At 38.7% G+C, this 57671-nt stretch carries 55 protein-coding genes, 1 tRNA gene and 1 pseudogene (2 of these 57 cut by a window edge); 39 read left to right on the top strand and 18 right to left on the bottom strand.

Going from position 1 to position 57671, the window contains the following annotated elements; genetic code table 11:
• A protein-coding gene (locus AC1EU2_RS07760) for a cobalamin-binding protein (protein WP_480297584.1) crosses the window boundary here: on the top strand, nt 1–342 show its 3' end. 525 nt of this gene lie to the left of the window's left edge; only the last 342 of its 867 coding nucleotides appear in the window; the start codon falls outside the window, past its left edge; the stop codon is at nt 340–342.
• Nucleotides 339–722, top strand: a complete 384-nt coding sequence (locus AC1EU2_RS07755) for an MAPEG family protein (protein WP_480297582.1) — start codon at nt 339–341, stop codon at nt 720–722. Before AC1EU2_RS07760 ends, AC1EU2_RS07755 begins: the two co-directional genes overlap by 4 nt.
• Before the next feature lie 40 nt (nt 723–762).
• On the opposite strand, the gene AC1EU2_RS07750 is transcribed toward AC1EU2_RS07755, so the two are convergent.
• Nucleotides 763–1353 carry a hypothetical protein gene (locus AC1EU2_RS07750; RefSeq protein WP_480297580.1) on the bottom strand — a complete coding sequence of 197 codons (591 nt, stop codon included), beginning with the start codon at nt 1351–1353 and terminating at the stop codon, nt 763–765.
• A 960-nt stretch (nt 1354–2313) separates the two neighbouring features.
• Between AC1EU2_RS07750 and AC1EU2_RS07745 the strand changes: the two genes are divergently transcribed.
• From AC1EU2_RS07745 to AC1EU2_RS07715, 7 genes are read left to right on the top strand one after another with little or no spacing between them, the layout of a single operon-like run.
• Nucleotides 2314–3579: an efflux RND transporter periplasmic adaptor subunit gene (locus tag AC1EU2_RS07745; RefSeq protein WP_480297578.1), complete on the top strand. Its 1266-nt coding sequence runs from the start codon at nt 2314–2316 to the stop codon at nt 3577–3579.
• Nucleotides 3580–3601: 22 nt separating this feature from the next.
• Nucleotides 3602–3784, top strand: a complete 183-nt coding sequence (locus tag AC1EU2_RS07740; protein WP_480297576.1) for a hypothetical protein — start codon at nt 3602–3604, stop codon at nt 3782–3784.
• A gap of 15 nt (nt 3785–3799) precedes the next feature.
• Nucleotides 3800–4534: an ABC transporter ATP-binding protein gene (locus tag AC1EU2_RS07735; RefSeq protein WP_480297574.1), complete on the top strand. Its 735-nt coding sequence runs from the start codon at nt 3800–3802 to the stop codon at nt 4532–4534.
• Nucleotides 4535–4544: 10 nt separating this feature from the next.
• On the top strand, nt 4545–5855 hold the full coding sequence (locus tag AC1EU2_RS07730) for an ABC transporter permease (RefSeq protein WP_480297573.1): 1311 nt from the start codon (nt 4545–4547) through the stop codon (nt 5853–5855).
• A gap of 13 nt (nt 5856–5868) precedes the next feature.
• Nucleotides 5869–7086 (top strand): ABC transporter permease, encoded by a 1218-nt coding sequence (locus AC1EU2_RS07725; protein ID WP_480297571.1) that lies wholly within the window; start codon nt 5869–5871, stop codon nt 7084–7086.
• Between the two features lie 60 nt (nt 7087–7146).
• Nucleotides 7147–8487: a sigma-54-dependent transcriptional regulator gene (locus AC1EU2_RS07720; RefSeq protein WP_480297570.1), complete on the top strand. Its 1341-nt coding sequence runs from the start codon at nt 7147–7149 to the stop codon at nt 8485–8487.
• Nucleotides 8487–9830, top strand: coding sequence for a sensor histidine kinase (locus AC1EU2_RS07715; protein WP_480297569.1), 1344 nt, complete (start codon nt 8487–8489; stop codon nt 9828–9830). The genes AC1EU2_RS07720 and AC1EU2_RS07715 overlap by 1 nt, the downstream gene beginning before the upstream one ends.
• 91 nt (nt 9831–9921) lie before the next feature.
• Here the strand turns inward: AC1EU2_RS07715 and AC1EU2_RS07710 are convergent, their stop codons facing one another.
• A complete protein-coding gene (locus AC1EU2_RS07710) occupies nt 9922–11340 on the bottom strand; it encodes a coniferyl aldehyde dehydrogenase (RefSeq protein WP_480297567.1) in 1419 nt (472 codons plus the stop codon).
• 154 nt (nt 11341–11494) lie between these two features.
• Between AC1EU2_RS07710 and AC1EU2_RS07705 the strand changes: the two genes are divergently transcribed.
• A complete protein-coding gene (locus AC1EU2_RS07705) occupies nt 11495–11821 on the top strand; it encodes a hypothetical protein (protein ID WP_480297566.1) in 327 nt (108 codons plus the stop codon).
• A 4-nt stretch (nt 11822–11825) separates the two neighbouring features.
• Here the strand turns inward: AC1EU2_RS07705 and AC1EU2_RS07700 are convergent.
• From AC1EU2_RS07700 to AC1EU2_RS07690, 3 genes are all read right to left on the bottom strand, one after another.
• Nucleotides 11826–11901, bottom strand: a tRNA-Phe gene (locus AC1EU2_RS07700).
• A gap of 109 nt (nt 11902–12010) precedes the next feature.
• The gene (locus AC1EU2_RS07695) at nt 12011–13240 is read right to left on the bottom strand and encodes a hypothetical protein (RefSeq protein WP_480297564.1); all 1230 of its coding nucleotides are present in this window, start codon (nt 13238–13240) and stop codon (nt 12011–12013) included.
• Between the two features lie 123 nt (nt 13241–13363).
• Entirely contained in the window at nt 13364–14122 is a 759-nt protein-coding gene (locus AC1EU2_RS07690; protein WP_480297562.1) for an outer membrane protein assembly factor BamD, read from the bottom strand.
• Between the two features lie 179 nt (nt 14123–14301).
• Between AC1EU2_RS07690 and rluD the strand changes: the two genes are divergently transcribed.
• The 6 genes and pseudogenes from rluD (at nt 14302) to AC1EU2_RS07660 (ending at nt 22626) form a co-directional block, all read left to right on the top strand.
• Nucleotides 14302–15273 carry a 23S rRNA pseudouridine(1911/1915/1917) synthase RluD gene (rluD, locus tag AC1EU2_RS07685; protein WP_480297561.1) on the top strand — a complete coding sequence of 324 codons (972 nt, stop codon included), beginning with the start codon at nt 14302–14304 and terminating at the stop codon, nt 15271–15273.
• A 15-nt stretch (nt 15274–15288) separates the two neighbouring features.
• On the top strand, nt 15289–16005 hold the full coding sequence (gene pgeF / locus AC1EU2_RS07680) for a peptidoglycan editing factor PgeF (protein WP_480297559.1): 717 nt from the start codon (nt 15289–15291) through the stop codon (nt 16003–16005).
• 124 nt (nt 16006–16129) lie between these two features.
• Nucleotides 16130–17332, top strand: a complete 1203-nt coding sequence (locus AC1EU2_RS07675; RefSeq protein ID WP_480297557.1) for a hypothetical protein — start codon at nt 16130–16132, stop codon at nt 17330–17332.
• Between the two features lie 34 nt (nt 17333–17366).
• Nucleotides 17367–19142 carry a hypothetical protein gene (locus AC1EU2_RS07670; protein WP_480297555.1) on the top strand — a complete coding sequence of 592 codons (1776 nt, stop codon included), beginning with the start codon at nt 17367–17369 and terminating at the stop codon, nt 19140–19142.
• Between the two features lie 375 nt (nt 19143–19517).
• Entirely contained in the window at nt 19518–22091 is a 2574-nt protein-coding gene (gene clpB / locus AC1EU2_RS07665; protein ID WP_480297554.1) for an ATP-dependent chaperone ClpB, read from the top strand.
• A gap of 158 nt (nt 22092–22249) precedes the next feature.
• Nucleotides 22250–22626: pseudogene (locus tag AC1EU2_RS07660) on the top strand (transposase).
• 7 nt (nt 22627–22633) lie between these two features.
• Here AC1EU2_RS07660 and AC1EU2_RS07655 read toward each other — a convergent pair.
• Entirely contained in the window at nt 22634–24625 is a 1992-nt protein-coding gene (locus AC1EU2_RS07655; RefSeq protein WP_480297553.1) for a hypothetical protein, read from the bottom strand.
• A gap of 226 nt (nt 24626–24851) precedes the next feature.
• Between AC1EU2_RS07655 and AC1EU2_RS07650 the strand changes: the two genes are divergently transcribed.
• From AC1EU2_RS07650 to AC1EU2_RS07640, 3 genes are all read left to right on the top strand, one after another.
• Nucleotides 24852–25346 carry a GNAT family N-acetyltransferase gene (locus AC1EU2_RS07650; protein WP_480297552.1) on the top strand — a complete coding sequence of 165 codons (495 nt, stop codon included), beginning with the start codon at nt 24852–24854 and terminating at the stop codon, nt 25344–25346.
• Nucleotides 25347–25585: 239 nt separating this feature from the next.
• Nucleotides 25586–28429, top strand: a complete 2844-nt coding sequence (locus tag AC1EU2_RS07645) for a hypothetical protein (RefSeq protein WP_480297551.1) — start codon at nt 25586–25588, stop codon at nt 28427–28429.
• 90 nt (nt 28430–28519) lie between these two features.
• Entirely contained in the window at nt 28520–31189 is a 2670-nt protein-coding gene (locus AC1EU2_RS07640; RefSeq protein ID WP_480297550.1) for a TonB-dependent receptor domain-containing protein, read from the top strand.
• 57 nt (nt 31190–31246) lie between these two features.
• On the opposite strand, the gene AC1EU2_RS07635 is transcribed toward AC1EU2_RS07640, so the two are convergent.
• The 7 genes from AC1EU2_RS07635 to AC1EU2_RS07605 all read right to left on the bottom strand — a co-directional run bounded on the left by AC1EU2_RS07635 (nt 31247) and on the right by AC1EU2_RS07605 (nt 35231).
• On the bottom strand, nt 31247–31573 hold the full coding sequence (locus AC1EU2_RS07635) for a hypothetical protein (RefSeq protein WP_480297548.1): 327 nt from the start codon (nt 31571–31573) through the stop codon (nt 31247–31249).
• Nucleotides 31574–31599: 26 nt separating this feature from the next.
• Nucleotides 31600–32310: a hypothetical protein gene (locus tag AC1EU2_RS07630; protein WP_480297547.1), complete on the bottom strand. Its 711-nt coding sequence runs from the start codon at nt 32308–32310 to the stop codon at nt 31600–31602.
• Nucleotides 32311–32413: 103 nt separating this feature from the next.
• Nucleotides 32414–32833, bottom strand: a complete 420-nt coding sequence (locus AC1EU2_RS07625; RefSeq protein WP_480297546.1) for a hypothetical protein — start codon at nt 32831–32833, stop codon at nt 32414–32416.
• A gap of 29 nt (nt 32834–32862) precedes the next feature.
• Nucleotides 32863–33405: a hypothetical protein gene (locus AC1EU2_RS07620; protein ID WP_480297544.1), complete on the bottom strand. Its 543-nt coding sequence runs from the start codon at nt 33403–33405 to the stop codon at nt 32863–32865.
• A gap of 101 nt (nt 33406–33506) precedes the next feature.
• On the bottom strand, nt 33507–34073 hold the full coding sequence (locus AC1EU2_RS07615; protein WP_480297543.1) for a hypothetical protein: 567 nt from the start codon (nt 34071–34073) through the stop codon (nt 33507–33509).
• 104 nt (nt 34074–34177) lie between these two features.
• Complete coding sequence (locus AC1EU2_RS07610) at nt 34178–34600, bottom strand: VOC family protein (protein WP_480297541.1); 423 nt, start codon at nt 34598–34600, stop codon at nt 34178–34180.
• A 37-nt stretch (nt 34601–34637) separates the two neighbouring features.
• On the bottom strand, nt 34638–35231 hold the full coding sequence (locus AC1EU2_RS07605; protein ID WP_480297539.1) for an NADPH-dependent FMN reductase: 594 nt from the start codon (nt 35229–35231) through the stop codon (nt 34638–34640).
• 138 nt (nt 35232–35369) lie between these two features.
• Between AC1EU2_RS07605 and AC1EU2_RS07600 the strand changes: the two genes are divergently transcribed.
• Nucleotides 35370–35987: a helix-turn-helix transcriptional regulator gene (locus AC1EU2_RS07600; protein ID WP_480297537.1), complete on the top strand. Its 618-nt coding sequence runs from the start codon at nt 35370–35372 to the stop codon at nt 35985–35987.
• Between the two features lie 29 nt (nt 35988–36016).
• Here the strand turns inward: AC1EU2_RS07600 and AC1EU2_RS07595 are convergent, their stop codons facing one another.
• Nucleotides 36017–36499, bottom strand: a complete 483-nt coding sequence (locus AC1EU2_RS07595; protein ID WP_480297535.1) for a hypothetical protein — start codon at nt 36497–36499, stop codon at nt 36017–36019.
• A gap of 174 nt (nt 36500–36673) precedes the next feature.
• Between AC1EU2_RS07595 and purT the strand changes: the two genes are divergently transcribed.
• Complete coding sequence (gene purT / locus AC1EU2_RS07590; protein ID WP_480297533.1) at nt 36674–37849, top strand: formate-dependent phosphoribosylglycinamide formyltransferase; 1176 nt, start codon at nt 36674–36676, stop codon at nt 37847–37849.
• Nucleotides 37850–38035: 186 nt separating this feature from the next.
• On the opposite strand, the gene AC1EU2_RS07585 is transcribed toward purT, so the two are convergent.
• Nucleotides 38036–38497, bottom strand: coding sequence for a hypothetical protein (locus AC1EU2_RS07585; RefSeq protein WP_480297532.1), 462 nt, complete (start codon nt 38495–38497; stop codon nt 38036–38038).
• Nucleotides 38498–38559: 62 nt separating this feature from the next.
• Between AC1EU2_RS07585 and AC1EU2_RS07580 the strand changes: the two genes are divergently transcribed.
• The 13 genes from AC1EU2_RS07580 (at nt 38560) to AC1EU2_RS07520 (ending at nt 48964) form a co-directional block, all read left to right on the top strand.
• A complete protein-coding gene (locus AC1EU2_RS07580; RefSeq protein WP_480297530.1) occupies nt 38560–38901 on the top strand; it encodes a DUF3634 family protein in 342 nt (113 codons plus the stop codon).
• A gap of 98 nt (nt 38902–38999) precedes the next feature.
• On the top strand, nt 39000–40658 hold the full coding sequence (locus AC1EU2_RS07575) for a hypothetical protein (protein ID WP_480297529.1): 1659 nt from the start codon (nt 39000–39002) through the stop codon (nt 40656–40658).
• Nucleotides 40659–40745: 87 nt separating this feature from the next.
• Nucleotides 40746–41264 (top strand): DUF2878 domain-containing protein, encoded by a 519-nt coding sequence (locus AC1EU2_RS07570; protein WP_480297527.1) that lies wholly within the window; start codon nt 40746–40748, stop codon nt 41262–41264.
• A 112-nt stretch (nt 41265–41376) separates the two neighbouring features.
• The gene (locus AC1EU2_RS07565; protein ID WP_480297526.1) at nt 41377–41907 is read left to right on the top strand and encodes a DUF2878 domain-containing protein; all 531 of its coding nucleotides are present in this window, start codon (nt 41377–41379) and stop codon (nt 41905–41907) included.
• On the top strand, nt 41891–42433 hold the full coding sequence (locus tag AC1EU2_RS07560) for a chalcone isomerase family protein (RefSeq protein ID WP_480297525.1): 543 nt from the start codon (nt 41891–41893) through the stop codon (nt 42431–42433). Before AC1EU2_RS07565 ends, AC1EU2_RS07560 begins: the two co-directional genes overlap by 17 nt.
• The gene (locus AC1EU2_RS07555; RefSeq protein WP_480297524.1) at nt 42433–42990 is read left to right on the top strand and encodes a DUF3833 domain-containing protein; all 558 of its coding nucleotides are present in this window, start codon (nt 42433–42435) and stop codon (nt 42988–42990) included. The genes AC1EU2_RS07560 and AC1EU2_RS07555 overlap by 1 nt, the downstream gene beginning before the upstream one ends.
• A 55-nt stretch (nt 42991–43045) precedes the next feature.
• On the top strand, nt 43046–43666 hold the full coding sequence (locus AC1EU2_RS07550) for a sigma-70 family RNA polymerase sigma factor (protein ID WP_480297522.1): 621 nt from the start codon (nt 43046–43048) through the stop codon (nt 43664–43666).
• Nucleotides 43663–44340 (top strand): ChrR family anti-sigma-E factor, encoded by a 678-nt coding sequence (locus AC1EU2_RS07545; RefSeq protein ID WP_480297521.1) that lies wholly within the window; start codon nt 43663–43665, stop codon nt 44338–44340. The genes AC1EU2_RS07550 and AC1EU2_RS07545 overlap by 4 nt, the downstream gene beginning before the upstream one ends.
• Nucleotides 44341–44481: 141 nt before the next feature.
• Complete coding sequence (locus AC1EU2_RS07540) at nt 44482–44943, top strand: nuclear transport factor 2 family protein (RefSeq protein WP_480297519.1); 462 nt, start codon at nt 44482–44484, stop codon at nt 44941–44943.
• On the top strand, nt 44940–45659 hold the full coding sequence (locus AC1EU2_RS07535; protein ID WP_480297517.1) for an SDR family NAD(P)-dependent oxidoreductase: 720 nt from the start codon (nt 44940–44942) through the stop codon (nt 45657–45659). The genes AC1EU2_RS07540 and AC1EU2_RS07535 overlap by 4 nt, the downstream gene beginning before the upstream one ends.
• Nucleotides 45660–45674: 15 nt before the next feature.
• The gene (locus AC1EU2_RS07530; protein ID WP_480297515.1) at nt 45675–46943 is read left to right on the top strand and encodes an NAD(P)/FAD-dependent oxidoreductase; all 1269 of its coding nucleotides are present in this window, start codon (nt 45675–45677) and stop codon (nt 46941–46943) included.
• A 9-nt stretch (nt 46944–46952) separates the two neighbouring features.
• Nucleotides 46953–47708 (top strand): DUF1365 domain-containing protein, encoded by a 756-nt coding sequence (locus tag AC1EU2_RS07525; protein ID WP_480297513.1) that lies wholly within the window; start codon nt 46953–46955, stop codon nt 47706–47708.
• An 8-nt stretch (nt 47709–47716) separates the two neighbouring features.
• Nucleotides 47717–48964 carry a class I SAM-dependent methyltransferase gene (locus tag AC1EU2_RS07520; RefSeq protein ID WP_480297511.1) on the top strand — a complete coding sequence of 416 codons (1248 nt, stop codon included), beginning with the start codon at nt 47717–47719 and terminating at the stop codon, nt 48962–48964.
• Here the strand turns inward: AC1EU2_RS07520 and AC1EU2_RS07515 are convergent.
• Nucleotides 48961–49323 carry a hypothetical protein gene (locus AC1EU2_RS07515; RefSeq protein WP_480297509.1) on the bottom strand — a complete coding sequence of 121 codons (363 nt, stop codon included), beginning with the start codon at nt 49321–49323 and terminating at the stop codon, nt 48961–48963. The two genes, AC1EU2_RS07520 and AC1EU2_RS07515, sit on opposite strands and share 4 nt — an antisense overlap.
• A 392-nt stretch (nt 49324–49715) precedes the next feature.
• Between AC1EU2_RS07515 and AC1EU2_RS07510 the strand changes: the two genes are divergently transcribed.
• Both AC1EU2_RS07510 and asnB read left to right on the top strand, forming a co-directional pair.
• On the top strand, nt 49716–50789 hold the full coding sequence (locus AC1EU2_RS07510; RefSeq protein WP_480297507.1) for an aspartate/ornithine carbamoyltransferase family protein: 1074 nt from the start codon (nt 49716–49718) through the stop codon (nt 50787–50789).
• Between the two features lie 18 nt (nt 50790–50807).
• Nucleotides 50808–52814, top strand: coding sequence for an asparagine synthase (glutamine-hydrolyzing) (asnB, locus tag AC1EU2_RS07505; RefSeq protein ID WP_480297505.1), 2007 nt, complete (start codon nt 50808–50810; stop codon nt 52812–52814).
• Between the two features lies 1 nt (nt 52815).
• On the opposite strand, the gene AC1EU2_RS07500 is transcribed toward asnB, so the two are convergent.
• Nucleotides 52816–54864, bottom strand: a complete 2049-nt coding sequence (locus tag AC1EU2_RS07500; RefSeq protein WP_480297503.1) for a winged helix-turn-helix domain-containing protein — start codon at nt 54862–54864, stop codon at nt 52816–52818.
• Nucleotides 54865–54993: 129 nt separating this feature from the next.
• Here AC1EU2_RS07500 and AC1EU2_RS07495 point away from each other — a divergent pair, with 129 nt between their 5' ends.
• Nucleotides 54994–55878: a CE1 family esterase gene (locus AC1EU2_RS07495; RefSeq protein WP_480297501.1), complete on the top strand. Its 885-nt coding sequence runs from the start codon at nt 54994–54996 to the stop codon at nt 55876–55878.
• Entirely contained in the window at nt 55853–56674 is an 822-nt protein-coding gene (locus tag AC1EU2_RS07490; RefSeq protein ID WP_480297499.1) for a hypothetical protein, read from the top strand. The genes AC1EU2_RS07495 and AC1EU2_RS07490 overlap by 26 nt, the downstream gene beginning before the upstream one ends.
• 111 nt (nt 56675–56785) lie before the next feature.
• Here AC1EU2_RS07490 and AC1EU2_RS07485 read toward each other — a convergent pair whose 3' ends face one another.
• Nucleotides 56786–57277 carry a hypothetical protein gene (locus AC1EU2_RS07485; RefSeq protein WP_480297497.1) on the bottom strand — a complete coding sequence of 164 codons (492 nt, stop codon included), beginning with the start codon at nt 57275–57277 and terminating at the stop codon, nt 56786–56788.
• Between the two features lie 321 nt (nt 57278–57598).
• Between AC1EU2_RS07485 and azu the strand changes: the two genes are divergently transcribed.
• On the top strand, nt 57599–57671 hold the beginning of the coding sequence (azu, locus tag AC1EU2_RS07480; protein ID WP_480297496.1) for an azurin. The gene runs 407 nt beyond the window's last position; the window shows 73 of its 480 coding nt (coding positions 1–73); the start codon lies at nt 57599–57601; its stop codon lies off the right edge, out of view.

The raw sequence follows: 57671 nt of genomic DNA, 5'->3' as shown, positions 1-57671 counted from the left end.
GTAGCGAAAAACAGTTGGATTCAGCAGTTGATCTCTGTTTGTAATGGTGACAATGTATTTTATTCTGCAAGCAGTGATTATCCGCAGGTCAGTATCGAAAACGTGCTTTTGGCTGATCCACAAGTTATTCTGCAAAGTAAAGATAAAGGCAATATTCAAGGAATAGATTGGAGCAAATGGCCAAACATTACGGCAGTTAAAAACAAGAAAATTTATCAATTGAATGCAGATTTATTACATCGTCCAACTACAAGAGCAATTGAAGGCGTTAAATTGGTCTGCAGTGTATTAGATAAGGTGAGAAAGAATACATTCATTAAAAATAACAAGGATTCAAAATGACTACCCTACTAATATGTTTATTTATCAGTTTAATACTGCCATATCTTGCAAAAGCCCCCGTAGCCTTTGCTATGGCGAAGCTGGGGAAGTATGACAATCATCACCCAAGAGCTCAGCAGGCAGAATTAAAAGGTTTTGGTGCCCGAGCATTAGCTGCACATCAAAATGCATTTGAGTCATTAATCGTTTTTTCAGTTGCAGCATTAACGGCTATTTCGACCGACAATGTTAACGATACGGTGGTTACTTTAGCAATGGTTCACGTTGGTGCTCGCATTGTATATCACCTTCTTTATTTACTTGATTATGCATCGTTAAGATCACTATCATGGTTTATTGCGATTGGTTCAGCAGTTGGAATTTTTTTGCAGACGCTATAGTCGAAAAAGGGAGATAAACTCTCCCTTATAATGCTCAAAGCTATTTCATATTAAATGTCACATACTTGTTTTTACATCTAAAATTATATGTGCTCCAAATCGGTTGCATGTCGTCGTCACTAATTACTGCTGTTTTAATGATTACTTTTGAGTGAGTCGCTCCGACTTCCAGGAATCTAATTACGTTTAACTCTTTTGCATCAGAAGTGTAAACAAGGCTGTCATTACTAAAGTGATAGACATCTCTAGGAATACCATTAGTATCTAGTCGCATTTTTGAACCATCAGATGTAGAAAAGAAAGCGCTTCGGAAGCTAACATTATAAGGACTTTCATCGCCAAACAACCTGCAGTGACCTAAGTCAGCGTTGAGACTTCCATGGTATCCCATCTCAAGTCCTTTAAAGGCGGTGAGTTTATGAGCTGGAAGTATAGGTATTTGGTGTCCAGCTTTTGGTGGCAAAATTGGTGCAGCTGGAACTGCTGGTATTGGTTTCGCTGGTTGTAGTTTATGTGCTGGTATTGTATTTGAACCAAAATTTGACTCAGGTTGGGAGTTTTCAGCTTGAGCTGCGATGGCTGTAGTTGCTAAAGCGATTGTTACAGCTGCGGTGACTATGCGTTTCAACATCATTTATCTCCTTAGAGATTGAAGGGAGACTGTTACTTCTATACCTTAAAATTACTCCTACCCTCAATATTACAATCCATTACTTACCTAACCAAAGTGGTATTAAGTGACAGCCTGATTCGTCATTTTTAATACAATCATGCACAGAGCAGAAAGTACTTTATGTAATAAGATATAATATTGATTAAACATGTGGGGTAGATTTAAAGAACAATAATTGATTTAACATTAGGGTCTGTTGATCTTTCGTGATTGTTTTTGCAGCAATAAATTGGTTATTTTATGCAAGGCGGCGCTTGTGCGGTTTGGTTATTACCGACATATAAAACTGTCGTTACTTCGTTTCCAAATAAACAAGCGATAACGCAGTACTTTTTATTTTGAAAGGGCGACCAATTTTTGCTTTCTCTTTTTTCGATGCTTTTTAGCGTTCACTGTTCTGTGTTGTGACCAGCTCACTTAGATGACTAAGCTTCACTGCTCACGCCTTGAACAGGTAAACGCTAAAATAGCACAAAATTTAATCCTGAAAGGTCAACAGACCCTAGCTTGAATGAGTTACTTATATTAACGATGCTCTCATTACTATGGTAATAAGCTTCTCGACGGTTTCTTTCAGGTTCAAATTCAACCTTTGAGTTTTTGCAATCAAGAAGGTGTGCTCAAAAAACGATCGGTAATATCTTTGTCACTAAAATATATCTGGCACTAAAAATATCATGGCATGAGTTGATCATGAAGTTAATGACTGAGTGGATACTTTAGTTTTTCTTGCTTAACTTTAATTAATTTATCTTGTGTGGACACTTTAATCGTTCGGACACTTTTCAGTGTCCACGGACACTGACCGAATTCAATTATAAATTCACTTCACATGTAATATGTTGTTTTTATTACACATTTAATGTTGGCATGTCTTCTGCTTTTCTAGATGTATATACGATAAATTGGATAGCAAAAATGATAAAGGACACAAGCGGGCAGGATGTAACAATTCAGCCGAAGACTACGACTCAATATAAAAAGCCATTAATAGTTACCAGTATTTTCTTTATTATCAGCTTGATCGCTTGGTTTATCTTTAGTGGTGAATCAGCATCTAAGTCAGTTCAACAATCCGATTTACGTTTATCTACCGTAACCCGTGGCACATTAATCAGAGATATTGCAGCGACAGGTAAAATTGTTGCTGCTAACGCTCCAGTTTTGTACTCAACCGAAGAGGGTATCGTTACCCTTGAGAAGAGCCCAGGTGACTCAGTGTCCAAGGGTGAGATTCTTGCCATTATAAAAAGCCCTAACCTGCAAAGTCGTTTACAACAACAGCAAGCATTGCTTGCAGGTATGCAAAGCGAATTAGAGCGTGCAAAACTGGATGCAAGGCGTGATCAACTCACTGCAAATCGCAGTCTAGATATGGCAAAAGTTGAACTGTCCGCAGCGGACAGAGAGAGTCGCCGCAGTGATTTACTGATTGAAGACAATCTTATTTCTAAAATTGATTTTGAGAAAAGTAAGGACGACTTAGAAAAAGCAAAACTGTCTCATGCTCATGCGGAAAAAGAAGCTGAACTGATGGAAGACCGTTTGGCTTTTGAGGTTAAAAATAAAACTTTAGAAGTGGATAGACAGGCGCTAGTCGTTTCAGAACTCGAACGTCAGCTTGCAGATCTTGAAATAAAAGCGCCTGTTGACGGCATTATTGGTAACTGGTTAGTAGAACAAAAGGCACGTATTGCAGCTAGCCAGCCAGTATTGACGGTTGTTGACCTAAGTGCTTTCGAAGCTGAGCTTTCGGTTTCTGAATCTTATGCCGATGAGCTTGGTTTAGGCATGGATGTTGAGCTTAATATTGCGGGCAGCAAAATGATGGGTAAGTTGTCGTCCATTTCTCCTGAAGTGCGTAATCGTGAAGTTACAACCCGTGTCCGATTCGACCACAATCAAGCCATTAAACTTCGTCAAAATCAGCGTCTGTCAGCTCGAGTGTTATTAGAGAACCGTCCAAATGTATTGATGGTCAAGAAAGGCGCATTTATCAATTCAACGGGTGGGCGTTACACCTACAAAGTTGAAGACGAGTTAGCGAAACAAATTCCAATCAAATTAGGTGCTCGTAGCATGAGCCACATCGAAGTGATGTCAGGCGCTAAAGAAGGTGATGTATGGATAGTGTCCGATTTAGAAAGTTTCAAAAACGCTGAAACACTTCGTGTCAGACAGTAAAGCATACCCAAAGGATATTGTTATGAAAGAGAAGCTTATTAGTCTTATTGCACTCGGAGTACTTGCTTTAGCTCTTGATTCAGCACTTCCAGACTTTAACAACTGGTTTGCCTTTGGGGCGAATGCCGTAGAACTTACTGAGCTAGTCAGTGAAACCACAAGTTTGAATGTTTTTGTTTACTCAATTATCGAATTTATATTTTAAAGAAAGGATACCCCTATGTTGTCAATGAAGAAAATCAACAAAGTATTTAAAACGGATTTAGTAGAAACTCATGCATTGAGAGAGTTTGACCTACATGTTAAAGAGGGCGAATTTGTGTCGGTCACAGGGCCGTCCGGTTCAGGTAAAACCACCTTTCTAAATATTGCAGGTTTACTAGAGTCGTTTACTGATGGCGAGTTTTTGCTGGACGGCATTGATGTTGCCAAACTGAACGATAATAAACTGGCAAAAATTCGTAACGAGAAAATTGGTTTTATTTTCCAAGGGTTTAATCTCATCCCTGATCTTAATCTAGCTGAAAATGTAGAAGTGCCATTGAGGTATCGCGGTGTGAGTAGTGCAGAGCGTAAACAACGAGTGAATGATGCACTCGAAAAAGTCGGCTTAGCCTCCCGCCAGAAACATCTTCCATCACAACTTTCTGGTGGACAACAACAACGTGTCGCTATTGCAAGGGCGCTAGCGGGGAATCCTCGTTTCCTTCTGGCTGATGAACCAACAGGTAATTTAGACAGTTTAATGGCTCGTCAAGTGATGGAGCTCTTGGAAGAAATTAACCAGCAAGGAACTACCATCATAATGGTAACGCACGATCCTGAGTTAGCTCGCCGTGCTCAGCGCAATATTCAAATTGTGGATGGACAAGTGTGTGATTTCACCATGTATCAGCCACATGCTGAAGCGGTTGCAGAAGAAAAAAATGATGCATTAGAAGAAGCAACGGCTTAAGGAGCAGAGCATGTTTTTACATTATTTAGACTTAGCATGGCGAAGCATACGCAAAACCCCAGGGTTATCTCTATTGATGATCTTCGCTATTGCCATTGGTATTGGTATCACTATTACCACATTAAACGTTTACAAAATGATGGCGCATAACCCTGCAGGAGAAAAAAGCACTCAATTACTGAGAGTTCAACTTTGGAGCCAAGGGCCTAACTCTTGGGAAAAGATACCGCCGCTTTTGGCTTATCAAGATATTCAGAACTTAAGGAACATTAAGCCTCAAGTGAGGCAAACCGCCATGCATGGTACTGGTGGCGTGGTGCAAACCGATGATCCTAAGCAAGATGCATTTATGCAAAGTATTCGCTCAGTAGATCGTGATTTTTTTGAAATGTTTGAGGTGCCATTCCTCTATGGTACTACATGGAATGCTGATGTAGATGTTAATGCGGCTTATCACGTTGTTATCGCAGATGAATTAAATCAAAAATTATTTGGCGGTGGCGATAATGTCGGTAAGACGGTCTATGTGAATAAAAAACCTTATCAAATCGTCGGAATCATTGGTGATTGGAATCCGCAGCCTAAGTACTATGATGTCAGCAATGGTGCATTTAATGATGCGGAGCTCATGTTTATGCCGTTCTCATTATTGCCGGTTGAAGAGCAAGATACCTGGGGCAACACCAATGGCTGGAAATACGAAAAGCTAGATACGTTTCAAGACAGAATCAACTCAGAAAAAACATGGACTATGTTTTGGGCGGAACTCAATACGCCTGAGCAAGTTGAAGAATACAAAAGGCAGCTTGTTGGTTATGTAGAACAACAAAAAGCATTAGGCCGATTCACTGATGATAAAACGCCAGAGGAATCAGTGAGACTTTCAAACGTTGAAGAGTGGTTAGAGTTAAGGCAAGTAGTTGAAGAGGATAATAAAATCTTAGTCGGTCTTGGTTTTCTATTCCTTTCGGTATGTCTGGTTAACATTCTAGGTTTGTTACTGACCAAATTCTTAAAGCGAGCACCTGAAGTAGGCGTCCGTAGAGCTATTGGTGCTGGTCGCAGACAAATATTCAGTCAATATATGGTTGAAGTTGGTGTCATTGGGCTCTTTGGTGGTGCAATAGGTCTGCTGTTGGCATGGGGTTCACTTATAGTGCTTGGCGATAAGTTTGGCACCGACGCAGCGTTAACTCAATTAGATAACAGTATGTGGATAATTACCCCTGTTATTGCGGTTGGTACGGCATTATTAGCGGGCATTTATCCTGCTTGGGTAGTGTGTCGAACAAAACCTAGTGTATATCTGAAGAGCCAATAAGGAGGGCGCCGATATGTTACATATTAAACCGATTATAAGCAGTTTATTACGCAGTAAGAGTGGTCCTGTTTTATTGTTCATTCAGATGGTGCTTTCAGTAGCGATCATTGCTAATGCGAGTTTTATCATCAATGAAAGATTGAAATTGATGAGCCGTGAATCTGGCATCGATGAAGCTCAGGTTTTAGCTTTTCGAGTGAATAATTTCGATGATGCAATGGACCCTATTGTGCAAAACAAACGTGACATGCAGTTAATGCGTGATTTACCAAACGTCATCAGTGTCACCTCAACCAATATGTTTCCACTCAGTGGCGGAGGTTGGTCTACTGGACTGCTTGACAAGCCTGATCCTGATGCCGAAGGAGTAAGGCGTACACCGCAATCTGCACAGTATATGGCTGGTCCTGATTTTGTAAAAACTCTTGGATTAAAAGTAATTGAAGGTCGTGATTTTTACCCTGAAGAAGTTTTGAATGATCGTTACTCAACCAGCTTAAAAGTGCTCGTTACCAAAACGATTGCCGATGCATTTTGGGACGGAGAATCAGCGGTAGGCAAGATTTTATACCACGGGAACGAAAACCCAATTGAGGTAATTGGTGTCGTTGATAAGTTACAAGGTGCTTGGGTGCATTCTGATCAGCTAAATAACAGCATTTTGTTTAATCAGGATTATGCCAGTATGAATAGCAATGGTATGTATATGGTACGTGCAAATTCAGCAGACATTCCTGAACTTAAACAGCAAATTAAAGATGTATTGCTAGCAGAAAACCCTGAGCGTGTATTTCCAAACTTTACGACGATTAAAGAGTATAGGGAGAGGTCTTATCAAAATGATGCCTTAATGGTCAGTATTCTAACAATCGTAATTGCATTGTTATTACTGGTAAGTGCCTTAGGTTTGTCAGGTATGGTGATGTTTAATGTTCAACGTCGTACTAAGCAAATAGGTACACGCCGAGCGTTAGGAGCGAGAAAAATTGATATCATCAACCAGTTCCTTATTGAAAACTATCTAATTTGTTTGTCGGCAGGGATATTAGGTGGTTTGTTAGCGGTTCAACTTGGGCGCCAATTGATGAAGCATTATGATCTACCAATGTTGGATATTAGTTATGCATTTGCTACAGTGTTTGGATTATTTATCGTAACCACGATTGCAGTACTTCTGCCTGCGAGAAAAGCGGCAAGTATTTCACCTGCAACTGCAACTCGAAGCGTATAAGTTTTATATTCGGTGCTGGCGTCCGCCAGCGCCAAATCGCAAAGGAAAAATCATAAACACATGGATAATGTACTGGTTGTCGACGATAACGTTGCAATTTGCCAAGCATTAGCGTTAATGCTTGAACTCAATGGTTATCATGCCCTTTATTGTCATACAGAATCAGATGCAAAAGACATTGTTGCACAGCAAGATATTTCTCTTGTGATTCAAGATATGAACTTCAGCGCTGACACCACATCAGGTACTGAAGGCAAGCGTTTGTTCTTTGCTCTTCGAGAAACCCAGCCAGATTTACCTATCATTTTGATCACCGCATGGACTCAACTAGAAATGGCGGTCGAGTTAGTGAAACAAGGCCGTGCAGATTATATGTCTAAGCCTTGGGATGATGATAAGCTACTGACTAGTATTGGTAATTTGATTTCTTTGCATAAGTTGACTCAATCAAATAAGAAGTTAGTGAAAGCAGAAACTGAACGCAATGTTGCTATTGCTGATGCTGATTTATGCGGTTTGGTTTATGCCAGTGGCACCATGCAACGGACAGTAGATCTTACATTGCAACTAGCCAATTCAGATGTATCCGTTTTAGTGACAGGCCCCAATGGTGCAGGTAAAGATAAAATTGCCGATATCCTCCATGCGAACTCTCCACTCAAAGGTAAGCCGCTTATAAAAGTGAATATTGGTGCACTACCCAGTGAGCTAATGGAGGCCGAGTTATTTGGTGCAGAAGCGGGGGCGTTTACTGGGGCAACAAAAGCCCGAGTTGGTCGTTTTGAAGCCGCCAATGGTGGGACGCTGTTTCTTGATGAAATCGGTAATTTGCCGCTATCAGGCCAAGTAAAATTATTGCGAGTACTGCAAACAGGTGAATATGAGCGTTTAGGCAGTAGCCAAACTCATAAATGCAACGTGAGAGTGATCAGTGCTACCAATGCTGATTTAAAAGCAGATATTACTGAAGGGACGTTCAGGGAAGATTTATATTATCGACTCAATGTTATTGAGCTCAAAGTGCCTGCGCTTTGCGACAGAGTAGATGATATTGTGCCATTAACTCAGCACTTTATTGGCCCTGAGTTCAGTCTGTCAAAAACGACTCAAAAAGCACTAACTTCATATTTATGGCCAGGTAATGTTCGTGAATTACAAAATGCATGTAAACGTGCAGTGTTGTTAGCAAGGGAGAATAAATTAACCGCAGTAGACTTTGGGTTATCAGATGCCGTTGACGAGATCAGAGTCTCAGCGCCAAATAATGACGATATCAGTAAAGATGAGATAGTTGCTGCGATGAAAGCGCATGATGGTGTCATTGCCAGAGTCGCAAAATCTGTTGGTTTAAGTCGTCAAGCACTATATCGCCGTCTGGATAAGTTTGGGATCGCTCGCTAATGTTGTCTTTCAAACAAAAACTTTCTCTCAACACCGGCCTTTGTGTTGGCCTGAGTGCTGTAGCTATCTACTTCATACTAAACTGGAGTCAACAACCCGAAACATGGTGGCAAACTGCCAAAGAGTGGCTCGGATTTGACGTAGTTTGGTTGTGTATCGCACTCATTACGATGGGTTCTGTCAATATTGTTAGTTGGTTAAATAAAGGTCTTACGGACAGTTTACAAGCCATTGAAGTTGGATTGCTTAACTTCAAAGATAATGACTTTAGCGTGAGTTTACCGAAAACCAAACAATCAGAAATCAGCCATCTGGTTGAGCTTTTCAATGATGTGTCTGAGATCCTGCGAGAAGAGAAGCAATACATATATCAGCGTGAATTACTGCTCGATAAAGTAATTCAAAGCTCACCGAATGTTATGCTGCTGTTTAACCCAAAACAACAGATCATTTACGCTAACGATGCTGCACGACACTTGTTTAATGACGGCAAACATATTGCCGGGCGCTTTTTACCAGAATTACTCAACAATATTGATGAAGAGTTAGCGGATAACATAAAAAACAAGCGTGAAGGCTTGTTTACTTCAGCTGGTGGACAATCAGAAAGCTGGCATATCAGTTGCGGTACTTTTGCACTCAATAATCAGAAACATGATTTACTGCTTATTAAGCAAATGACCAAAGAACTGAATCGACAAGAAGTTGCGGTCTGGAAAAAAGTAATTCGGTTGATCAGCCACGAGTTAAATAATTCATTAGCGCCAATTTCATCAATGGTGAATTCAGGAAGAAAATTAACAAAAGACACGTCTTCTCCACAGTTGGAGTTAATTTTTAATACGATTGAAAGTCGTTGTGATCATTTGAATCAATTTATTTTTAACTATGCACGATTTGCGAAATTACCATTACCGCAAAAGTCTTCCGTCAGTTGGGAAATAATAACGCAGCAACTGGCACAACATTATCCATTTTCATTAGATGGAGAGTTACCCTCACAACCGGGCTTTTTTGATCATATCCAATTAGAGCAAGTACTGTTGAACTTATTGAAAAATGCTCACGAGTCAGGCTCTGAAGTTGAAAACATCTCTATGAAAGTCGCTTCAATCACGCTAAAAGGTAAGCTTGGTTGTTTAATTGAAGTCAGTGATAAAGGTATGGGGATGTCTGCTGAAGTGATGCAACAAGCATTACTCCCTTTCTACTCAACGAAACAGACAGGAACAGGGCTTGGTTTGCCACTTTGTCGTGAGATCATTGAAGCCCACGATGGCCAGATTAGCTTGCATCATCGGCAGCCTGCCGGGCTTACGGTACAAGTTTGGCTGCCAAGATAATGCTGATTTAACCTGAGTCTTTGCGTGGACGAACAAAGCCATTGATTACTGATGATGTTCACGTAAAGACTCAGGTTAGCTCAATGTGGAGTTATCTTAAAAAGAACTTGAAAAGAAACTGTTGGATTTTGGTACCGTAAGGCGGGTGGATAAATTTGCCTGCATCAAACCAGCCTTTTTTTAGAACCGTTTTAGCATGACTGAATGTTTGAAAGCCTTCAAAACCATGATAGTGACCCATACCTGATGGCCCAATTCCACCAAAAGGTGCATCATCGGCTGCAACATGCATTACAGTATCATTGATGCAAACACCACCAGAATGTGTGTTTGACAGTATATTTTGTTGGGTTGAATTCTCAAAACTCATGATATAAAGCGCAAGTGGTCTTGGGTGGTCGTTGATATAACTGATCGCCTCGTCCAGTTGGTCATAACCTACGATTGGTAAAATAGGTCCAAAGATTTCTTCTTGCATTACTTTCATATCATCGGTGGTATTGAGGATAAGCTGAGTGGCAAACTTTTTCTGCTCACCAATGTCTTCGCCTGAAGCAGAAATGATTTTGGCACTTTTAGATTTAGCATCATCAAGCAAGCTTTTTAAACGGTCAAATTGGCGTTGATTGATGATAGCGCCATAATCGTTATTACCCTCGACTTTCTGATACATACTCTGAAATTTAGCTTTATACGCAGCAACGAAGTCGTCGATTTTGTTATTAGGACAAAGTACATAATCTGGAGAAACGCAAATTTGCCCAGCATTTAAACATTTGCCATAAATTAAACGTTCGACAGCTGTTGCGATATCAATATCGCCAGCTATCACCACGGGAGATTTTCCGCCAAGCTCAAGCGTAACAGGGGTTAAGTTTTCGGAAGCCGCTTTCATAACGTGCTTGCCAACGCCTGTAGAACCAGTGAACATTAAGTGATGGAATGGAAGAGAAGAAAACGTTGCGGCCACTTCAGCTTCACCTTCAATAATAACGACTTCGTCTTCAGAAAAAACATCATTGAGCATCAATTTTATTGCTGCGTTCGTATTTGGCGTAAACTCTGACAGCTTTAACATCACTTTATTGCCAGCAGCGACAGCAGTCGCAAGGGGAGCAAGCGCAAGCATAATAGGGAAGTTCCAAGGCACGATGACACCAATAACGCCTTTGGGTTGATAGTAAACTTTCAAACTTGCAGGTGCTAATGCCATACCCACATGACGTCGTTGTGGTTTCATCCACTTCTTTAGGCGTTTTAATGTGTAATTGATGTGGTTAATGCTTGGGAGAATATCACCAATAATGGTGTCGTCTCTTGAACGTCCATTATAGTCGGCATCAACTGCAGAGATAAGTTTGTCTTGGTGCTTCAAGATGGCTTGTTTTAATCTTGTTAGACTGTCACTGCGTGATTGCTGTTCAGGATAAGGATTGCGATCAAAGTGGGTACAAAGAGTGGTAAAAGCCTTTTGTAGGTGAGCTTTTTGTTGTTCAATATTCTCGCTCATTAGATGTCCTTGTCATTATCTTTTATCATTATTAGCACTTTAATCTATCATACTTTCAGTGTCGCAGTTATTCGTTAACGAATAACTTAAAAAGGCTATGTTATTCTGAAAAGACCTTAGCTAATTTGATAAAGATTTAATGAGAGGACTAAATATGAAGTTCAATCATATCGGTATTCCAACAACGGATAACTTTGAAGGCGAGATTGATTTAGCGCATTTAAAGATGACGGTTTCAGACCATCAAAATAATCCTTTTGGGATCCAGTGGCAACGATATTGGCAAGATGCACCTTATCCAGAATTGGTAAAAACTGTCCCACATGTGGCATTTGTTGTTAATGATTTGTCTGTAGCAATAAAAGATCAGAAAGTGATCATAAAACCTAATTCGCCAAGTGAAGATCTCATGGTTGCTTTCATTGAAGTTAACGGTGCACCAGTTGAGCTTATGGAATATAAAAATAAGGAAAAGAATTAAGAAGTGGTGCCCGAACCCGGAATCGAACCAGGGACACGAGGATTTTCAATCCTCTGCTCTACCGACTGAGCTATTCGGGCAACGGCGGCAATTAAACGGGTTTTCAGCATTAGAGTCAATAGTTTTTTTTATTTATCTAGAAAACTTAGTGTGTTTGGTGAAAAAAAAGGCTCTCATCAAGTTATTCTGTTAAGGAGAGATCAATGGCTCGATATAAGGCTTCATCAAATTAGGTTTTCGACACGCCTTAAAGTTTTCCTTTGTTACCTGTTTTAAATGCTCTGGTGTTATATCGTGCGAATTATATTGTAACTCTAACTTAGGGAAGTAGTTTGCACCTAACCTCAGATATTTTCTAACTCCAGGTCTCGAAGCTGGAACCCAGCCAAAAGTGTCTCTAGGTATTTTCGCACAAGGTTTTAAATAGATTAATATTGCATTTTCGTGTGTCAGAGAAATTCCTGTAAAAGGACATTTATGATGGAAGCCTTCTGTGATATCAGCTGAGACAAAATTCATATTCGAGTCAGCGCATGGAATTTTATTGTACATATAGTCGACGAGTGCTTTTACTCTTCTATCAGAACCTTCAGAGGCCAATAACTTACCTATGTTTGTCTTAATTTTACCAAAGGCTGTTGCTGGTGCTTCAGTCGTTTCATTATTTAGTGTTAAAAAAACGAATTCATCAGTGATTTCGTCGTTACTATTAGTGGAACTGTTGGCAGTACAACCTTCTTTAAAATTTGTTGCAGAAGGGAGGGAATCAAAATGCTGAACAGGTAGTTTAGCACTACTATTTAAGTCAGTTTCGACTTTAGTTTTGGGCGTAACAACCGTTTCTTGTCGCTCTGTGCTTTCAGCCTCGCCAGTTGTCTTTCCTTGTTCTCTATTAACTAATCCATTGGCAATATCGATTTTAGGCTGAGTATCATCGAAAGCTGAATCACCAAAAAGAGGATTAATAAATTCAACTCCTTTATCTGGGACGGTTACAGCTTGTGACTCAGATGAACTACTTGTTTTTTTTGACTGAATTATCGTGAGGCATTCTTCCTCGAGAACCTCTTTTACGAGCTCACAATTCTTTTTGGTGTAAAGCTTAATTTGATTTGTTCTCTTTTTAATCGTCGATTCAAGCCTATTCTCATATTCTTTCTCTGACTTAAAGTCGTCTTTTTTAGGTAGTTTTAGTAAATTGGGTACTTGCCTATTAATTTCTTTTAAATCAACATGTTGTTCGATGCGCCAATATTCAGAAACAGGAAGTCGAGTTCGGACTTGTTGAAAGCGAAAAGTTTTATTATCGAAAGTAAGAGTTGGATTTGTCGGGTCATCCCATAGCTGTTTTGCTAAAAGTTCTTTAGTGCCTAGATGATTAGGAGTGACTGAAGGAGCTGAAGCAAGCTTCTCTGACATGAGTTAAGTTACAATAAAATTGAATGTGACTTTAGTTTAAATGATGGGATAAGAAAGAGTGGTTAAACTTCATTCATCTTGAGTTTTAAAAAGAAAGCGGAGATAACACTCCGCTTCACTACTCTAATTAACCAAATCATTTTTTGGATAGTTAGCTCTCATAACCATCAAAACATGATCTTTTAGCTTCTTCTGGCCTAGTTCTCCATAGGCTTCAGCCATAATCTCTAACGCTTTCTCAGTTGATGGCGTACCTGAAAATGACTCTAGTACATACTGAGCACGACTAGCCGCTGCGCTCCAAGCATTCATTTTTATATAATACTCAGCAACGTGAATAGAGTAACGAGCAAGGCGATCTTTAATTGATTGCATACGTTGCTTCGCATCTGAAGCATATTTGCTGTTTGGAAATTGCTTAATTAATTTAGAGAAATCCTGGAAAGCATCTTCAGAGTGAGTGGGATCTCTGTCTGTTCTGTCAATGCTTAACAAGTCATGAAACAGGTACTCATCGGCCTGCATATTAACGAGTCCACGCATAAAATAAACATAATCTACGTTTTTATGTGTTGGATTTAAGCGAATAAAACGGTCAATATTGGCCAATGCGTTAGCCGTATCGTCTTGCTTGTAATAAGCAAAAATCAAATCGAGTTGCACTTGAGTTTTATATGCACCGAATGGATAACGAGAGTCTAATGCTTCAAGTAATCGAGTGGCTTTACCGTAGTTACCTAATTCCATTGATGTTCTTGCTTGAGAGTACAAGGATTCAGGTGACGATTTAGGTACATCAAGTCGTTTGTCAGGGCTGCTACTACACGCACTAATGGCTAATGATAACAGGGCTAGGGCAATACCTTTTGAAACTCTATTCATACTTGAATTCAATTCTTTTTAAGTTGTAGTTAAGAATTTTTCCATTTCACGATAAAATGGAGGTTATCCGATTGTAACAGAGATACCGGATTTACTTCAAAGTGTCCAGATAATCATTATCTTGCCAATGATGTACAGGTATCCCAACTTATTGACCCGAAAAGCGGGTTAAGGTTCCTATGGCTCAAGAGATTAATCTAAAAAGTGAGATCAACGCAACTCAATCTGGTTTGAGATTAGATCAAGCGTTAGCAGAATTGTTCCCTGATTACTCACGTACTCGCATAAAAGAATGGATTTTATCTGGCGCAGTAACGATCGATGGCGAAGTGATTGATAAACCAAGAGTGAAAGTGCTTGAAACTCAGAAAGTCGCTGTTGTCACAGAAATTCAGGAAGAAGTTACTGCAGAAGCTCAACAAATTGATTTAGATATCATCTATGAGGATGATGATATTTTAGTGATAAATAAACAAGCTGGCCTAGTGGTTCATCCTGGCGCAGGTAATGCTGATGGCACGCTGATGAATGCTCTTTTGCATCACTGTCCGAACATTGAACATGTGCCAAGAGCAGGTATCGTGCACCGTTTAGATAAAGACACAACAGGTTTAATGATTGTGGCAAAAACGGTTGAAGCACAAACGCACTTGGTTACTTCACTTCAGGCTCGTGAAATTACTCGTGAGTATGAGGCTGTAGCCATTGGTACTATGACAGCTGGTGGTAATGTCGATCAACCGATTGGTCGTCACCAAACTAAACGTACCCATATGGCTGTTGTTCCAAACGGAAAGCCTGCAGTTACTCATTATCGAGTTGCTGAAAAATTTCGTGCACATACTCGCTTACGTTTGCGTTTGGAAACGGGTCGTACTCATCAAATCCGTGTTCATATGGCTTATATCGGTCATATTCTTGTTGGTGATCCTGTGTATGGAGGACGTCCACGTTTACCAAAAGCCGCATCAGCAGAGTTTATTGAAACCTTGAAAGCATTTAAACGCCAAGCTCTGCATGCAGTAAGGCTTGAGTTGTATCATCCAATTACGGGAATGTTGATGTCATGGACTGCGCCCGTACCTGAAGATATGCAGAAACTAACTAAAGCGTTAAGAAAGGACACTGAGCAAAATCCAGCTGACTATTAACGCATAGAGAATATTATGTTTAAACACGATTGGCCTGTACCTAAAAATGTCAATATTGCTTTTACCGACCGTCACGGTGGAATAAGCAAAGCGCCTTATGACAGCCTGAACCTTGGCTTGCATGTTGGTGATCTTGACGCTGACGTATTGGCTAATCGTGCCTCTCTAAAACAACAACTTGATTTACCTGCAGAACCATTCTGGTTAGAACAAGTGCATGGCGTTGATGTTATCGATTTATCCAATGCTCAAGATAACAAAGCTGATGGCAGTTACAGTAATCAAGTCAGTGCAGTTTGTGCAGTGATGACCGCTGATTGTCTTCCTGTATTGTTATGCAATAAAGCCGGAACTGAAGTTGCTGCTTTACATGCTGGCTGGCGTGGGCTATGTAACGGTGTGATTGAGGCGGGTGTTGAAAAGTTTCAATCTAAGGGCTGTGAACTCATGGCTTATCTTGGGCCCGCCATTGGTCCAAATGCTTTTGAGGTTGGAGTAGAAGTTCGAGAAGCCTTTCTTGAACAAAACCCACAAGCTAATGCATATTTCAAATCATCAGGCGAAAAATACTTAGCAGATATTTATGGCTTAGCCATTCAAAGGCTCAATCAACTTGGCATTTTAGAGGTATGTTCAGCAAATGAATGTACTGTTTCTAATTCAAACTACTTCTCTTATCGACGGAATAATAAAACTGGACGTCAGGCATCATTGATTTGGCTTATAGAATGATTTTAAATTATTAACTTTGGTTAAATCTAAAATTAACAATAATTAACTGAACAATGTTCTAAATCCGCATTAGGATACTTCAATCAATGCTTATTCAATGAGTTAGATTATTGAGGTGAATTCTATGCTGAGTGAAGTGAATCCAGCTTTTGCACATTTTGATTTAACTCTCTCCCAAGCTCGTAAAGATAGTATTACTTCTGAGACTGATGCTTCTCCTTTAGTAGGAGAATTAGGTATTAGTATGGTGGAAGATCTGTTTAACAAGCTATCTAATAAAGAAAAAGCTGTCCTATATCCAAAGCTAGATATTGGTTTATATTTAGATTCACCTGAATTGTGTGCTGCAAGAGTGTGGTTAACTGATGAGAGTTCTTCAGAAACTAAAACTCTACGAGATTTATCTCGAGCCTTGTTAGAAGGAGGTCTTAGCCACTTAGCAGTTGAACTGCAAAAAGAATATCCAGCAATTTCTTCAACGGTTGAACTGAAGCAACCTAAAACAGGGAAAAGATTAAATTACGAACGAGTAGTTTCCAAGTTGGATTCAGATGAGATGAATGGTACACATAGTCGATTTCATAATAGAAGGCACAGTTGGTCTCAAGGAACTATAAAAGAACATAAATTAGTGCCAATAGTCAGAGGATTATGTGTTCATTGGGTTGACTCCATTACTGAGGAACCTGAAAGCATAGCTAATGGTACTTTGGTCAATCAAGGTTCGGTACGTAAAACCTCAGCACCCCAATTAAGTCCAACAGAACCTCTAATGCAAGTCTTTAGTGAAACTCAAGAAGCACCAAAATTGCAGGACTCTTTAGCTGAAGAAAATAAGGTCTATTGGATGAAGTTAAAACCAATTAGCTCAGGTGGAAAAAGAATGTTTTGGGCATCGAGAACTCCAGTGAAAGGCGATAATTTTCATCGAATGGATTCTGTAAGAGTACAAAAAGAGTGGAGAGCGTTCCAAGAGAGTAAAGTAAAATGGAATAAACGAATTGATTATTTTGAAAAGGATACGATAGATCAGTTGCTTGAAGAACTTTCCTATCAAAGTGTTCTTAAGTTAACCGAACAGTTAGAGCTATCTTCAGGCCGAAAATTTATTGAACTGGGGAAACAATTATCAATGTTAAGCCTTGAAGAAACCATAGAGCAAAAACAACAACAAGGTATCAAGGCGCATTCCTTTTTTTGTTCTCTTATCATATTGAAAGGAAATTCAGTTACTCCTCAGCAATTGACTGATGCGTTAGTTAAAATCAATGAGCCTATTTTCGTAAAAAGAATGATGACTTTTTATGGGCAAAATCTAAAAAATTAATGTATTTATTTTTTTAAAGGTAAGGATCGTTTATATGGCTTCTAATGTACCAAATGTGCAAAGTGGTGTAGGTTGTTTTTATGATGTTTCTCACCTTCAAAAGTATCAGCTGCCAAGTCAAATTGAAAAGGAAATTTCTGACTCACCTCTAACACTTAATGATTGGCCTGATGTTGCGATGGTTTTTAGTCAACTAACGAAAGGTGATATTGCAGAGCTTATTAATTTACATTCTAAACAATTAAGCACAATGAATTCACTCGGTGCATTCAATGATGAGGAGTTTGCGTACCATTATATAAATGCAATTAAAGAGTCAGGAACTACCCCTAGCATGAGAACCCTTGCAAAAGATTTAGCTGAACTAGGCGAAAGGGGGCAAACTGAGCGAATAATTCGTTTATTCCCTGCAAATGAGCCAACATCATTAATAGAGTGTGCAAAGAGTGGTGTAATAAAATCATCTGACTTTCAAGATGTTAAAGGTCTTGCAGATGGAGTTTCAATCTTAGAAGGCGAGAGGTTTAGGATTCTTGCAGGCTATTTGGGAATTCCTTTAGTAAGATTGAGAGGCGTTCAAACTGCGCAACAACTTTCAGAACTCATCATTTCCTACTCTGAAGAGAGAGAAGAGCAAAACATTTCTTGGCAGCAAATGCTTGAAGCGACTCATAAAGTAGGGTTAATCGATGAACAAGAATATTCACCTAAGATGCGATTAGCAGTAAATGAAAAATTAAAAGATCGAAGAGGGCTTTTAAATCTAAAAGAAAACAAAAGTTTTGCATCTCAACAGAAATGGGTTTTAGATGATGAAACGCTCCCTGTTACTAAAAAATATTCGACCAAAATTGTACCTCAGGCTTCAAACCCCTTTTCTCCACAAAAAGAGTTATTGTTTGATAGTGAAGAATTAACTCCACAAGCTGAAGGAAGTAATTTAAGTAGACTTCAGGTTGAAGGATCTTTAACTCCTACAAATTTAACTACAGAAACTGGAGAATACCTTACTTCTAGTCAATGCGATATGGATGCATTGTTAGATAATCAAGGAGGGGAGGGGCAATCATTACACTCCCAAGAACGGTACGATAATAACGGTCTTAGCTTACTTTCAACATCTTTTACTCAAGATGAAGAAGGCGAAAAAGCATCTTTAGCAATGCCAACAGGACAGTTACCCCCTGGACCAACGCCTACAACGGTACATACCATGCTTCGCCCACACAGTAAATCAGTCGCAACATCAGCATTTGAACATGATATCCCTCAATTTAAAAGCGAGCATAGAGTTCAAGCTTCTAGAAATACATCTAGGTTTACAGCGATAAAGGTAATTAATCTAGAGGCTTCCCCTAAACCGCAAAAAGCTTTCTTTTCAGGTTTGGGTATAAGTGATTCTGAATTACCAGCAGATCTAGTAGTAAAGCCTACCCCTGAATCTATCATTGCACCAAGGATAATTTTGAAAGCAAACCTCAAAGCTGAAAATATACAAGAGCTAGAAACATTACTCTGTGAGGTTAGTGATACAGATCTTGAAAGTTTAGTGTTATCACTTTCAAAAGCACATCAAAAGAAAAAGAGAGATTATTACAAAATACCTTCAACTTTGTTATTTGTTCCCTTTAATGAAAGTCTTGTTCAATCGTGGCGTCAGCAGCAAAAATGCTTCCAAAGGAGTGAACTACTTTCGATATTGACTGAGGAATCAAATCATTGTTCTTTAGCTGATATTTGTATTGGCTTAACTAAACATGGCCGTAAAGAACTAGCAGGGAATATAAAGAGAAGCTTCCAATCAAAGTAAAATGTGAATTATCGCTAGCTTTAATATCATTTTACGACGTTGCAACTTCATGGCATAGATACGGGGATGACTCGTCTCAGAGCCATGTATTGCAATAAATCTGGACACGATAATTTTCAAAAAACTTATCGTCAGTTGCTCATAGGAAATTAATAGTTTTTTATTATGTGCTGGCACCTTCTTTTCGAGGTGTCGACTGTAGTTAGAATATTATTTTGCATTGGATAAGAAGCCTCAAACTAGTAATCCTGTAATGATAAAAGAAACATTTTTTATCAGGCAATTGAAATTCCACATTCTTCCCCCATCTATTAAGCATATAAGGCTCAAAGTTTGAGCTAGACTTCATTGTGATGTGTTATCAAAGGAGGCTATATGCGACTCGATAGGATGACCACTAAATTCCAACAGGCGCTTTCAGACGCTCAGTCAATGGCGCTGGGTAAAGATCACCAATATATCGAACCTATTCATTTAATGTCATCTCTGTTAAATCAAGATGGCACGACTATCGCACCGCTGCTCACAGAAGCAGGTATCAACGTTAAAAATTTGCGTTCCGGGTTATCGAAAGAATTAGAACGTTTTCCTGTGGTTGAAGGTGCAGGCGGTGATGTTCAGCTGTCTCAAGCGTCGGGACGAGTTCTAAATTTGTGCGATAAGATGGCGCAAAAAAGACAAGATAAGTTTATTTCCAGCGAATTGTTTGTATTAGCTGCGTTAGAAGCCAATGATGTTTTAACGAAGTTATTAAAAGATAACGGTGCAACGAAAGATAAATTAGAAAAAACCATTGAGCAGTTTAGAGGTGGTAAAAACGTGGACGATGCTAATGCAGAGGATCAACGTCAAGCGCTAAAAAAATATACGGTAGATCTAACAGAACGAGCAGAGCAAGGTAAGCTCGACCCCGTTATTGGTCGAGATGAAGAGATTCGACGTACGGTTCAAGTATTGCAACGACGTACAAAGAATAACCCGGTGTTAATTGGTGAACCTGGTGTGGGTAAAACTGCCATAGTTGAAGGTTTAGCGCAACGTATCGTAAATGGTGAAGTACCAGAAGGGATTAAAAATAAACGGGTATTATCGCTTGATATGGGGGCTTTGATTGCTGGAGCTAAATACCGTGGTGAATTCGAAGAACGGTTGAAAGCTGTGTTGAACGAGTTGTCTCAGCAAGAGGGGCAAATCATCTTATTCATTGATGAATTGCATACCATGGTTGGTGCGGGTAAGACTGACGGTGCGATGGATGCGGGCAATATGCTTAAACCAGCATTAGCTCGTGGTGAGCTTCATTGCGTTGGTGCAACAACTCTGGATGAGTACCGTCAATACATCGAAAAAGATGCTGCTTTGGAGCGTCGATTCCAAAAAGTGTTAGTCGAAGAGCCAAATGTTGAATCAACCATTGCCATTCTTCGTGGCCTAAAAGAACGTTACGAACTGCATCATCATGTAGAGATTACGGATCCCGCTATCGTGGCAGCTGCAACTATGTCACATCGCTATATTTCAGACAGGAAATTACCAGATAAAGCGATTGATTTGATTGATGAAGCTGCATCTTCTATCCGAATGCAGATGGACTCTAAGCCAGAGCCTTTAGACCGACTGGAGCGACGAGCAATTCAACTTAAGCTTGAAGAGCAAGCACTTATCAAAGAAAAAGATGATGCGAGTGCCAAACGTTTAGAAGATCTGAGATCAATCTTGAATGAAGTTGAGCGTGAAGTCGCTGAGCTGAATGAAGTATGGCATTCAGAAAAAGCGGCATTGGCAGGTACACAGCATATAAAAGCCGATTTAGAGCAAGCAAGACATGATTTAGAAGTCGCACGACGTGCCAGTGATTTGGCTCGAATGTCTGAACTGCAATACGGCAAAATTCCTGAACTAGAAAAGCAACTTGATCTAGCATCGCAAGCTGAAATGCAAGACATGACTTTGCTTCGAAACAAAGTGACAGATGTTGAAATTGCAGAAGTACTTTCAAAAGCGACGGGTATCCCAGTAGCCAAGATGCTCGAAGGTGAAAAAGAAAAGCTGCTGCAGATGGAAGATGCGTTACATGAGCGTGTCATTGGTCAAAATGAAGCGGTTGAAGCTGTGGCTAACTCTATTCGTCGAAGCCGAGCGGGGTTGTCTGATCCTAACCGTCCAATTGGTTCATTCTTATTTTTAGGCCCTACAGGTGTAGGTAAAACAGAGCTGTGTAAATCGTTAGCCACGTTTTTATTTGATACTGAATCTGCATTGGTTCGTATCGATATGTCTGAATTTATGGAAAAGCATTCTGTTGCCCGTTTAGTTGGTGCTCCTCCTGGGTATGTCGGCTATGAAGAGGGTGGTTATTTAACCGAAGCCGTAAGGCGTAAGCCATACTCTGTGATCTTGTTAGATGAAGTGGAAAAGGCACACCCTGATGTGTTTAATATCTTACTTCAAGTATTAGATGATGGTCGTTTAACGGATGGGCAAGGCCGTACGGTCGACTTTAGAAACACAGTTGTGATAATGACCTCAAACTTAGGCTCAGACATCATTCAAGAACATGCTGCAGCATTAAATTATGATGAGATGAAAGAAGCGGTAATGGGCGTTGTGAGTCAGAATTTCCGACCGGAATTTTTGAATCGAATTGATGAAACTGTGGTGTTCCATTCATTAGCTCAAGAACACATTAAGCACATTGCAAGCATTCAAATTGATAACTTACGCAAACGTTTAGCTGATCGAGATTACGAACTTGAATTGAGTGAAGAAGCGTTAGATTTAATTGCAGAAGCAGGGTTTGACCCTGTATACGGTGCAAGACCATTAAAACGCACAATTCAAACAGAGATTGAGAATCCGTTAGCCCAGCAAATCTTACAAGGTAAACTGATTCCGGGTAAGGCGATTAACGTTATTAAAAAAGATACTGAATTAACATTTTCACAGTGATTGTAATAAACCCGCAATATTCATTACGGGTTTATTTTTAATTTACAGCCCTAAACCACCTACTTCAGTAGGTGGTCATCATCCAAAGGGCTTTGCCTGAAGAATCTCTCATATTAAAGCCTCCTTTGATTTTTTGCGAAGTCATAAGGAGACTAAACATGAGTAGGTACAAACAAGCATCGCATGTATTTTGGCACTGTCAATATCATATAGTATGGACGCCAAAATACAGGTTGAGGTTTTTGAAAAATAATGTAGGAAAAGAGGTTTATAGGCGCATACACGTCTACTGCAGTCAGCTAGGTTGTGAAGTTGTCGAGCTAAGTGTTCAAGTAGATCATGAAAGGAACAAATAGCTGTAAAGTTATTCAGCAAGTTTCAATATTTGAGAAAGAATAAACTTTGGGGTAATCATTTTTGGCAAAGAGGGTACTTTGTTAACTCAATTGGAATTAACGAAGAAATCATAAAGCGATATGTAAGGCATCAAGAAAAACAAGAACGGCAGGAGCAACAGCTGCTTGCATTAGATTAAGCTTTTACTAAAAGCTCGAGGTCTTACTTCTGCTGGATTCGATTATCACAAAGTCCCCACTATCTTCTGGCTCCAGCTCTAGTTGCTCGAGACAATTTCCTTTCATTAAAAGTATCTCTAAAAATTCTTTTATATTAGGAGAAGGGCATTCTTGAATTAATTGAAAGACCGACTTTTCTCCACTTGTTATGCTTATTAATTGTAATAGTTGACCTACCGAAAACGCATGTCTTAATAATAAAGGCACAATTTTTTCAGATTCTTCGCTATTTAATGCTGCCATTATAGATTCTGAACTATCCATAGTCAGAGGGACTTTTTTATCAAACAATAAATTGACGGCTTCAACGGGGCAGTATTGAAGCGCATTGTTAAGTATTGTTTTTGCAATGTCTGAAGATGGCACAAAAGATTCATGATTAATATAAGAGATTAATACAGCCATTAGTGTGCGGTTGACTTTTGTGGGGGAGGAATTTCTTGCAACTTTACTAAGCAATGCTTTAACACATTCCGGAGGTAAATCAGGCTGGTAGGCTTGCAAAATTTTTAAATAAGAGAAGGTGTTTTTTTCTATAAGGCAAGCAAAAAGGTTTATGAAAAATTGAGACTCAGATTGAGAAACTAGTTCGATTAAAAAAAATGTTAGATTTAAGTCTATTATAGTAAGAATATCAATTTTAGATAAATCATCCCCATTCTCCAACCTCGATAATACAGCAATCATTAAGTAAGTGTTTTTTTCATTGATAGAGTTTTTTAAAATAGAAAGTACGCTGTTTTTTGGTAATTTAGGAAGAGTTGTTTTACTTAAAAGGTTTAAAAGCAGCTCCCCCTGATTTTCTGACAATAAAAGCTTTGTAGTATTTTCAGGAATGTTTTCCGGATTATTTATGTGCGCTAATATGATACGTAAGGCTATCATGTCGTTAGCTTTAGTTGCTAATTCGAGATAGTCGTTGATGTCATCTTCATTAAAAGTATCTGAGTCCATCATTGGTTTTAATAGGACGTACCTTTTTTGTGAAATGGCGAACTCAAATGGACTCATGGTCTTTTCAAAATAATTATTTATAACGTTAGAGTTAATTTTTTTTGAAACGGTAAACTTTTGGCTTACGTCAGCACCTTTCTTTATCAGCAATAAACTAATCGCATCCTCACCAACTAACACACTTTGACATAAGGAAGAAAGCCCAAAGTTACTTATACTATCTACACTTTCGCCCATAGAAATGAGCTTTTCAACAACTTGGTAATGTCCACTATTTGCCGCTGTAAATAGTAACGGCCATCCTTGTACTGATAATTCAGGGTTTGTAGACAGTAATAATGAGCAAGTTAAACCATATTTTGCAGGTGAATTAGTTGCCGCCTTTAATGGAGAAAAATTATTTCTCTTTGTTTTTATGTCTGTTGTTGCACCTAACTTAATAAGCTTGCCAACTAATATTGGCCAATCATTTTCCTCACAACAGGTAGTCAAACAAAGACTTAGCGATTTGGTGTCTAAACTTTCGCCATATTCTTCGAGTAAATACTGAAGAATTGTATAGTGCTCGTTTAAAGCCAAAAGTTCTAAAACTGATACTGTTTTGTTCTGATCAGTGATTACAGAGTTTAAAGGAACCCCTTTGGTGAGCAATTCAAGTATTTTTGGAAAGTCGCCATTTTTGCAAGCTTCGCAAAACTCCTTTTCCCTACCATTAAAGCATATTTTAAATTTTGTAATGACTCTAGAATGCTGTAATGCTGTTCGCGGTTGTGCCTTTTCTCCGTCATGCCAAAGTTGCCACGACTTTCCTGACGGTAAAGTATCTTGCTGGAGAGTTATAGAGTAAGTTTTTTCTTTTTTATATACCTCTTTAGGATTGAGCGTAACTTCCACAAGACATGTATTTTCAGTTGCGTTAACTCGAGTTAAGTCACTAGATGAAAATGAACAGTCGAAAGTCCTCGGATCAAATGTTCCGTGTACTTGAAGGGGTGAAGTTGCCAATACTTTTAGCCATAAAGAGTTGCCATTTGGATATATTATATGTTTGTTTGTTAATGTAATATCTAGATGAAATATAAATAATGTTCAGTTAATAAAAATAAAGTACTTTTAATATCTACACACTTTAAATAGATATTAAAGGCTGTTAATTTAAGTCAATTTTGGTAGTGTGATTATATTGTTTTAGTTGCTCAATAAGAGCTGCAAGATATTAACAAAGGAAGTTATGAGTAACGTGCAAATTCGCCATTCGACTGAAGCCGATATCCCAGCAATTGTTGATTTATATAAACAGAAAAGTGTTTATGCCAATACGCTGCAGCATCCATACCCCAATTTAACTTATTGGACACGTCGATTGACCAACCTTCCTGAGGGGAACTATAGCTTAGTTGCGGAAATCGATGGCAAAGTTGTTGGTCAGTTGGGAATGGAAGTGTGTACAAGGCCAAGACGTAAACATGTTGCAAACTTGGGGATGGGTGTGTGCGAATCTACAAGGCGAAAAGGTGTCGGAAAAGCATTGCTGAAGGCCGCATTAGAGCTCGCACATAATTGGCTAGCCGTTACTCGAGTTGAACTTGAAGTTTATACTGATAATCATGCAGGCATTAATTTATATGAAAATTGCGGCTTCGTGATTGAAGGGCAAATGAAGCACTATGCGTATAGAGATGGCACGTACGTTGATGCATATTTGATGTCGCATATGATTTCTTAAATTGCTATAAATGATGGCTGTTCTAGTGCGATAATATTCGACTGATTCTCTTACTAGAGCAGTATAAAAACACCTACCAACAATATCTTATCTAGTACTTTGCTCCTATCGATTGAAATATAAATGACACAATAAATAAACAATTTAGAAATAAAAGTGCAGTCCTTTTGTCATTTTATGCAGGTAATTTTGTCGTGTCCAAAAACTAACCTGATAAAAATCCGTCCTCGGAGAAGACAATGGAACTGAAGAATATATTTAAACTTGGAGCGCTTACAACTGCTTTGGCACTAGCTGGCTGTGGTGGCGATGTAAATATTAAAACTGGAAGCGAAACTGTTGCTCCTCCTGTTGCTCCTCCTGTTACTCCTCCACCAGCAAATCAACAAACTCCTGAAGAGAAAGCTTACAGTGGCTTTGCAACAAAAAGTACTACATTGGCTTCTGTAGACGGTAAACAAGTTTGGGTATTAAAAGGAACATTAGCTCCTTCTTCTTCAGCTTCTTCAATAGGAAGCTTTGGTGGTCAAGATGGTAATCGTATTGTTTTAGGAAACGATGTTGTATGGCAACTTGAAGGTGCAGTTGTTGCTGGTGGCGACAACGTAAACTCTGTTGAACTTGAAGTCATGGCTGGTACCAAAGTACTTGGTGCAAGAGAATCTTATGTAGTGATTAGCCGTGGTTCTATGATCAAGGCTGAAGGTACTGAAGCAGCCCCTATCGTATTTACTTCTGTTGAAAAAGGCATTGGTCAAGCTGGTGCTCCTGGTCAGTGGGGAGGTCTAGTTTTACTTGGTAATGCTCCAGTAAATACTTGTCCAGATCTATCGAACTGTTCTGCTTCGTTCGAAGTAGGTAACCACAATTATGGTGGTAATGATTCAGAAGACAATTCTGGTGTTCTTAAATACGTTCGTGTTGAGCATGGTGGTTTCAAAATCAACGATACTCAAGAAATGAACGGTGTAAGTTTTGGTGCTGTAGGTAGTGGAACTGTAGTGAGTCACTTACAAGTTCACGATAATAACGATGATGGTATCGAATTTTGGGGCGGTAGCGTTTCAGTTAAAAACGTAGTGTTAACAGATAACTTTGATGACTCATTAGATTGGACCAACGGTTGGACAGGTTCTGCTCAACATATCTATATTCGTCAAAAAGATAATGGTTCAAACCGCGGTATTGAAGCGGACTCTAATTCAGATACCAATGTTGACCCAAGATCAAATCCTCGTATTTCAAATGTAACGATTCAAGTTGCTGAAGGTAAAAACTCAGGCGGCGATGACGCTGAAGGTATTTTACTGCGTAAAAGCACTGGCGTTATGGCTCATAACATCCTTGTGAAAGGTAAGCCTGCTTCTGGTGAGTGTTTAGAAATTAATGGTGATACAACTGTTGAACATGCGCAGGCTAATGGCCTAGTTTTTACTCACAGCTTGGTTGATTGTACTGAACCATTTAAAAATGCTAAAGCAGATGCAGATAAAGGTACAACGTTAGTTTATGACGTTGAAGCATGGTTTACAGAGCAAGAAGGTAATTTAACTGTTGCTTCTGACTTGAATGGTTATATGCCAAACCCTTCATCTCCAGCATTGACTGGTGGTAAAGCTGACCTGTCTACAGCTGATTCTCGTTTAGATAACGCAGAATATATTGGTGCATTTGACGGCGAAAACGATTGGACTACGGATTGGACAATCGATATTCACGACAACGCTTCACCAGCGCCAGTTCAAGAACTTCCTGAATTAACGTCTTGCCCAGCAGGTACAATGTCTGAAGGCGTTCCTGCAGGACTGTATTCTGATGATAGCGTTTCGTTAGTGTGTTCTCTTTCAGGCAACGTAACATCGCCAGTAACATTATTAGCGGGTTCAAACGTACTTTATAAGCTTAAAGACGGTGCTGTAGTTATCGGTGGTGATAACGAAAACGCAACGACTCTAGGTATTCAAGCTGGTACAAAGCTATTTGGTGAGTCTGGAAGTTATATTGCCGTAAGCCGTGGTTCTAAGATTATGGCTGAAGGTAATGAAAGCAATCCAATCATCATGACTTCAGAAGAAGATGTGATTGCAGGTGCTACACCTGACCGTGGTCAATGGGGTGGCTTAGTACTCCTTGGTAATGGTGAAACGAATAAGTGTAGTGATAAAACCGATTGTGATGTTTCATTCGAAGTTGGTCAGCACAACTACGGCGGTGACAACAACGCTGATAGTAGTGGTCAATTAAGCTACGTCGTTGTTAAGTACGCTGGTTTCAAAGTAAACGACACACAAGAAATGAACGGTATCTCATTTGCAGCAGTGGGTAGTGGCACACAAGTTGACCACATCCAAGTACATGCAAACGGCGATGATGGCGTTGAGTTCTGGGGTGGTGCGGTAAATCTTAAGTATGTTTACCTAACAAACAACTTTGATGACTCTTTAGATTGGACAAATGGTTGGACTGGTAAAGTTCAGCATCTATTCATCACTCATGAAGATGGTCAAGCTAACCGTGGTATTGAAGCTGACAGTCACAAAACTGATGATGCAACGCCAGTATCTAAGCCTATGATTTCAAACGTTACCATTCTGCCTGGTGTAGACGTTGAAAATGCAAGTGGTGATAAAGGCGAGGGTATCTTACTTCGCGTAGCAACGGCTGGTGAGCTTCACAATGTACTGGTGCAAGGTCGCAAGGGTAGCACCGGAGAGACTGAAACAGGTGAATGTCTTGAGCTAGACGGTACATATCCAACACTGGTTAACAATGTTGATGATGGTGAATTGGAAATGACTCACTCAATCATCGATTGTAATGAGCCATTTAAGTACAGCTCTGAAAATGACGCAACTGCAGATGCAATTGATGTTGAAGCTTGGTTCCTAGAAGACGGTAAGAATAATGCCGCTACAGAGGTTTCTCTGATGGCTTCTGGTGTACCAGCTGAAGGCGAGTCTAAGCTGCTTGGCGCAGGTAAAGATATGAGCACAGTTGATAGCTTCTTCGAAGCAACTGATTACATCGGTGCATTTGGAACTGAAGACTGGACTGCAGGCTGGACGTTTAAGCCACAGCAGTAATCAATGAGAGGCCAATTCAGCTGAGTTGGCCACCTCCAGATTAAAGCCGCAATTTGCGGCTTCCTTCAATCTCACAGGAAAGTCATAATTATGAAAACCAAGCCGAACTTTTCAGTTAACAAGTTGAGCCGTGCTGTCGCTTTAGCGATGTCTGCCGCTGCAATGCTCACCACTTTTCCAGGCTATTCGGCAGACGAAAACACCGATCCTAAAGAGGACTTCCCAATTGAGCCGATTGAGGTTATTGAAGTTCAAGGTCGTCTAAGAACTGCAGCTTCTGCGGCAATTGAAGAACGTCGAGAAGCACCAACGGTTGCAGACTTAATGGGAGCAGAAGAAATTAGCCGAACAGGTGATAGTGATGCCGCTGCCGCACTGCGCCGTGTTACGGGCTTGACGCTCAAAGATGGTAAATTCATATACGTTCGTGGTTTGGGTGAACGCTACTCATCGACATCATTAAATGGTGCGGTTGTACCATCACCTGATCCAACGCGTAATGTAGTGCCTTTAGACATGTTCCCTGCATCAATCATTGATTCATTATCGGTGCAAAAAGCTGCGTCAGCGGATATGCCTGCGGCCTTTGGTGGCGGTCATGTTGATATTAGAACAAAATCAATTCCGTCAGATTTTTTCTTTAAAGCTAAAATCGGTACTCGTTACAATACGAACGATTCAAAAGACACTTATACCTATAATGGTGGTGGGGATGATTGGCAAGGTAAAGACGATGGAACTCGTGCTATGCCTCGTTCAATCAATGATACTATCGCTCAATATGGTGGTATTTCACCGATTGATATTTTAACGGGTTCAAATGGGAATATCGACTTCCCAACCGCTCAAAAAATTAATCGTTCGTTAATTGGCGATATGTATCGCGATATGACGATCAAAGGTGAAGATACAGATTTAGGACTCCGTGCAAATGCTGCAGTTGGAAACAGCTGGGATATTGGCGAAGAGTCAATGTTCGGTTTTGTTGCTGCAACTTCATATAAAGCTCAATCAGAGAATTATACAAAAACAGAAGTTGAACTTGATGGTGACAAAGAGCAAGTTCAAGTTGAAAACTCAAAAGACGTAATGGGTACAGATTCAATCGTTCAAATTTCTGGCATGTTCAATATGGGATTCGAGTTAAACGAAAACCATAAGATTGAAACTTATACCACTTATTTGCGTGATACTTCAGACGATGTGTCTATTTCACTTGAAGAAACCATTGATACAATCAGTGAACCTAATGCATTACTCGTGAACGATATTGAATATCAAGAACGTACGTTAATCAGTAATCAAATTAGCGGTAAACATTACCTAGAAGATCTTTGGGACATCGAATTAGACTGGATGTATTCTGATTCTCGTTCACGTCGATATGCACCGAGTGAATTATCTTACACTTATAACGTGATTGTAGGTGAGAATGGTGAATATTCAGAGCGTACATTGAATACTCAAGATGCACCTAAATACGTATATAGCATCCTTGAAGATGATGTAGAAAATTATGGTTGGAGCTTAACTTATCCAATCGATATGGGTGATACCATCATTAAGCTACGTGCTGGCTATCAATATAATGAGCGCATCCGTAATAGTTTTGCTACTCGTCTTGGGCTTGAAGTTGGTTTAGCGCCAACAGGGCCTAATGGAGATATTTTAGGTCGCGATTTTGATCAAATTTTCTCTGATGACAATATTGAAACCAATGTACTTGATGTTGAATTGAGAGATGCTTCAACAGATACAGAAGACTATGTAGCCGCAGAAAAGAATGACGCAGGTTTTGCTAGTATCGATATCGATATTGATGATGTATGGCGTATTTATGCTGGTGTTCGCTATGAAGACTTCCGTCGTACAACATTACCTTTAACTCCAGAAGGTGAGATCTCAGATGAAGGCGGACGTTATCAAATTACTGATTACGTTATTGTTGAAGACGGTTGGTTTCCATCGTTATCTTTGACTTGGAAGGACAGTGATACGACACAATGGCGTTTAGGTGCGAGTAAAACAATCGTTCGCCCTGATTTGCGTGAAGTCTCACCGGTTAGATTCCAAGATCCAATTACCGGTTTTGATTTCTTTGGTAATCCAGAGCTCACAAGTTCAGATATCATTAACTTCGACTTGCGTTGGGAATGGTATTCTGATGATGGTAATAACTTCAGTGTTGGTGGATTTTATAAGGATGTTGAAGCACCCATTGAGCCTGTACAACGTATTTCGGAAGCTGGGCGTCAGCTTAAGTTCTACAATGCGGAATCCGGTGTAATTTATGGTATCGAAACTGAGTTCTTACATGACTTAAGCTTCTTAGGTGATATTGGAGACAGCTTCTTTGTTGCGGGTAACTTAACGCTGAGTGATTCAGAAATCGAAATTCAACCAAATGGTGAAATCGACCCTACTAACTTGAAACGCCGTATGACGGGGCACAGTGAGTGGGTAGCCAATTTGCAGTTGAGTTTTGATTCACCTGATGAAATGCACAGTTCAACTCTGGTATATAACGTGTTCGGTGAGCGAATTGCTTATGGTGGACGTGGCGGTTTAGATGATGTTTATGAGCAGCCATTCAACAGTTTAGATTTCACTTATACGTATTTACCTGATGAGTTCTGGTCATTTAAGTTAAAAGCGAAAAATTTACTTGGTTCAGAGACAGAGTATAAGCAACAAGGTGTTAAAGTGTACTCTAAAGATCCTGGTACTGAGTTTACGTTTGAAGTGAGCTATAGCTATTAACTCTAAAAGTTTGAGTAGTCACGTCATTATGTGACTACTCAAATTACATTTCTATTTCTAAACTTTTCCATCATGAAGTACGTCTTGGATTGTACCATTCATCATTGATAGTTCACTGGAAATGCCATTCATGGAGTCCTGTGTTTCTTTTGCAATATCAGTGAATGGTTTCATGTTAATTTTAGGCAAGTTTGAAGTTGATAAGCTCTTTATTGCTTTTTCAATTTCATTACCACTCATGGCTTTTTTAGTGTCACCAGCAACAACACTGTTCAAAATATCTTGTATTGATTTATCAAGATCTTTTTGAGTTTCTTCCCGCACCTCTTCTTTGTGGCTTATTTGAGCAGTTTGAACTCCACTAGTACTTCCGATTGAAGTCATAATTTTACTCCTACAGCGATGGATTGTTAGTGACTTAAGGCGGTTTTTACTTTTTCATTGATATCACGGAGCTCGCCTTCTAAATCTGTCATGGATAAGTGCGTGTTTTTTGCTGTGTCGGCTAATTTTCCATTAACACCTTTATGTAATGCAGCAGAAAAAGGGGGCTGAGGCATTTCACCCTTATGATTAAATGTTTTCAAATGTGAACAAATGCTATCTCCTGCACTTAAAGATGCTTGGTCGACGTCTTTCAAAAACTGAACCTGTGATTCTAATGTTGCTTTTTTGAGTGTATCACTGGTCTTTTGTAATTGTGATTCATCCAATTGTACTTGGGCTATATTTTTTTCTAATTCAGTTTCAATATCTTTTAGTTTTGTAAGGCCAGTTTCTAGCTCTTTTTGTTTGCTCTCTATATCCCCAGTGTCTCTTCCCGCTTTTTTAAGTTCGGATATGTACTGTTTTCCTTTATCAAGTTTGTCTTGAAGTATGGTTATTTGTGCTTTAAATGGTGTATTAGGATCAACATTATGCTTTTGCTGCGGAGGAGTGTGTTTTTCTAATTCCTCTAATAGCTTATTTAATGTTTCTTCGGAAGAGAGCTTACTCCATTGCTGAGTAATTTTTTCATCAGTAATTCCATTCGGTGTATTCATTGACCCATCGGGAAGCTCTTTTAGTTCCGATGGTTCTTGATTTACTGACTGAGTTGTTACGTTACTGATAGAGCCCATCTCATTCTCACTTCTAATGACAAAACTCGGTAAAGAGTCTTTTATGATGACTTTTCAATCTAAAGCTAGCTTATCGATTGAGGTTATAGGTCAAATTAATGTTTTATTCATTAATTACGTCTTTAATTGCGTCCATCTGGTTTTTTAAGCTGTAAGTTGAAACATCTATTTTTTGTAAGATCTTTAGCCCTAAATTAACAGCTGACTGTAATTGAGCATGGATCTCTTTAGCTTCAGCTGACAGTTGATTGTTTTCAGGGGCGCTAATACCAGGGTAGATTTTTTCTAACGCTTGTTGGCTAACCATTAACTGGCTGAATGTTGCGTGAAAGTTAATAAAACGAGCGCCAAGCATGTCTTTAGGCTCATTATTATTACCTTCTAGGAAGTCGTTATACTTTTCGAGGGCGGACACGTGTTGTGATATTTGATTCGCAATTGCATCAAGTTCTAATTCAGGTGGTTTAGTCGACATTTCGTTGCTTGACTCATTAGTAGCGTTTGCAGATTTCGATTTTGTCATTGTTCACACTCCAACTGAGTCCACATTTGTCAGCCATTAATTTCATGGGACATATATAAAGCGCTTGATAGTTTTTGATTTAATTCATCTAGTATTGAGTTTAGTTCAGTATACGCTGAATGATGCTCATATAATTTTTGTTTTAACTGTACTGGATCAAACCTTCGATCTTCAGCATTTAAATCCTCTTTTGAAGGATTGACGAGCTTTTGTTCATCATCCGCTTCTGTTTTGACGTCATCATCGGGTAAATAGCCAAGTGAAATTAATTCATTGAGCTCTGATAAACAAGCAAGCTTAACTGACCCCATCATTGAGCTGTTTTCATCATTACCTAGTTTGCCACGCTCTTCTTTCGCTTTTTCTAAATCATCTTCAAGTAATTTTTCAATTAACTGACTCAGCTTTTTTTCTTTTGGGGTTAAATTCTTAACAGCATTCGTCATTTTATGAGTTAAATAAGCTTTAAATAGCTCAGGATCACACTTAGCATTGTCTCTGTGTGATGTTTCTGCGGCTTGTAATCCTATTACAGGTCTTGAGCTGCGATTAATTGATGATACCTCTGACATTTTAGACCTCTGCTTAACAAGCGTTGAAGTCCATTTCGATGAATCAAAGCGCAATGAATATATTTTACTAATAGTAAACAGTATATAAAACGGTTTACCTGCTAACTTCTGAATTTCTGAGGTGTTTGCGTTTTAGTGGTCGAACCAGTCTGTTGAGGAGCATCTGAAACAAAACTTGGGAGTTTAGGCAGTACAAGCAGGTAGTCCTTTTTAGGGACATTCTTTAAATCAAATTTAGGAAACTTTATTTGTAAAAGCCCATCATGACTATTGGCAACTTGATCCATTAAGTTTTTAAGTTTATTGATATAAATTTTTGCTGCGGCGAGCAACTTACTTGAGTCTTGCAAAAGGTCAAAGCACTTTTTTAATAGCTCCATATCTTTTTTTTGTTCGGGAGTAATGTCTTTGGCATTCTTTCCATTTAAATCGTGCAACTCTTGGAGTAAATCGGGAAGTGTTTTATGTTCATGCATAAACTTGTCGACTTTTTGCTCCAAGAACTTGAAATTACTTTCGACTTTTTTAAATTCATCGCCCATTTTTGAGCCGAATGATTCCGTTGATTTTAAAAATTGAAAATCTTGTGGTTGCACATCTGAAGCTTTCAGAGCTTTATCTGACATTACCTCATGTGAAGCATTCGAAGAATCAATTGTATTACTCATAAGTCACCCAATAAAAAACTGAGAATCTATGATTACTATACAAACTTCACATACTTCACTATATCGAAAATTTGTGACCTACCCACTCTACTGGTATTACCAGTTTAGTTGGCATACTGATTTCTAAGTTCAGGTAAATCAACTAAATATTGAACGAACTCAACTTCAATACCGTTGGGGTCAATAAAATAAACACTTTTTTGGGTATCATCGTTACCTCCCCAAATTGCGACTTGGTAACCAGCATTTTGAAGTCGTTCAATCAATGCATCAAGATTGCTCACAGTAAAGGCGTAATGTGCTAGTCCAACTTGCTCTCCTTTTAAATCTCTTGCTGCTGTTTTTCCATGATCACTGAAAGCCAAATAGTGATAATCATCGCCAAAATGAACCCATTTTCTTGGTTTACCGTACCATTCGCCAGATCCGCCGCCACGGATTTTCCAATGTGGAAAAGCGGCTTGATAAAAAGCAAGAGTTTCAGGTATATCCTTGACGACAACGTTTACATGTTCGAGTGAGATCATAATTTATTCCTCTTTGGTTATTGAGATAACTTGAAAACTACATTCCATATGAGAATAACTGTCTGTTTTCGATTGGATTGCTTTTAAGGTTTAAGCGTAAATTCGAAAGTGCTTCGCTGAATCTGGCTAGCATTTCGAGGCTGTAATCGATTCTGAGCTTGAGTTGTTTAGTGCGAGAGTTTTCAATTTCTAAATTAAGAAAGTCTTCTACACTTCTTATGATTAAGTGCTCAGAGATTGGTATGAGGCCATTATTTTTACCACCATCCATTTTAAGTTCAGCTATTGGATAGGTACCTCCAATGCCACTGGAAACTGCTACATACATGATTGGCTTGTTATCTGTCATGTCGAGATCGCACATCATAAGAAAGTTCTTCAAAAGAGGAGAGGCCATGCCATTCCATTCAGGAGTAATGGCAATAATGGCGTCAGCCTCTTCTAGTGATGACTTTACTTGCTCCCAAGACTCACCTCTATCCGATGTACCATCCCAAAATGGCAAATTAAGCTTAGCCAGCTCAATGTGATTTATTGATTCAAATTGCTCTGCATGGAGCTTTAAATATTCTCCAACGTTAAAACTTTGAGATTCAGCTCTGTGGCTCGCACTGACGATAACAAGATTCATATTAAATAAGCCTTTTTATTTATAAATTAATATATAAAGTAAGTTGTTTACTTAATCTTGTAAAGTAAAAATAAACAAAAAAGTTTACTTAATAGTGTTTTGAGTAATATCATTAGTTCAGAATCAATTGGAGTAAGTATGAAAACCACTGAAAAAATTCTGAACCTCTTAAAACTTAATGGACCGTTAACGGCTAAGTTTTTGGCTGAAAAGCTACAGCTAACGACGATGGGCGTAAGGCAACACCTTCAAGCTTTGGAAGATTCTAATGATGTGGTGACAGAAGATATCGCCAAAGGGAGAGGGCGACCAAGCCGTCATTGGCGATTAGTTGAAAATAACGCTGGTGGTTTTGAAGACCGACACGAAGAGCTTACTTTACAGTTGATTGATTCTGTTAAGGTGATATTTGGTGATGAAGGCTTAGAGCGCTTAATTAAACAGAGAGAAACAGATAGCCTGTTGCTTTATAAAAAAGTGCTTGATGCCAAAAAGACGATAAAAGAAAAAGTGATCGCTTTAGCGGAATTAAGAACACAAGAAGGTTATATGGCAACCTGGAGTGAAGAAGGTACTCACTTTTGGTTACTGGAAAATCATTGCCCAATATGCGCTGCAGCAACGAAGTGCCAAAACTTTTGTCGCTCTGAGTTAGAGGTTTTCCAAGCGTTATTTTTGGAGCTTGCAACGGTTACTCGAACAGAACATATTGTAGATGGTGCAAGAAGATGTGCATATAAGGTAGAGAATATTTGATATTAACCTCTAGAGTATTATTTATTCTACTACTTTATCTTTTTGTTGAAAAAAGCAACGATAAGTAGAGTGGAACTACTATCTTTAGTTATTTTATACATAGAGTCACCTGTTTGCTCTGAAGGTAATACATTACTCACTAAATATGAAAGTAAATCATTCACAGTGAGAATGTTGTGTTGATGGAGTAAGTAGTGTGGAGTCGTTGACGGGCCACATTCAGCAGATGGATCATGAAAGTCAAGCCTTGAAACAACTTCGCCTTCGTTATTAAGCTGATCAATTCGTATATCAATCTCGAGGCTAGGTGATACGGCATGGACAACCCAGAGCTTAGTTTTTTCCTGATTAGGTATTTCTAATAAGTAACCATACTCATAACTTTGAGATACTTTTTCAGGGTTGCTCATATCTGTATGTACAGCTGGTTGAGGAATTAAAAGTTGTGATTGTTCTATCACCCTAAAAGCTGGTGAGACATGAGATATTGCAAAACTATGATTTGAGGACATGAGCAAAAAATAATTGAAGTAAAGCTTATTATCGTCGAATTAAATTTCTAGAGTCGAATAAAGACACGAAAACTTCAGCCTTTATTAAGCTAAATCCATCATAGTACTTAGATAGTTGCTCTTTTTTGTAAAAACAGCATAAAATTCATTCAAATCTATTTAAGAGAATATCAGATGCTAGGAACTGCACTTTGTAAAAATGCATTAAAAGCTTTGTTGTTAGGTAGTGGTGAGTTGGGAAAAGAAATTGCAATCGAATTGCAGCAGTTAGGCGTCGAGGTTATTGCTGTTGACCGCTATTCCAATGCTCCAGCAATGCACGTTGCTCATCGTTCTCATGTCATCGATATGCTCAGTGCTTCTGCACTAAGATCTGTTATTGCTCAAGAAAACCCAGATATTGTCATTCCTGAAATTGAAGCGATCAATACTCAGCTACTCGAAGAGTTAGAGCAAGATGGATTAAGAGTCGTTCCTAATGCAAAAGCAGCACGTCTAACGATGGATAGAGAAGGGATAAGACGACTAGCTGCTAATTCACTTGGCGTACTGACTTCTCGATTTTTCTTTTGTGATAATAAAAAAGAGTTAAAGTCCGCCATTGAAAAAATGGGTTTGCCATGTGTGATTAAACCCGTCATGAGTTCTTCTGGTCACGGTCAGAGTGTCATAAAAAGTGAAGAGCAGATTGATGCTGCATGGGAGCACTCTCAGGAAGAGGGACGAAGCGGTCAAGGTCGAGTGATTGTTGAAAGCTTTATCGACTTTGATTACGAAATTACATTACTCACCGTTCAGGCTATTGACGGTATTCATTTCTGTGAAGCTATTGGCCACAGACAAGAAAATGGTGATTATCAAGAATCGTGGCAACCTCAAAACATGAGCGAACACTGTATAAATGCGGCTAAAGATATGGCCACGAAAGTAGTAAAAGCATTAGGTGGGTATGGATTATTTGGCGTCGAAATGTTCATAAAAGGCGATGATGTATATTTCTCAGAAGTCTCGCCACGGCCTCATGATACTGGACTAGTCACTTTAATCAGCCAAGATTTATCTGAATTTGCATTGCACGTGCGTGCGATTTTGGGTTTGCCAATCGCTAATATAAAACAACTTGGAGACTCTGCATCTGCGGTGATATTAGGAGATGGACATTCAGTAAATCTAGAGTATGACGGCGTACATAAAGCGTTACTTGAAGCTGAAACTCAACTGCGCTTATTCGCAAAACCAGAAATCAATGGCCATAGACGCTTAGGCGTTGCGCTTGCAAGAGGTGAGAATATTGATGCGGCAGTAGAAAAAGCAAAACGTGCAGCATCACAAATATCGATTAAATATTAGATCTAAACCAAGAGTGTCATCTCATTAAGGGTGAAGTTTGCGATGGCCCCTCGGCAACTGATAACACCGGCGGTAAGGTTAATTGAAGAGTCACTTATCGCACGGTGTCATGAGATTTTAAAGTAACTTCAGTTAAGTGAAATAATTATCTGAATTCAATTGTTTAAATCAGTCAGAAGATATTTATTACTTCAATGAGGTTATCGTTTTATTGATTTCTTTACGAGTTGCCTCAATGGCGTTAACCACTTCGTTAGTTGCTAAGTTACTGCTTTCAATCGAATTCCAGTTATCTGCCCAACTACTTCGTAATGCATCAGCTTTTACCATAACATTTTTACCTGCAAGTGGGCTTAAATCATTGATTAATCCGACCTTTACCCAGCCTTTTCTCGGGCTACCTTCCGATGGATCTTGATCATAATGCAAAGAATAAATAAGTTGTTCAAGTTGTGATAACTCAAGCAGCATTTCAAAGCTAGCAGTACGAACGGTGTTATTTGTTTCAGTAGACTCTAAGCGCCAGACATTATAGCTAAACCCTGACAGGCTGAGTAACACACTGAAAATAACGAAATAAAATTGATATTGACGTTTTTTAATAAAGCCAGAAGAGCTGCCCTTATTCAGTATGTCTTTTAAAAACATTTAGTTGTATCCTAAATTAACCAGCGATATATCAATAATAGTTTATTACCAAGGGGAGATTAATGGAAATAAATGCACAAGTTATATTAGCAATTGTTGCTGTCATTGGGCTCACATACTTTATTTTTGGTGCAAAAAAAGGATTGTTGATTTTTGAACTTCACTTCAAAAAAGGGCGATTGGATTCGCATAAAGGCAAAGTGCCAGAAAAATTTATGCGTGAAGCCAGAGAGTTAGCTAAAAAATATAAACTGACAGGCGTTGTGCGTGCTGAGAAGAAATCAGGCGTTCGATTGCATGTTTCAGCAACCATTAATGATGAAATGGCACAACGACTTAGGAATGTATTCCCATTTGAACTTTATGATAAGAAGAGTGGCGATGCAGGAAAGCGCTCAGCTTAACTACTCTAACTTAGGTTGTAATATTAGTGAAATATTTTGCTAGTGACAGTATGCAGAAGTTCTAAAGGGGGCGTAAGTACACTTTTAAAGGATCTGAAATGTATTTAACAAAGTCACTTTTGTCATTGTCAGTGATGAGTTTATTGTCTGCTTGTGGGAGCGATGATAAAAAAGAAGAACCCATTGCCATCGTACCTCCAACTCCAGTCGTTGCCACAAACTATGACTATCAGGTTAATGGCACGGTTTTATTCCAAGGTAATGTTAATAGCGCTCAGTTTTGTGCCGATTTGGACATGAATAAAGCGTGCGATGACGGAGAACCTACAGCGACATCAAATAGCGAAGGGGTCTATCAAATTGAGTGGACTTCTGAGCAAGAGTCACCTGATTACTACCTATTCGCGAGTTGGAGCAGTGCTGCCTCTGCCGTTAACGTACCGCAATCACTGCGAGTGAACATTGCTTCAGGTTCTGTGGGGGAAGGGTTCTCTAACACTCACTCTGCATCAACTGGTTCTGTGAGTCAGTTATTTGCTCTTAAGGAGCATGCTAGTTCGATCAATGCCTTGACGGATATTGAATTTCAACGTTATATCTTTGCGTTAATTGCTGGGTTAGTGTCAGATCCACTGACTGTCGATGAGGTGATGTCAGCAAGTATTGAACAGATAAGAGCTTTGATAGAACAGAGTCAACTGTCAGTTTTAGATTACTTAGCTACAGAGCCACTTGATCTTACCTATGTGATCAATGATGTATTGACGTCACAAGGTTATATTGAACAACCCATTTCTAACAAGCTACTGTCTCAAACTGATTGGGATATCGTGCTTGATGGTTTAGGTTTTAAAGATACACTTAAGTCTCGCAACCCTGAAGATACCTTTACGCTTGAGCCTTCGTACTTGAACTCATCATTTACGTTAAATTACGGCGATGAGAGCCAACACATGTTTGGCGGTATTATCAACGACCCTACTGGAGCGGGTGTCTCTAAAGCTTTTTCACTGGTTGTTAATTTCGATGAGGAAGATGAAGTTCCTCAGGAATGCTGGAATACGGAGCTAAATCGCTGGATTAACTCGGACAGAGCCGACTCTAACTACCAACCAAAAGACATAGAAGTCAACGGGAATGAGATAACAACGTTCTATGACGGAACGGAAGTGCCCACTAAAATACGCGTTGAGAAAGTCGACACTCACTCTGAAGTATGGGCATCAATGCTTGCATCTGCGCCTGAGCAGTACAAGCTTAGTGAGGTAAATTGGCCAAATATTGTGTATCGTTACTTTACCTCACAACAAGGTCAGGTGCTTTGCCGTAATGAAGATTATATTACTCATACTCAGGTAGCGAGCTCTGTTGGAACCTTGTCATCTTCGAATATTGCAGAGTCTCTCTATCCAAGCTTCTACCCAGAAGACGTATCAGCTGATGAAGTTAATCAACGTTTTACCATTGACGGGTTAGGCACTTATGAATGGGTGTTGCTTGATCCTGCACCTAACGGCTTACCTCACTTGCGTATTATTCAGTTAGAGTCTTATATTCCAGATAATTTACGGGATAATGTTGATCCAAGAGATTATCTCATTGAGGCTTCAGAGCTTATTGAAGTCAACATCTACGATGCGTGGGATTATGATCTGTTTAATGATCATTTGTTTATCACTTTTGATGGTCGCACAAATGACTTTAATGAGCATATAAAAAATCACTTTATGCAATTTGGTACGCCAACAGTTCCTTAGTAAAATATTTAGTGAAATAAATAATTAAACCTTTTCCTCTTCTTGTTCGTAATGACAGTTTCAACAGGGATGTATGAGGAAAGGGTTATGTTGTCGAACTTGCTTATTTTCTGCGTAATGTTTGCCGGATGTATTGTCTTTGGCAGTATGTTTGCACCAGCAGTAATCGTATGGGCTATTGCTCATTTATTAAAACTCAATTCTTTAGCCGAGCTTAATTTAGTGCTATTTGTCGTTGCCCTTGGTGGTACAGTAGATAACATTTTAATGCACTCCGGTTTTATTCAATTCAATAGCCACAGTGATATGGCTCATCAGACGTCGGTCATTCCGATTTGGTCTTGGATGATTTGGTTAGGGTTTGGTTTAACACTTAACCACGCTCTAAAATTCTTAGAGTCATCTTTATGGTTACAGTTAGCTTTTGGTGCGATCGTTCCACCACTTGGTTACCTAATAGGTGAGCGTGCAGGAGCTTTGACATTTGAGACATCTACCCAAGCTACCTTAGTCACTTTCGGCGTCATCTGGTTGATATTGATGCCAATATTTTTCACACTCAAACATTGGATTGTGACCGATAGAATTGAGAATAGAGTGGTTTAGCATCCATTATGTAGCTTGCATTTGACCGCAATATTCATTGCGGTCTTTTTTTGAACTTTCTTCATTGCTACAGCGTAAGTAAGTAACCCCATTCACTTCGAATACCAAGACTATGAACAAAAATTTCATTTCTCTAGTGTGTAACGGATTGTTATATAACGTGATGTGGCTCGGTTGCATTACGTACAAATCCGCATTTGTCCCTATTGTTCTCATGTGGGTGTTTTGGCATTTGATTTATCGAAGCTCAGTATCTGAACGTGGGTTAATTTTGTTCGTAGTGTTAATGGGGGGAATCCTTGATTCGGTATTGATGCAGCTTCAGGTGTTTCAGTTTGATAAAGAACTCAAGCTAATTGTTCCTCTTTGGTTATGGGCAATTTGGGTAAGTTTTTCTTTAACGTTATTCCATGCACTGAATGCTCTGTCTAAATCAATTGTTCTACAAATTATTGTTGGTGCGATATTTGCGCCTTTGGCTTACTTTGCTGGTAAAGAATTTGGTGCTGTTCAGTTTGGTTACTCTGAAAGAACAACGTTCATTATTCTCGGCCTGATCTGGGGGATTTTGCTACCCAGTTTCTTCTTAATAAAGAAAATGTTTCTTGAATCCATGGAGGGTACTCATGAGAATTACGCTTAAATCACTCATATTTTTAGGCTTAGCTCTCAGCTATCAAGCTGGTGCTTCTCCTTTAAGTCAATGTTCAAATCATAGTCAAGGATTAAGCTCTGCTAAGAAAAGTTTAAGCCTCGTAGGAACAGCAAAGTTGAAAGTGTGGTTTTGGAATGTCTACACCAGCGATTTATACACACCTACAGGAACTTACTCTGGAAAAGAGCAATGTTTACTTTTTGAGATTAGTTATTTAATGGATATTTCAAAAGAAGAACTGATCAACAGCACCGTAGAAAACTGGCAGCATCTAGGGTTAACGCTTAATGATTATCAAGTATTCGTACCTAAGTTAGAAAAAATTTGGCCAAGTGTCTCAGAAGGAGATCAACTTGCATTTCAGGTTTTACCCACTGAAAGCGTGTTTTATCTTAATGGGAAGCCCATCGGTAAGATTGAAGGTAAACACTTTGCTTCAATATTCTTAAGTATTTGGCTGTCTAAGAAGACGACTCAACCTCGGTTAAGAAAACAGCTTTTGGGGATGATCTAATGAAAAAACTGATCTCACTATTGCTGGTTTCAATCGCAATTATTTTAGCTTCTTCCTGCTCAACTGCTATTCATGAGTATCAAGGTGAACAGCCTGCATTTGATTTGAAAAACTATTTTACAGGAAGGGTAATTGCGTGGGGAATGGTACAAAACTACTCGGACAAAGTAACTCGCCGTTTTTGTGTTGATATTAAAGGGCAGTGGAAAGCGAATAATGGCTTGCTTAAAGAAACCTTTTATTTCGATGATGGTGAAATCACCCATCGAAACTGGCAATTAATGAAGATGGAAAATGGGAAATACCTTGGTACCGCTTCCGACGTTGTTGGTGAAGCAAAAGGGCAAGAACAAGGTTTTGCATTTCACTGGAACTATATCTTAAAAGTCCCCGTGGATGGCAGCGAATACAATATTTCAATGGATGATTGGATGTATCGAATGGATAAAAATAGAGTTATGAACAAAACCACTATGAAGAAGTTTGGTGTAAGGGTTGGTGAAGTGACAATATTTTTTGATAAGTCGTTACCGGTAACACAATGCAAGTTGATGTGATCTTTTTCACATTCACTTCCGTATTGGCTTTAGAGTTTCTCAAGGACAGAAGCGCATGCTTAAACGAATAGATAACTTTAAAACGAGTAAACCGTATGCTAAAGCTATATGTATGAAACAAGAATATAGCAATGAGCATCTCAGTCAGTTACTCGTCGATGTGGCTTTAAAGCGAGACCAGAAAGCATTTACGATTGTTTTCCAGCATTTTGCGCCCAAAATTAAACGCTTTGCTGTTCAAAAGTTTTCAAACTCTGACAAAGCCAATGACATTGTTCAAGACACAATGAGTAATGTGTGGAGAAAAGCACATTTGTTTTGTCCAAATAAAGGTGCTGCTCACACATGGGTTTACACCATTATGAGGAACGTTACTTTTGATGCACTTAGGAAAATTCGCTCAGGCCGTGAAGATAATTTGAGTGAAGATATTTGGTCCTACATTGAAGGCGAAACTGAAGAAAAAGTTTTTGAAGATCACTTAGAGAAGAAGTTTATTTTAGAAAATATAAATAAATTATCTGAAGCTCAATTAAGTGTGATCAAAGCTTTCTACTTTTTAGAATTATCACAAGAGCAAATATCTGAATGTTTAGATATTCCTCTCGGTACCGTTAAATCAAGATTGAGGCTGGCTGTGGCTAAACTCAAAGGCAATATAGGGGATGACTTATGATAAAGCATCATCCAACAGATGACTTGCTCATCGCATTTTCAGCTGGTGAATTATCATCGTCATTATCAGTGGCAATTTCAACTCATATAGAAATGTGCCCAGTTTGTCGTCATCAAGTGGAACGCTATACCGCACAAATGTCGGAAGAGAGCTTAAATCAACAATCAGAAGTTATCGACTTTGCTGCGAACTCTGATGGAATAGGTATTGATACCAATTTTGATGAAATGCTGTCTGGCATAATGGCTGAACCAGAATCTAATTTTACAGAGAGCTTCAAGCGAATGCCTCCGAAAGTAGTTGGTGGCTTTGAATTGCCTAAAAGCCTGAGTCGTTTGAGTGTGTCGAACTTTGTAAATGTAGGGAAAATATCAAGAGCGAGAATTGAGCTTGATGAGGAACCTGTGAGAACCAGTTTGTTAAACATAAAAGCTGGCGGTGAAGTGCCTCACCATACTCATAAGGGATTCGAGATTACCCTATTACTTCAAGGGACATTTGAGGATGAGCTTGGTGGATATGTGCCTGGTGACTTTATTATTCTAGATGCTGAGCATACTCATCACCCAGTATCCAAAGAAGGGTGTTGGTGTCTCACAGTGGTTAATGATTCGATTCAATTTACCAAAGGGGTCAATCGTTTGCTCAATCCTCTCGGAAAATTTATTTACTGATCTGAGCTGCTTATTACTCTCCCGTCGCACAAGGAAGTGCACGGGGGACAATCTTTGCTTCAAATAAATTCTGCTTATAGAGTGATCCAACTCTAAACTTAAATCGTAACTCATTATAAATATGGGAAAAGTGCGGCGACGATGATGCAGGAAATAATAAATAATCAACAATTCGATTACCCACAATGGCTAAATCAGTTTATTTCTGTTTATGAGCAACTAAACAAGAATAATTTAGAGCTACTTGAAACCTTATATCACCAAGATGTTCATTTCCAAGATCCTGTCCATCAAATCACTGGCCTTAATAATTTAATGACTTACTGCAACTTCATGTATTCCAATACATCTCACTGCCAGTTTTTTATTAATGACGTCATATTTGATGGAGTTCAAGCAGGGGTTTACTGGACGATGAAATATCGCCACCCCAAACTCAATCAAGGGAATAAGATATCGGTTGAAGGGCACACGCAAGTTAAAGGCGAACATGACCGGGTGATTTATCACCGTGACTATTTAGATATGGGGGCGATGGTTTATGAACATGCACCTGTACTTGGGCGCCTAGTTCGTTGGTTAAAACATCGGTTAGCTCAATGAAAAAAGTCATGATTACAGGTGCTACGTCCGGTATTGGTGAAGCTTTGGTTGAGTTGTATTACCAAACTGGATTTTCGGTGATTGCTTGCGGACGCAACAAAGGCAAACTGCAGCAGTTAAAAAAACGTTTTACTGCAATTCAATGTCTGCAGTTTGATGTTACTCAACCGGAAGAAGTAATGCAGGCCGCAGCAGAAGTTTCTAAAGTAGACATTCTACTTCTTAATGCTGGTGACTGCCGTTATATCGATGATGCTTACCATTTTGATGCAGGCTCGTTTAAACACAATATTTCAACCAACTTATTATCAGTGGGAGATCTACTTGGATCGTTTCTTCCTAAAATGGATAAAGGATCACGTTTGGTTTTCATCAGTTCAATTGCGACTCAATTGCCATTTCCGCGAGCTGAGGCTTACGGAGCCTCAAAAGCGGGGCTAGATTACTTGGCCAATAGTCTCCGTTTGGATCTTAAATCTGTGGGTATTGATGTGACACTGGTTCATCCAGGTTTTGTAAAAACACCACTGACAGATAAGAATAACTTTTTTATGCCGTTTATCGTTGATACACAAACCGCAGCAAAAAGAATTTACCAAGGCGTCCAATCGAGAAAAAATTACGTCCACTTCCCGCGACGTTTTACATATCTACTAAAATTAATATCACTACTGCCTGAAAGCTGGTGGCAAAGAATAATTATTAAAAAAGCTTGAAAAGGAAGCCATTAAATGAAGCATATTGCCATTATAGGAAGTGGAATCTCGGGTCTAACTTGTGCTTATTTATTATCACAAAAGCACAAGGTTACCGTTTTTGAAAAAAATAGTGTTATAGGTGGTCATACGGCGACGGTAGATGTCGAAGTAGCAGGCGAGAAACAAGCTATTGATACAGGTTTTATTGTATTTAATGATAAAACTTACCCTAATTTTATTCAGCTCCTTGAGCAATTAAATGTGCAAATACAAAAGACTGAAATGAGCTTTTCTGTGTCTAATTTGACTTCTAATCTTGAATACAATGGCCACAATTTAGATACCTTATTTGCACAACGTAAAAATATTTTCAGTTTAAAATTCTGGGGGCTCATATTCGATATCATGCGCTTTAATTATCGTTGTATAGATATCTTTGAAAACGAATTGTATGAAGATGGGTTAACACTCGGGCAATTTTTAAAACAAAACCGTTTTAAAGACTTTTTTTCCAATCATTACATTTTGCCAATGGCGGCTGCTATTTGGTCTAGCTCAATAAAAGAAATTGAAGATTTTCCATTTAAGTTTTTTGTGCAGTTCTTTTACCATCATGGCCTGTTAAGGATAAGTAATCGTCCGCAATGGTACGTAATTGCCAATGGTTCTAGAAGCTATCTAGCTCCTCTAACTCAAAGGTTTAAAGAGCGAATCTATGTTAATCAGAATATAACTGGGATTAAGAGGAGCAATGATAAAGTCCAGTTGGTGCTTGCTGATGAAGCAGGAGATATCGAACACGAATTTGATGAAGTTGTGCTGGCCTGCCACTCAGACCAAGCACTTGAACTCCTTGCTACGCCAACCGTTGCAGAACAATCAGTTTTGGGAAACATTCCTTACTCAAAGAACTGTGTAATATTACACACTGATGAATCCATTCTGCCTAAAGCGCATTCTGCATGGGCGAGTTGGAATTATCGACTTGATGATAATACTGAGCGTCCCGCCGCTGTCAGCTATTGCATGAATATCCTTCAACAGCTCACCAGCAAGCACACATTCTGTGTGACCTTAAATCAAAAACAGGCTATTTCACCGGATAAAGTCTTACGTGAATTTATTTATCATCACCCTAAATTCCAGCTTAAAAGCATCGATGCACAGCAGAGGCGAACAGAAATTTGCGGTCAAAATCATACTCATTTTGCGGGAGCATATTGGTACAGTGGATTTCATGAAGACGGTGTGAAAAGTGCCATTGATGTAGCAAGTCGTTTTGATTGTTATTTGAATGATTGAGGATGAATTATGAAAATCTTATCTCAATCTAATCTCTATCAAGGTGTAATAAAACACAGACGTCATAGCCAAAATAAGCATCAATTTCAATATAAGCTTTATATGTTATTACTCGATATTCGTGACGTGAAACAACCATTTTCGATATGGCCTTTTGGTAGTTCTTGGTTTCATCCTATGCGTTTTGTTGCTAAAGATTATGTAAAAGGTGAACCTCAAAACCTTGAGCTGCGTATCAACAACAAGTTCGCTGAGCTCGGAGGGAGGCACCCTCACTCAGTTAAAGCATTGGTGCAAATACGTTGCTTTGGTCTGTATTTTAGTCCGGCTAATTTTTATTTTGGATATAACGAAGACGGGCATTGCTTTCAAGTTTTGGCTGAGGTGAGTAATACACCTTGGAATGAACGTCACTATTATCTTATTAAGTTAGATGAAGAAGGTTCTTTGAAAAGTAAGAAACAATTCCATGTTTCACCATTTATGAATTTAGATATGGATTATTTTTGGAAGTTTAAAACACCATCAGAAGCACATAAAAATTTATTGATCCATATTGAAAATAGAGCAAAAACAACGAATGAAAAATTGTTTGATGCAAGTTTGATTATGCGAAAAAAACCGTTAAATAAAACAATAGTATTTAAACTTTGGTTAGCAATGCCTCTAATGACTTTTAAGGTGGTGTTCGGCATTTATTATCAAGCTTTGAAATTACTGATTAAACGTGTTCGTTTTATCCCTTACCAAAAATATCAAGGATGACTGAGCAGATGGAAAATATTTATCAAATTAGAAAAAATACCAAGATGGATTGGCTTACTGCACGTTGTCGGAAGCTAATGCTTAAATTTCTTGAACAGTTACAAGATGGCCGTCTTGATGTACATGAGGCTACAGGTGAGAGTCGATGTTTTGGGCATTGTGCATTAAGTAAAGATGGTCCAGTTGAATCGCTAGCGGCAAAAATAGAAATAAGAGATATGAGTTGCTATCGAGATTTCATTTTTAAGGGGGCGATTGGAGCCGCAGAAGCATTTATTGATGGTAAGTGGAGTTCTCCAGATCTGACTCGAGTCATTAGAATTTTTGCACGGGCACAAAAACTTGCTGATAATATTGAAGCTCAAAAAGGGGTCGCTTCACATTTAAAAGATAAGCTGTTTCATCTATTTAATTCAAACTCAATCAAACAAGCCAAAAATAACATCGTCTCCCATTACGATTTAGGTAATGAACTTTATAAAAACTTCTTAGATGAGCGGATGCAATATTCATCGGCAATCTTTGAAAATAGTGAGATGAATTTAGAAGATGCACAATGCAATAAGCTTGATATTATTTGTAAAAAACTAGAATTATCGCCTTCTGACCACCTTCTTGAAATTGGCACTGGATGGGGAGGTTTAGCGGTTCACGCTGCTAAACATTACGGGTGTAGAGTGACTACAACAACGATTTCTGATGCGCAATATCAATATGCGAAGCAGTTGATTGCAGAGGAAGGGCTTGAACTTCAAATCACATTATTAAAACAAGATTACCGCAATTTAAGTGGACAGTTTGACAAGTTAGTTTCGATTGAGATGATTGAGGCTGTGGGTTATCGCTATCTCACTTCGTTCTTCAAGAAATGTAATGAGTGTTTGCTACCCGGTGGAAAAATGCTCTTGCAATCAATTACTATCGCTGATCAGCGCTTTGACTATTATCGAAAAAACGTGGATTTTATTCAAAAGCACATTTTCCCTGGTGGCTTTTTACCATCGATTACTGAGATTGCGAATCGCACCCAAAAAGATACAAATTTAATCATTCATGATATTGAAGACATTGGCTTACATTATGCCTTGACCCTCACTCACTGGAGGCAGCGATTCTTGTTTGCTTGGCAGCGCATAAAGCCTCTTGGTTATGATGAGAGATTTAAGCGACTTTGGACTTACTATTTTTGTTATTGCGAAGGTGCTTTTTTGGAGCGTTCGACCAGTACGGTTCAGATAGAGCTTAGGAAAAGTTAGCGATGATGGTTGAGTAAGTAACTTTTAAAATTAGTATCAACTTCAGTTGGGGTAGCTTTCACTTCAAAAAAAAATTCTAGACGTATTTGGATGTCTTGAGCAGATGCTTGGTGTTCAGATTGAACAGAGACCGAATTTGTAGGTGTCTTTGGAGTAGTTTGTGCGTATGCATTTGGTTTTTTTACTTTTTGTAAATCGTAAACGATTGTCTCTAGCAACATGCCTTTAGGTTCTGCTTTTAGAGATTTAGCAGTAGGGGAAAGTTTTATTTGCTTTTGAACTTTATTTTTCCGTTCATTTCTTTCTTTAATCCTTGCGCTTCGTCGTGTCGGAGTAGATGAAGAGGGAGGTATAGGCATAAGGCGTCCGTAGTTTAACTATTTATATCGAATATTGTGCCTTAACTTCCTAAAGTTGATGAGTTAATTATTTTTAATACTATTTTTTACAAAGGCTTATGAATTAATTTCTCTAGAAATCACATACGACCTCTAGGATGTGTACTGTGTGTCTAAGTATACGAACTTTCTTATCAAAATTTGAGCAGAAAAACATGGGAAGTCAGGTGAGTCTATGCCTCAATAATCCTATTTTTAACGCTTAAAGCCTTCCACTTAAAGCCGAATAGCCCATTTTATTTTTTAGTGGAAAATAATGCATTCCACACTACTCTTTAAATATAAAAAACCAAAGTTTTAGTCATTATAAGTAAGGTTTTTCGTGAGTTACTAAAATATTTAAAGGGACTTCTATGCTGCGACCAGAACTTAATAAGATTGTGCACTTCCAATCAAAAGAGCCAAAGGTTTATGAGAATGCGCACCCTAAAAGCTTATTGCATTCTATTGTCGAAGACGGAAAAGCGCTCGATAATCTAAAAAATCAGCATGTGTATTCTTCTGATCAATTTGATAAGAACACTATACTGCAATTGCTTCGTCTAGCCGCTAAGTATGAAGCAAATCCAGAGCGTTTCTTTGCACCACTGCAAGATAAAATTCTGATTTCAGCCTTTTATGAACCAAGTACTCGGACTCGTTTATCATTTGAAAGTGCTTGGCATCGATTAGGTGGGAATATCATGTCAATCACTGATCGTTCCACAACAGGAATTGCAAAAGGTGAAAGCCTTAGTGACGTTGCTGAGATGTTCAATAGTTACGGTGATTGTGTCGTTCTTCGAGATTCAAATGACAGCTCTGTCAAAGAAATGATGGATGCCTTGCGTATACCTATCATTAATGCTGGCAACGGGTTAGATGAGCATCCAACACAGGCGCTAGCCGATTTGTACACCATATTTAAATGGCGGCCAGATTTAATACAAACCAAGCCTGAAAAACCAATTAAACTTTGCATTATTGGTATGCCTTCCAAAATGCGTACCGTAAGGAGTTTATTGAAGCTCCTTTCTGTTTTTCCTGAAGCTTTTGATACTGTAACAATTGTTGCGAATGAAACAGAAGATAAAATTTTTGATCATGGGCAAAAGGAGCAATTGCTCAATGCGGGTTTAAATGTTGAGGTCACTGGTGGGTTTTCTGATGCAATTAAACTCGCTGATGTTGTATACATAAATGCCATTGCTTGGGAGGGAGACACATTTAAAGAGTATGGCTCTGATTATAAGCTGTCCGCCAGTTCTCCTTTAAAACCTCAAGCAATTGTTATGCACCCTTTAGCTCGGGGAGAGGAGTTATGCACATCACTCGATGACACTTCGCATAACTGGTACTTTGCTCAAGCTCGTGGAGCCGTATTTTTGAGGCAGGCACTGTTAACTTGTCTGCTTCATCGTGCAGATCGTGTTCTAGATATTATTTAACTTACTAGGAGACTATTTATGTGCGGAATTGCGGGTATTTTCACGTCTTCTCCTAACAGAGATATTGATTCCCAACTTCTTGTAAACATGGCTGCGATTCAACACCATCGAGGGCCAGATAACTACGGCTATGCTAACCCTACAGGGTTAGGCATTGGAATGAGTCATTCAAGACTTTCAATCATCGATTTGAACGAAGATCGAGGTCGGCAACCTTTCTCACTTAATAATAAAGTCATTTTTTCCCATAACGGTGAGTTTTACGACTTTCAACGAATTCGTGCTGACTTATCGGCACAGGGGATATCATTTTTTACTAAGAGTGACTCTGAAATCGTACCTTGGCTTTATAAAAAAGAAGGGATGGATAAAGCAATAACCTATTTGAGAGGTGAGTTTGCATTTTCATTGTATGACAAGGAAGAAGACGCACTTTACTTAGTGCGAGATAGATTTGGTGTCAAGCCACTGTATTGGGCTAATACAGGTAATGAAGTTGTTTTTGGGTCAGAAATCAAAGCTATTTTAACACACCCAGAAGTCAATGCTGAGCTTGATACAAAGGGGGTATTCCATCAGCTGATACAAGTCATGGTACCGGGTACTACAGCATTTAAAGGCATTAATCAGGTTGAACCTGGGCACTTTTTAAAAATCACTCGTGAAAATAAAGAATTCAATATTCAAACAACAAAGTATTGGGATATGAATTTCCCTAAGGCTTCAATGAGAGAGCACTTTTCTGACGAGTTTTATATTACCGGTGTTAGAAAGCACTTATTAGAGGCGGTTCAATTAAGGTTGAATGCAGACGTACCAGTTGGTTGCTACCTCTCAGGCGGGATTGATTCTTGCTGTATTCTTGGGTTAGCCTCTGCCGTCTCGCAAACACCTATCAAGGCATTTACAATTGCTTTTGATAACAAGGATTATGATGAAACACCGATAGCCACAAAAATGGCGAACTCGGTTGGTGCAGAGCAAGACATTCTTCAGTTAAATGCAGAAATGCTGTACGACAATTTTGAGAGAACCATTTGGCACACAGAGAGAACAATCTATAACACTTTGGCTGTTGCTAAGTTGATGATGTCGCAGCAAGTCCGAAATGTAAATTACAAAGTAGTGTTAACGGGAGAAGGCTCAGATGAATTATTTGCCGGGTATCCCGCCTTTAGAAAAGATATGTTCTTGCATGGTATGAGTGACTTGAGCACTGAGCAGACGGATCATTGGCGTACTGCACTGGAAGAGAATAACAAATTGTTTCAGGGAGCTATGCTACCCAAAGACGAATATACATCGGAAGCTATTGATGAAAAAGTGGGGTTTACTCCTAGTTGCCTACAACCTTGGTTAGGTTGTGCAGATGTCGCAAAACAACTTATTTATCCGTCAAAGAGAGAAGAAGTTGAGCACTACGAGCCTGGGAGAGCGATTGCTGAAAAACTTGATGAAACTTTTTTGTCAGAAAGGCATCCTTTGGATAAAGCGCAATACGTTTGGATTAAGACAATGTTGGAAGGTCAAATTTTGACGTGGGGTGGTGATAGGGTCGATATGGCAAACTCAATGGAAGCGAGACCCGCATTCTTAGATCATAAGTTAGCTGAGTTCGCTACCTTGATTCCGCCAGAAATGAAAATAAAAGGCTCAAGAGAAAAGCATGTTCTCAGGGAGGCAGTCAAAGGTGTCATACCTGAAGTCTTATACAATCGTGAAAAGTTTGCGTTTATGGCACCACCTGCCCACACTGATGATAAAAAGTGGCAGAAACTTAAATCATTATTAAATCGGTATGCATCACCGCTTAAATTAGAAAAGGCCAAATTAATTGATCCCAGTTTCTTGGAGTTGCTGATTCAACGCCAAGAAAGCACCGCTACAAGCGATGCAGATAAAGTCCAAAATGATGCATTGTTAAATCATGTTTTGGGGGTCATGATCATGTACGATCATTTTATCGTTCAAGATCTGAGTGAAAAAGCGTCTGCTAAAGCGAAGCTATTAGGATGGCAAGCATGAACTAATTCTCTTGTTGGACTGAAAATTTCATTGACCAAATATCACTGATGGCACGACTTTTTTTATTACAAATAATTTCAGTCAAGTTATGCTTAAGCTTACAATTCTGATACTCATGGCTTGAGTTATTAAATATGACTTTTTCGACACCAGTGTCTAAATTTTTTAAAAAATACTGATTGGCATCACGGTAAAACAAGTGTTTATTTACTATTTGCCAGCTATACCAATTTGTCAGAGGGAAGTCATCCAGTAATACGTGTTCTTGGTTACTCGTTAATGATTTATAAAAAAGTCCGTTTTGGCTGAATTTTGTGTAATAAAGAGTGTTATCGATTATCTTGCCTGAGTAACCTTCATTTTTGGTTATTTGCCTGTTTTTACCCGAAGAAAGATCTAATGACCATAAGTTCCAATCGCCCTTGTGTTCTGCACTCAAAAGAATTTTATTGTCTTCAATGAAGTCGACGTAATGCACTTTCATAAACGGTACTTTCACAAGGCTCCATGTCAAAGCGTCGACATCTAACAAAAATATTTGATCATCGATTGAAGCGATGACTTTTTTATCGTCTTTAGACCAAGCGAAATCAGCTACGTAAATAAATTCTGATGGAAATTGAGTATCGATGATTTGGTTGTTCGCATTTCGGATTAACACTCTATTATTTTGTTTGGCTCTGGAGTGAAAAATTATTTTAGAATGGTGATAAGAAATAGAGTGAGGACCTTGAATACCATCAATATGGGTTAGATTAGAAGATATACCATTTTCAATTTGAGTTAAGGTTAAATTGGTGTGGAAGTAACTGTGTTCAGTTAAAATTTCAGATGTATCTGCAGTAGGCGCCAATCTTCCAAAGCTTTCTTCTGAATCAATAATGGTTACTGCTTGAGAAGCTAAATCTATACTAAATAATTGTTTTGCATCGCTAGCGATAAGTAAATCTGCTGATATCCAAGTGAGCGCAACGATACCTTTCGGCACCAATAAACTGGATATCACCTTTTGGGTTCTTAGGTCTTGAATATACAGTATGTCAGATTTATCGAGCTGATACTCAATGTAAACAAGAGTGCGCTCATTAGGGGACAATATAAAAGTAGTGTGTCCTTGAGTATTGCCATTTTGAAGTGGGTGCGTGAGCTCTTGTGTTCTTGAACTTGTTAAAGAGGTGGATAAGACAGCGTAAGGTTGACTTGCGATTTCTCTATAACGATACAAAACTCGATTATTTTCACTGTCATAATCTAAAGCGTTAATGATTGATTTCCCGCAATCAGTGATTTTATTTACGGATAGATCATTTTTATCAATCACTACAATTTCGCAATTTCGGTCTTGTACATTATCGAGTCGTGCAGCCAGCAGTTGAGTTTTATTGATTGATATGACATCGGTGTAGTAGTAATCATCATTGGTAATGTCTAAGTCTATTTTCTGTGAGTTTTTAGCTTTTATTTGAGCATTACTCTTATAGTTTGCTCTAAATAAGAAATAGATAGACTTTTTATGTTCATCAAAGCTAGCGTTAAATGACATACCACTCGAATCAGTGATTTGATTTTTGTATATGAGTTCTACACTTCGATTTTGATGGTCGTCATTATTTTTAGTATTCCATAATCCGAAAATAAATAGGGCACTCGTACTGATGATGATTAATGAAAAAAGGTGCTTTATTTTTACCTTAGAAATGACTGAAACGTTAGAATTTGGTTTTTTTTCTTGTGCTTTGCTTTCTGCTTTAACAGGAGCAACAAATTTATAGCCAATTTTGCTAATCGTAATAATAAATTTAGGCGTCGAAGTGTCTTGCTCAATAAGTTTTCTAAGTTGAGCTACGGCTCGATTAACTGCAGCTTCAGAAACAGCCCTATCTTGCCAAACTGTGCGAATGAGCTCATCCCTTGAAATAGCTCTATCGGGATTTTTACAAAAAAAGACTAAAAGTTCATAGAGTTTTGGCTCGAATGATATTGGTGTGCCGTCTTTTAAAATTGTCATTTCTTGAGTGTTTAACTCAATATTTTCAAAGTGGTAAATCATAATATCCATTTGATTTATATAGGTATCATCATTTCATCATCAAAAAATCATCGCTTAATTAAGAAATTCAACTTTGCTTTTGAGACAGTCCGTTTCGAATAATGTAAACGAAATGATATAGGAATGAAAATGAGAAAGAGTAATTTGTTGATGGTAAGTTTTTTAAGCGTGCTGTTCGGTCTAACAGCATGTGGCGGAGGCTCCTCTAAAAAAGGCACTAAGCCTGTCCCTGAGCCTGTTGCTTCTCCTACTTGTGTTGGAAAAGCAATTCCAGAAGGTGCGAGCTGTATGACATTCCAAGATGGTGAGGCAATCGTTTATGAACCAGATGGTGAAAACAAAGGCATTGCATTGTTGTTACATGGAGCACCTGGTCATCCGAGTAAAGTTTGGGGAATATTTGATGGAAAAGCTCTGGCTGATAAAGAGTCCCTAGTTACAGTAGCGGCTTCTGGTTCTGGTGGAACCTGGGGGTGGACAAGTTTAAATGATGGTAGAGAGTCATCTGAACTCGATGTTAAGTATCTCAAGGAGTTAATTGCTGATTTAAAAGCGAGATATAGTGTGACATCCGATAAGGTTTATATTCTCGGGTATTCAGCGGGTGGATTTATGGGGTATAAACTTGCTTGTCAAATTCCTGAGGAGCTAACAGCTGTTATTTCATTAGCAGGGCAATTTCGTGGCTCTTTTGAGAACTGCTCAACTTCGACGCCTATATCTGTTCATCATTTTCATAGCCCCGCAGATTCTGACGTTCCAATGATAGGTAGAACCACAGGTGCAATAAAATCAGTTGAAGAAACATTAGCGCACTGGAGAGATATCAATGGTTGTGATGAAGCCTTCGATGATGAAAGCGTTGGTGGTGTTACCTCTACTAGCCCATCGACGAAAACTAGGACTTGGAAAGAGTGTGTTAAGTCAGTCAGATTTTCGGACATGAATAATGTATCACATGAAGCAGACTACTCAGGAGAAGCGCTGTATGGCATATACAAAAGTAGCCTCTAAGTTTTCTTTAGCTTTGCTTTCTTTGGTTTTATTTATGAGTTCAGGGTGCGGAAGCGGTACTACACCTTCACCTGAAAACGTGACAGGTAAAGCGGCTATTGAAGGGGATGCCAGCAAAAACTTATCAGTGCCAAACAATCAAAACTTAGAGAGTTATAAAATAATATTGTATGGTAATAGTCATATTTCTGGCGTTGATTCAATGATTAAGCACTTAATTGAGCAAAGTACTCCGAGAACTGAAGTCGAAGTTAGCAGCCATACGGGTGGGTTTTTAGATGATTTTTATGCATCGACTCATTCCCGAAATAAACTTGTTGATTCAGCTTGGACTCATGCTATTTTTCAAGGTCAAAAATACTCTCAGTCTCAATCAAGAATATATTCAACACGAGAAACAGAAAAATGGTTAGCTTTAGCCAAAGAGTATAATATCACCCCAATTTTATTTCCTGAGCACCCACAGTATGGAAATCAAGTTGAAGGTGAATATGTTCATGGCATTCATCAAGGAATAGCGGAAAGACAAGCGTCATGCTTAGCCCCTATAGGACTTGTATGGAATAGAGTTTTATCACTTTATCCTGACACTGTGTTACATAGCCCAGATGGTAACCATGCTTCATATTTGGGCACTTATTTAACTTCATTAGTTTTTTATGAAATTATTACTGGAAACTCAGCAGATCTGTTAGGTTACATTCCCAAAATAGACATTCCTGAAAATACTCAGAATGCCTTGGGGCAAATCGTTTCAGAGGTGATAGCTCAAAATAAAGCTTGTCCTTGGAATTAGGTGCATTTGGGAGCAAGCCTGCTTGCTCCGTTGCCACATCTAACGCTTTCGTTAAAAGAGTGATTGATATGGCAGTAGTTAGATTGTTAAAGTGAAAACTGTCCTAAATGATCACTTAGGACAAATATTGAATGTTACAGATGCAGTGCAACCATTATTTGTATTATTCTTTAATTGAAATATCCAATTATAATGAGCACAAATTTCTCTAACTATTTGTAACCCAGCGCCAAAATCTTCATAGCTTCTTGGTGTATCATTAAGTCCAGCACTGTCATTTATCACTTCTATTTGCTTTTCTAAAATGAGCAAATGTACATTGCCGTTTGTTGAAAGATTTATCGCATTATTCAATAAGTTTTGAAGAAGTACAGAAACAATAATTGGCTCACTGACTAATTCGACTGTTTCGAATTGTTGAATATTGAGTGTGACATTATTCCTTTTAGCCAAGCTTTGACAACAAACCAGTATTTTTTGCAGATAGATGACATCGATGGTCAACTCAGAACTTTGTATTTCATCTATTGAGAGTGAATGAAAATCTCGAGTTTGCCCCTCATAGTGTAGTACCGCAGTATTAACTTTTTGCTCTAATTGCATTTAATGTTAACTCGATAATTTATATTCACGCTTAGCCACTGTCATAAGCTGAACTAATGCATATGACCCCGAAACTAATAAACGTATTTTCACAGTGCATCCATCCTGAACAGGTTATCTGCATCTTTTGATTTTTAGCGATTGAACCGCTGTAACTTTTAGAATTGTAAAATCTATAAGTGACACTTTGATGGCTTTTTCGTTTAGCAATTATTAATTGAGCACTAAGCTGGTGTTTAGGAATTAGTTTTTCTCATCAATTACCTTTCATATTCAATGATTGAAGACTTGTATCAAATAATAAATTAAAAGATAATAATAATGATTATCATTAATTATTGGTTGGGTATGAAAATTAAAACATTGTTAGGTTTATCTTTGTTAGCTCTATCTT

The organism is Parashewanella sp. 2304DJ23-3 (genome assembly GCF_056591695.1).
Note: the sequence above shows the minus strand (reverse complement) of the source record. Positions and strands in the feature narration are given on the sequence as shown.

Bases quoted from the DNA above. Each gene is read 5' to 3' on its own strand.
- rluD (WP_480297561.1), top strand. From the start codon at position 14,302: ATGGCTCAAGAGATTAATCTAAAAAGTGAGATCAACGCAACTCAATCT.
- pgeF (WP_480297559.1), top strand. From the start codon at position 15,289: ATGTTTAAACACGATTGGCCTGTACCTAAAAATGTCAATATTGCTTTT.
- AC1EU2_RS07650 (WP_480297552.1), top strand. From the start codon at position 24,852: ATGAGTAACGTGCAAATTCGCCATTCGACTGAAGCCGATATCCCAGCA.
- AC1EU2_RS07540 (WP_480297519.1), top strand. From the start codon at position 44,482: ATGATGCAGGAAATAATAAATAATCAACAATTCGATTACCCACAATGG.
- AC1EU2_RS07520 (WP_480297511.1), top strand. From the start codon at position 47,717: ATGGAAAATATTTATCAAATTAGAAAAAATACCAAGATGGATTGGCTT.
- purT (WP_480297533.1), top strand. From the start codon at position 36,674: ATGCTAGGAACTGCACTTTGTAAAAATGCATTAAAAGCTTTGTTGTTA.
- AC1EU2_RS07755 (WP_480297582.1), top strand. From the start codon at position 339: ATGACTACCCTACTAATATGTTTATTTATCAGTTTAATACTGCCATAT.
- AC1EU2_RS07625 (WP_480297546.1), bottom strand. From the start codon at position 32,833: ATGACAAAATCGAAATCTGCAAACGCTACTAATGAGTCAAGCAACGAA.
- AC1EU2_RS07735 (WP_480297574.1), top strand. From the start codon at position 3,800: ATGTTGTCAATGAAGAAAATCAACAAAGTATTTAAAACGGATTTAGTA.
- AC1EU2_RS07630 (WP_480297547.1), bottom strand. From the start codon at position 32,310: ATGGGCTCTATCAGTAACGTAACAACTCAGTCAGTAAATCAAGAACCA.
- AC1EU2_RS07635 (WP_480297548.1), bottom strand. From the start codon at position 31,573: ATGACTTCAATCGGAAGTACTAGTGGAGTTCAAACTGCTCAAATAAGC.
- AC1EU2_RS07595 (WP_480297535.1), bottom strand. From the start codon at position 36,499: ATGTCCTCAAATCATAGTTTTGCAATATCTCATGTCTCACCAGCTTTT.
- AC1EU2_RS07640 (WP_480297550.1), top strand. From the start codon at position 28,520: ATGAAAACCAAGCCGAACTTTTCAGTTAACAAGTTGAGCCGTGCTGTC.
- AC1EU2_RS07570 (WP_480297527.1), top strand. From the start codon at position 40,746: ATGTTGTCGAACTTGCTTATTTTCTGCGTAATGTTTGCCGGATGTATT.
- AC1EU2_RS07575 (WP_480297529.1), top strand. From the start codon at position 39,000: ATGTATTTAACAAAGTCACTTTTGTCATTGTCAGTGATGAGTTTATTG.
- AC1EU2_RS07605 (WP_480297539.1), bottom strand. From the start codon at position 35,231: ATGAATCTTGTTATCGTCAGTGCGAGCCACAGAGCTGAATCTCAAAGT.
- AC1EU2_RS07730 (WP_480297573.1), top strand. From the start codon at position 4,545: ATGTTTTTACATTATTTAGACTTAGCATGGCGAAGCATACGCAAAACC.
- AC1EU2_RS07645 (WP_480297551.1), top strand. From the start codon at position 25,586: ATGGAACTGAAGAATATATTTAAACTTGGAGCGCTTACAACTGCTTTG.
- AC1EU2_RS07600 (WP_480297537.1), top strand. From the start codon at position 35,370: ATGAAAACCACTGAAAAAATTCTGAACCTCTTAAAACTTAATGGACCG.
- clpB (WP_480297554.1), top strand. From the start codon at position 19,518: ATGCGACTCGATAGGATGACCACTAAATTCCAACAGGCGCTTTCAGAC.
- AC1EU2_RS07610 (WP_480297541.1), bottom strand. From the start codon at position 34,600: ATGATCTCACTCGAACATGTAAACGTTGTCGTCAAGGATATACCTGAA.
- AC1EU2_RS07555 (WP_480297524.1), top strand. From the start codon at position 42,433: ATGAAAAAACTGATCTCACTATTGCTGGTTTCAATCGCAATTATTTTA.
- AC1EU2_RS07745 (WP_480297578.1), top strand. From the start codon at position 2,314: ATGATAAAGGACACAAGCGGGCAGGATGTAACAATTCAGCCGAAGACT.
- asnB (WP_480297505.1), top strand. From the start codon at position 50,808: ATGTGCGGAATTGCGGGTATTTTCACGTCTTCTCCTAACAGAGATATT.
- AC1EU2_RS07690 (WP_480297562.1), bottom strand. From the start codon at position 14,122: ATGAATAGAGTTTCAAAAGGTATTGCCCTAGCCCTGTTATCATTAGCC.
- AC1EU2_RS07560 (WP_480297525.1), top strand. From the start codon at position 41,891: ATGAGAATTACGCTTAAATCACTCATATTTTTAGGCTTAGCTCTCAGC.
- AC1EU2_RS07720 (WP_480297570.1), top strand. From the start codon at position 7,147: ATGGATAATGTACTGGTTGTCGACGATAACGTTGCAATTTGCCAAGCA.
- AC1EU2_RS07675 (WP_480297557.1), top strand. From the start codon at position 16,130: ATGCTGAGTGAAGTGAATCCAGCTTTTGCACATTTTGATTTAACTCTC.
- AC1EU2_RS07740 (WP_480297576.1), top strand. From the start codon at position 3,602: ATGAAAGAGAAGCTTATTAGTCTTATTGCACTCGGAGTACTTGCTTTA.
- AC1EU2_RS07535 (WP_480297517.1), top strand. From the start codon at position 44,940: ATGAAAAAAGTCATGATTACAGGTGCTACGTCCGGTATTGGTGAAGCT.
- AC1EU2_RS07620 (WP_480297544.1), bottom strand. From the start codon at position 33,405: ATGTCAGAGGTATCATCAATTAATCGCAGCTCAAGACCTGTAATAGGA.
- AC1EU2_RS07485 (WP_480297497.1), bottom strand. From the start codon at position 57,277: ATGCAATTAGAGCAAAAAGTTAATACTGCGGTACTACACTATGAGGGG.
- AC1EU2_RS07550 (WP_480297522.1), top strand. From the start codon at position 43,046: ATGCTTAAACGAATAGATAACTTTAAAACGAGTAAACCGTATGCTAAA.
- AC1EU2_RS07710 (WP_480297567.1), bottom strand. From the start codon at position 11,340: ATGAGCGAGAATATTGAACAACAAAAAGCTCACCTACAAAAGGCTTTT.
- AC1EU2_RS07545 (WP_480297521.1), top strand. From the start codon at position 43,663: ATGATAAAGCATCATCCAACAGATGACTTGCTCATCGCATTTTCAGCT.
- AC1EU2_RS07515 (WP_480297509.1), bottom strand. From the start codon at position 49,323: ATGCCTATACCTCCCTCTTCATCTACTCCGACACGACGAAGCGCAAGG.
- AC1EU2_RS07670 (WP_480297555.1), top strand. From the start codon at position 17,367: ATGGCTTCTAATGTACCAAATGTGCAAAGTGGTGTAGGTTGTTTTTAT.
- AC1EU2_RS07500 (WP_480297503.1), bottom strand. From the start codon at position 54,864: ATGATTTACCACTTTGAAAATATTGAGTTAAACACTCAAGAAATGACA.
- AC1EU2_RS07580 (WP_480297530.1), top strand. From the start codon at position 38,560: ATGGAAATAAATGCACAAGTTATATTAGCAATTGTTGCTGTCATTGGG.
- AC1EU2_RS07495 (WP_480297501.1), top strand. From the start codon at position 54,994: ATGAGAAAGAGTAATTTGTTGATGGTAAGTTTTTTAAGCGTGCTGTTC.
- AC1EU2_RS07510 (WP_480297507.1), top strand. From the start codon at position 49,716: ATGCTGCGACCAGAACTTAATAAGATTGTGCACTTCCAATCAAAAGAG.
- AC1EU2_RS07750 (WP_480297580.1), bottom strand. From the start codon at position 1,353: ATGTTGAAACGCATAGTCACCGCAGCTGTAACAATCGCTTTAGCAACT.
- AC1EU2_RS07695 (WP_480297564.1), bottom strand. From the start codon at position 13,240: ATGTCAGAGAAGCTTGCTTCAGCTCCTTCAGTCACTCCTAATCATCTA.
- AC1EU2_RS07705 (WP_480297566.1), top strand. From the start codon at position 11,495: ATGAAGTTCAATCATATCGGTATTCCAACAACGGATAACTTTGAAGGC.
- AC1EU2_RS07725 (WP_480297571.1), top strand. From the start codon at position 5,869: ATGTTACATATTAAACCGATTATAAGCAGTTTATTACGCAGTAAGAGT.
- AC1EU2_RS07565 (WP_480297526.1), top strand. From the start codon at position 41,377: ATGAACAAAAATTTCATTTCTCTAGTGTGTAACGGATTGTTATATAAC.
- AC1EU2_RS07585 (WP_480297532.1), bottom strand. From the start codon at position 38,497: ATGTTTTTAAAAGACATACTGAATAAGGGCAGCTCTTCTGGCTTTATT.
- AC1EU2_RS07525 (WP_480297513.1), top strand. From the start codon at position 46,953: ATGAAAATCTTATCTCAATCTAATCTCTATCAAGGTGTAATAAAACAC.
- AC1EU2_RS07490 (WP_480297499.1), top strand. From the start codon at position 55,853: ATGGCATATACAAAAGTAGCCTCTAAGTTTTCTTTAGCTTTGCTTTCT.
- AC1EU2_RS07530 (WP_480297515.1), top strand. From the start codon at position 45,675: ATGAAGCATATTGCCATTATAGGAAGTGGAATCTCGGGTCTAACTTGT.
- AC1EU2_RS07615 (WP_480297543.1), bottom strand. From the start codon at position 34,073: ATGAGTAATACAATTGATTCTTCGAATGCTTCACATGAGGTAATGTCA.
- AC1EU2_RS07715 (WP_480297569.1), top strand. From the start codon at position 8,487: ATGTTGTCTTTCAAACAAAAACTTTCTCTCAACACCGGCCTTTGTGTT.